This is a genomic window from Geodermatophilus sp. SYSU D00700, assembly GCF_054050255.1.
This window is the reverse complement of sequence record NZ_JBJGZA010000012.1, coordinates 55,559-113,229: the sequence shown is the minus strand read 5'-3', so window position 1 is coordinate 113,229 and position 57,671 is coordinate 55,559. Positions and strand designations below refer to the sequence as shown.

The 57,671-nt window shown below is 78.3% G+C and carries 52 protein-coding genes and 1 tRNA gene (2 of these 53 running past the window's edge); 28 read left to right on the top strand and 25 right to left on the bottom strand.

All coding sequences use genetic code 11. The features are described 5' to 3' along the window. Positions 1-585, bottom strand: the 5' portion of a protein-coding gene (locus ACI79V_RS11720) for a diguanylate cyclase (protein WP_456889399.1). 528 nt of this gene lie to the left of the window's left edge; 585 of the gene's 1,113 nt are visible here — the first part of the coding sequence; the start codon lies at positions 583-585; its stop codon lies off the left edge, out of view. Positions 586-694: 109 nt separating this feature from the next. Here ACI79V_RS11720 and ACI79V_RS11715 point away from each other — a divergent pair, with 109 nt between their 5' ends. Further along, positions 695-1,609: a maleylpyruvate isomerase N-terminal domain-containing protein gene (locus tag ACI79V_RS11715; protein ID WP_456889397.1), complete on the top strand. Its 915-nt coding sequence runs from the start codon at positions 695-697 to the stop codon at positions 1,607-1,609. Between the two features lie 5 nt (positions 1,610-1,614). Here the strand turns inward: ACI79V_RS11715 and ACI79V_RS11710 are convergent, their stop codons facing one another. Then, positions 1,615-2,778 carry a M23 family metallopeptidase gene (locus ACI79V_RS11710; protein ID WP_456889395.1) on the bottom strand — a complete coding sequence of 388 codons (1,164 nt, stop codon included), beginning with the start codon at positions 2,776-2,778 and terminating at the stop codon, positions 1,615-1,617. A gap of 514 nt (positions 2,779-3,292) precedes the next feature. On the opposite strand from ACI79V_RS11710, the gene ACI79V_RS11705 reads away from it, so the two are divergent. The 4 genes from ACI79V_RS11705 (at position 3,293) to ACI79V_RS11690 (ending at position 6,250) form a co-directional block, all read left to right on the top strand. Next, positions 3,293-3,742: a DUF1707 SHOCT-like domain-containing protein gene (locus ACI79V_RS11705; protein ID WP_456889394.1), complete on the top strand. Its 450-nt coding sequence runs from the start codon at positions 3,293-3,295 to the stop codon at positions 3,740-3,742. Between the two features lie 77 nt (positions 3,743-3,819). Continuing rightward, positions 3,820-3,893, top strand: a tRNA-Ile gene (locus tag ACI79V_RS11700). Between the two features lie 138 nt (positions 3,894-4,031). After that, positions 4,032-4,547: a peptide-methionine (S)-S-oxide reductase MsrA gene (gene msrA, locus ACI79V_RS11695; protein WP_456889392.1), complete on the top strand. Its 516-nt coding sequence runs from the start codon at positions 4,032-4,034 to the stop codon at positions 4,545-4,547. A 113-nt stretch (positions 4,548-4,660) separates the two neighbouring features. Beyond that, positions 4,661-6,250, top strand: coding sequence for an LCP family protein (locus tag ACI79V_RS11690; RefSeq protein ID WP_456889390.1), 1,590 nt, complete (start codon positions 4,661-4,663; stop codon positions 6,248-6,250). A gap of 3 nt (positions 6,251-6,253) precedes the next feature. Here ACI79V_RS11690 and ACI79V_RS11685 read toward each other — a convergent pair whose 3' ends face one another. After that, positions 6,254-7,150 (bottom strand): ornithine cyclodeaminase family protein, encoded by an 897-nt coding sequence (locus ACI79V_RS11685; protein WP_456889388.1) that lies wholly within the window; start codon positions 7,148-7,150, stop codon positions 6,254-6,256. Continuing rightward, the gene (locus ACI79V_RS11680) at positions 7,147-8,130 is read right to left on the bottom strand and encodes a proline racemase family protein (RefSeq protein ID WP_456889386.1); all 984 of its coding nucleotides are present in this window, start codon (positions 8,128-8,130) and stop codon (positions 7,147-7,149) included. The genes ACI79V_RS11685 and ACI79V_RS11680 overlap by 4 nt, the downstream gene beginning before the upstream one ends. A 141-nt stretch (positions 8,131-8,271) precedes the next feature. On the opposite strand from ACI79V_RS11680, the gene ACI79V_RS11675 reads away from it, so the two are divergent. Next, a complete protein-coding gene (locus ACI79V_RS11675) occupies positions 8,272-8,808 on the top strand; it encodes a flavodoxin family protein (protein WP_456874008.1) in 537 nt (178 codons plus the stop codon). A gap of 56 nt (positions 8,809-8,864) precedes the next feature. On the opposite strand, the gene ACI79V_RS11670 is transcribed toward ACI79V_RS11675, so the two are convergent. Continuing rightward, the gene (locus ACI79V_RS11670; protein ID WP_456889384.1) at positions 8,865-10,448 is read right to left on the bottom strand and encodes a DUF4389 domain-containing protein; all 1,584 of its coding nucleotides are present in this window, start codon (positions 10,446-10,448) and stop codon (positions 8,865-8,867) included. A gap of 210 nt (positions 10,449-10,658) precedes the next feature. On the opposite strand from ACI79V_RS11670, the gene ACI79V_RS11665 reads away from it, so the two are divergent. The 3 genes from ACI79V_RS11665 to ACI79V_RS11655 are packed head-to-tail and all read left to right on the top strand — an operon-like array spanning position 10,659 to position 13,194. Further along, a complete protein-coding gene (locus ACI79V_RS11665; protein WP_456889383.1) occupies positions 10,659-11,732 on the top strand; it encodes an Acg family FMN-binding oxidoreductase in 1,074 nt (357 codons plus the stop codon). After that, positions 11,729-12,619 (top strand): universal stress protein, encoded by an 891-nt coding sequence (locus ACI79V_RS11660; protein ID WP_456889381.1) that lies wholly within the window; start codon positions 11,729-11,731, stop codon positions 12,617-12,619. The genes ACI79V_RS11665 and ACI79V_RS11660 overlap by 4 nt, the downstream gene beginning before the upstream one ends. Beyond that, the gene (locus ACI79V_RS11655) at positions 12,616-13,194 is read left to right on the top strand and encodes an Rv1733c family protein (RefSeq protein WP_456889380.1); all 579 of its coding nucleotides are present in this window, start codon (positions 12,616-12,618) and stop codon (positions 13,192-13,194) included. Before ACI79V_RS11660 ends, ACI79V_RS11655 begins: the two co-directional genes overlap by 4 nt. Positions 13,195-13,269: 75 nt before the next feature. On the opposite strand, the gene ACI79V_RS11650 is transcribed toward ACI79V_RS11655, so the two are convergent. Both ACI79V_RS11650 and ACI79V_RS11645 read right to left on the bottom strand, forming a co-directional pair. Further along, positions 13,270-13,560 (bottom strand): hypothetical protein, encoded by a 291-nt coding sequence (locus ACI79V_RS11650; protein WP_456889378.1) that lies wholly within the window; start codon positions 13,558-13,560, stop codon positions 13,270-13,272. Between the two features lie 104 nt (positions 13,561-13,664). Beyond that, positions 13,665-14,663, bottom strand: coding sequence for a zinc-dependent alcohol dehydrogenase family protein (locus tag ACI79V_RS11645; RefSeq protein WP_456889376.1), 999 nt, complete (start codon positions 14,661-14,663; stop codon positions 13,665-13,667). A gap of 252 nt (positions 14,664-14,915) precedes the next feature. Between ACI79V_RS11645 and ACI79V_RS11640 the strand changes: the two genes are divergently transcribed. From ACI79V_RS11640 to ACI79V_RS11625, 4 genes are read left to right on the top strand one after another with little or no spacing between them, the layout of a single operon-like run. Further along, the gene (locus ACI79V_RS11640) at positions 14,916-15,602 is read left to right on the top strand and encodes a CBS domain-containing protein (RefSeq protein ID WP_456889374.1); all 687 of its coding nucleotides are present in this window, start codon (positions 14,916-14,918) and stop codon (positions 15,600-15,602) included. Further along, positions 15,599-16,516: a universal stress protein gene (locus ACI79V_RS11635; protein WP_456889372.1), complete on the top strand. Its 918-nt coding sequence runs from the start codon at positions 15,599-15,601 to the stop codon at positions 16,514-16,516. The genes ACI79V_RS11640 and ACI79V_RS11635 overlap by 4 nt, the downstream gene beginning before the upstream one ends. Beyond that, positions 16,513-17,079 (top strand): flavodoxin domain-containing protein, encoded by a 567-nt coding sequence (locus ACI79V_RS11630; protein ID WP_456889370.1) that lies wholly within the window; start codon positions 16,513-16,515, stop codon positions 17,077-17,079. The genes ACI79V_RS11635 and ACI79V_RS11630 overlap by 4 nt, the downstream gene beginning before the upstream one ends. Positions 17,080-17,119: 40 nt before the next feature. Beyond that, positions 17,120-17,515 carry a VOC family protein gene (locus tag ACI79V_RS11625; RefSeq protein WP_456889368.1) on the top strand — a complete coding sequence of 132 codons (396 nt, stop codon included), beginning with the start codon at positions 17,120-17,122 and terminating at the stop codon, positions 17,513-17,515. Between the two features lie 6 nt (positions 17,516-17,521). Here the strand turns inward: ACI79V_RS11625 and ACI79V_RS11620 are convergent, their stop codons facing one another. Continuing rightward, entirely contained in the window at positions 17,522-18,004 is a 483-nt protein-coding gene (locus ACI79V_RS11620) for a universal stress protein (protein ID WP_456889366.1), read from the bottom strand. Positions 18,005-18,210: 206 nt separating this feature from the next. On the opposite strand from ACI79V_RS11620, the gene ACI79V_RS11615 reads away from it, so the two are divergent. After that, positions 18,211-18,636 (top strand): pyridoxamine 5'-phosphate oxidase family protein, encoded by a 426-nt coding sequence (locus tag ACI79V_RS11615; protein ID WP_456889365.1) that lies wholly within the window; start codon positions 18,211-18,213, stop codon positions 18,634-18,636. 103 nt (positions 18,637-18,739) lie between these two features. Beyond that, positions 18,740-20,449 (top strand): GAF domain-containing protein, encoded by a 1,710-nt coding sequence (locus ACI79V_RS11610; RefSeq protein ID WP_456889363.1) that lies wholly within the window; start codon positions 18,740-18,742, stop codon positions 20,447-20,449. A gap of 19 nt (positions 20,450-20,468) precedes the next feature. On the opposite strand, the gene ACI79V_RS11605 is transcribed toward ACI79V_RS11610, so the two are convergent. After that, complete coding sequence (locus ACI79V_RS11605; protein ID WP_456889361.1) at positions 20,469-21,140, bottom strand: response regulator; 672 nt, start codon at positions 21,138-21,140, stop codon at positions 20,469-20,471. 197 nt (positions 21,141-21,337) lie between these two features. On the opposite strand from ACI79V_RS11605, the gene ACI79V_RS11600 reads away from it, so the two are divergent. Both ACI79V_RS11600 and ACI79V_RS11595 read left to right on the top strand, forming a co-directional pair. Further along, entirely contained in the window at positions 21,338-21,913 is a 576-nt protein-coding gene (locus tag ACI79V_RS11600; RefSeq protein WP_456889360.1) for a flavodoxin domain-containing protein, read from the top strand. Then, complete coding sequence (locus ACI79V_RS11595) at positions 21,910-22,884, top strand: hypothetical protein (RefSeq protein WP_456889358.1); 975 nt, start codon at positions 21,910-21,912, stop codon at positions 22,882-22,884. The genes ACI79V_RS11600 and ACI79V_RS11595 overlap by 4 nt, the downstream gene beginning before the upstream one ends. A 9-nt stretch (positions 22,885-22,893) precedes the next feature. Here ACI79V_RS11595 and ACI79V_RS11590 read toward each other — a convergent pair whose 3' ends face one another. Both ACI79V_RS11590 and ACI79V_RS11585 read right to left on the bottom strand, forming a co-directional pair. Then, entirely contained in the window at positions 22,894-25,305 is a 2,412-nt protein-coding gene (locus ACI79V_RS11590) for an HAD-IC family P-type ATPase (protein WP_456889356.1), read from the bottom strand. Beyond that, a complete protein-coding gene (locus ACI79V_RS11585; RefSeq protein ID WP_456889354.1) occupies positions 25,302-26,984 on the bottom strand; it encodes an RIO1 family regulatory kinase/ATPase domain-containing protein in 1,683 nt (560 codons plus the stop codon). Before ACI79V_RS11585 ends, ACI79V_RS11590 begins: the two co-directional genes overlap by 4 nt. Positions 26,985-27,114: 130 nt before the next feature. Here ACI79V_RS11585 and ACI79V_RS11580 point away from each other — a divergent pair, with 130 nt between their 5' ends. Both ACI79V_RS11580 and ACI79V_RS11575 read left to right on the top strand, forming a co-directional pair. After that, positions 27,115-29,520 carry a phosphatase PAP2 family protein gene (locus ACI79V_RS11580; protein WP_456889351.1) on the top strand — a complete coding sequence of 802 codons (2,406 nt, stop codon included), beginning with the start codon at positions 27,115-27,117 and terminating at the stop codon, positions 29,518-29,520. A 7-nt stretch (positions 29,521-29,527) separates the two neighbouring features. Further along, positions 29,528-30,190 carry a phosphatase PAP2 family protein gene (locus ACI79V_RS11575; protein WP_456889349.1) on the top strand — a complete coding sequence of 221 codons (663 nt, stop codon included), beginning with the start codon at positions 29,528-29,530 and terminating at the stop codon, positions 30,188-30,190. A 10-nt stretch (positions 30,191-30,200) separates the two neighbouring features. Here ACI79V_RS11575 and ACI79V_RS11570 read toward each other — a convergent pair whose 3' ends face one another. The 5 genes from ACI79V_RS11570 to ACI79V_RS11550 form a co-directional block, all read right to left on the bottom strand. Continuing rightward, the gene (locus ACI79V_RS11570) at positions 30,201-31,172 is read right to left on the bottom strand and encodes a universal stress protein (protein ID WP_456889347.1); all 972 of its coding nucleotides are present in this window, start codon (positions 31,170-31,172) and stop codon (positions 30,201-30,203) included. A gap of 124 nt (positions 31,173-31,296) precedes the next feature. Continuing rightward, positions 31,297-32,136, bottom strand: coding sequence for a hypothetical protein (locus tag ACI79V_RS11565; protein ID WP_456889346.1), 840 nt, complete (start codon positions 32,134-32,136; stop codon positions 31,297-31,299). Further along, complete coding sequence (locus ACI79V_RS11560) at positions 32,133-32,795, bottom strand: hypothetical protein (RefSeq protein WP_456889344.1); 663 nt, start codon at positions 32,793-32,795, stop codon at positions 32,133-32,135. Before ACI79V_RS11560 ends, ACI79V_RS11565 begins: the two co-directional genes overlap by 4 nt. Positions 32,796-32,800: 5 nt before the next feature. After that, a complete protein-coding gene (locus tag ACI79V_RS11555; protein ID WP_456889341.1) occupies positions 32,801-33,619 on the bottom strand; it encodes a DUF6544 family protein in 819 nt (272 codons plus the stop codon). Beyond that, positions 33,600-34,523 carry a hypothetical protein gene (locus tag ACI79V_RS11550; protein WP_456889340.1) on the bottom strand — a complete coding sequence of 308 codons (924 nt, stop codon included), beginning with the start codon at positions 34,521-34,523 and terminating at the stop codon, positions 33,600-33,602. Before ACI79V_RS11550 ends, ACI79V_RS11555 begins: the two co-directional genes overlap by 20 nt. 347 nt (positions 34,524-34,870) lie before the next feature. Between ACI79V_RS11550 and ACI79V_RS11545 the strand changes: the two genes are divergently transcribed. Beyond that, positions 34,871-36,397, top strand: coding sequence for a DUF222 domain-containing protein (locus ACI79V_RS11545; protein ID WP_456889338.1), 1,527 nt, complete (start codon positions 34,871-34,873; stop codon positions 36,395-36,397). 35 nt (positions 36,398-36,432) lie between these two features. On the opposite strand, the gene ACI79V_RS11540 is transcribed toward ACI79V_RS11545, so the two are convergent. The 4 genes from ACI79V_RS11540 to ACI79V_RS11525 all read right to left on the bottom strand — a co-directional run bounded on the left by ACI79V_RS11540 (position 36,433) and on the right by ACI79V_RS11525 (position 39,096). Continuing rightward, a complete protein-coding gene (locus ACI79V_RS11540) occupies positions 36,433-37,473 on the bottom strand; it encodes an Acg family FMN-binding oxidoreductase (RefSeq protein ID WP_456889336.1) in 1,041 nt (346 codons plus the stop codon). A 66-nt stretch (positions 37,474-37,539) separates the two neighbouring features. Further along, complete coding sequence (locus ACI79V_RS11535; protein ID WP_456889333.1) at positions 37,540-38,205, bottom strand: hypothetical protein; 666 nt, start codon at positions 38,203-38,205, stop codon at positions 37,540-37,542. Between the two features lie 85 nt (positions 38,206-38,290). Then, on the bottom strand, positions 38,291-38,692 hold the full coding sequence (locus tag ACI79V_RS11530) for a nitroreductase/quinone reductase family protein (protein ID WP_456889331.1): 402 nt from the start codon (positions 38,690-38,692) through the stop codon (positions 38,291-38,293). Positions 38,693-38,700: 8 nt separating this feature from the next. Further along, positions 38,701-39,096 (bottom strand): hypothetical protein, encoded by a 396-nt coding sequence (locus ACI79V_RS11525; protein WP_456889330.1) that lies wholly within the window; start codon positions 39,094-39,096, stop codon positions 38,701-38,703. 269 nt (positions 39,097-39,365) lie between these two features. Here ACI79V_RS11525 and ACI79V_RS11520 point away from each other — a divergent pair, with 269 nt between their 5' ends. Beyond that, positions 39,366-40,355, top strand: coding sequence for a rod shape-determining protein (locus ACI79V_RS11520; protein ID WP_456889327.1), 990 nt, complete (start codon positions 39,366-39,368; stop codon positions 40,353-40,355). Between the two features lie 3 nt (positions 40,356-40,358). On the opposite strand, the gene ACI79V_RS11515 is transcribed toward ACI79V_RS11520, so the two are convergent. Both ACI79V_RS11515 and ACI79V_RS11510 read right to left on the bottom strand, forming a co-directional pair. Next, positions 40,359-43,397: an FtsW/RodA/SpoVE family cell cycle protein gene (locus ACI79V_RS11515; RefSeq protein ID WP_456889324.1), complete on the bottom strand. Its 3,039-nt coding sequence runs from the start codon at positions 43,395-43,397 to the stop codon at positions 40,359-40,361. A gap of 17 nt (positions 43,398-43,414) precedes the next feature. Then, positions 43,415-44,587: a hypothetical protein gene (locus tag ACI79V_RS11510; protein WP_456889322.1), complete on the bottom strand. Its 1,173-nt coding sequence runs from the start codon at positions 44,585-44,587 to the stop codon at positions 43,415-43,417. Positions 44,588-44,926: 339 nt separating this feature from the next. On the opposite strand from ACI79V_RS11510, the gene ACI79V_RS11505 reads away from it, so the two are divergent. The 6 genes from ACI79V_RS11505 to ACI79V_RS11480 all read left to right on the top strand — a co-directional run bounded on the left by ACI79V_RS11505 (position 44,927) and on the right by ACI79V_RS11480 (position 52,949). Beyond that, on the top strand, positions 44,927-45,304 hold the full coding sequence (locus ACI79V_RS11505; RefSeq protein WP_456889320.1) for a hypothetical protein: 378 nt from the start codon (positions 44,927-44,929) through the stop codon (positions 45,302-45,304). A 40-nt stretch (positions 45,305-45,344) separates the two neighbouring features. After that, the gene (locus ACI79V_RS11500) at positions 45,345-46,367 is read left to right on the top strand and encodes an Acg family FMN-binding oxidoreductase (protein ID WP_456889318.1); all 1,023 of its coding nucleotides are present in this window, start codon (positions 45,345-45,347) and stop codon (positions 46,365-46,367) included. Positions 46,368-46,369: 2 nt separating this feature from the next. Further along, a complete protein-coding gene (locus ACI79V_RS11495) occupies positions 46,370-47,293 on the top strand; it encodes a universal stress protein (protein WP_456889316.1) in 924 nt (307 codons plus the stop codon). 120 nt (positions 47,294-47,413) lie between these two features. Further along, positions 47,414-47,713 (top strand): hypothetical protein, encoded by a 300-nt coding sequence (locus ACI79V_RS11490; RefSeq protein ID WP_456889314.1) that lies wholly within the window; start codon positions 47,414-47,416, stop codon positions 47,711-47,713. Beyond that, positions 47,710-50,094, top strand: a complete 2,385-nt coding sequence (locus tag ACI79V_RS11485; RefSeq protein WP_456889312.1) for a PEP/pyruvate-binding domain-containing protein — start codon at positions 47,710-47,712, stop codon at positions 50,092-50,094. Before ACI79V_RS11490 ends, ACI79V_RS11485 begins: the two co-directional genes overlap by 4 nt. Continuing rightward, positions 50,091-52,949 (top strand): alkaline phosphatase D family protein, encoded by a 2,859-nt coding sequence (locus ACI79V_RS11480; RefSeq protein WP_456889310.1) that lies wholly within the window; start codon positions 50,091-50,093, stop codon positions 52,947-52,949. The genes ACI79V_RS11485 and ACI79V_RS11480 overlap by 4 nt, the downstream gene beginning before the upstream one ends. Here the strand turns inward: ACI79V_RS11480 and ACI79V_RS11475 are convergent. The 3 genes from ACI79V_RS11475 to ACI79V_RS11465 form a co-directional block, all read right to left on the bottom strand. Then, a complete protein-coding gene (locus ACI79V_RS11475) occupies positions 52,915-54,237 on the bottom strand; it encodes a wax ester/triacylglycerol synthase domain-containing protein (RefSeq protein WP_456889308.1) in 1,323 nt (440 codons plus the stop codon). The two genes, ACI79V_RS11480 and ACI79V_RS11475, sit on opposite strands and share 35 nt — an antisense overlap. Further along, positions 54,234-56,912, bottom strand: coding sequence for a GNAT family N-acetyltransferase (locus tag ACI79V_RS11470; RefSeq protein ID WP_456889306.1), 2,679 nt, complete (start codon positions 56,910-56,912; stop codon positions 54,234-54,236). The genes ACI79V_RS11475 and ACI79V_RS11470 overlap by 4 nt, the downstream gene beginning before the upstream one ends. 129 nt (positions 56,913-57,041) lie before the next feature. After that, a complete protein-coding gene (locus ACI79V_RS11465) occupies positions 57,042-57,470 on the bottom strand; it encodes a hypothetical protein (protein WP_456889304.1) in 429 nt (142 codons plus the stop codon). Positions 57,471-57,603: 133 nt separating this feature from the next. On the opposite strand from ACI79V_RS11465, the gene ACI79V_RS11460 reads away from it, so the two are divergent. Further along, on the top strand, positions 57,604-57,671 hold the 5' portion of the coding sequence (locus ACI79V_RS11460; protein ID WP_456889302.1) for a cation-translocating P-type ATPase. Its footprint extends 2,491 nt past the window's final position; the window shows 68 of its 2,559 coding nt (coding positions 1-68); the start codon lies at positions 57,604-57,606; its stop codon lies off the right edge, out of view.

Sequence of the window (57,671 nt, the reverse complement as noted above, 5' to 3'; positions counted from 1 at the left end):
GTTGGCCGAGGTGAAGGCGCAGACGAGCGTCACGGTGACCAGGACGGTGGCCACGAACATCGAGTGGGAGTCCAGCGGACCGGCGACCACCAGCGCGTAGCAGGTGGTCGTGGCGATGCCGGTGAGCAGCACGCCGGCGGGCGGGTAGGCCACCGCCGTGAACACCAGGTTGAGGAAGTAGAGGACCCAGAGCGGGCTCTCCGCGCCACCGTCGATCCGGGCCGCCACGGTGACGACGGCGGTGACCGCGGCGCTCCAGGTGTAGAAGAACAGGCCTCCGCGCAGGTCGTAGACCATCGAGCGCAGGGGCAGCAGGAGCAGCAGCGGCACCCCGAGGACCACGGACGAGGCCAGGACCAGCAGCACCGGGTGCCGGTGGCCGGCCGTCGGCGTCAGCAGCGTGTAGGCCAGCGAGGCCAGGCCCGCCACCTCGCTCAGCAGCACCCCGGTCTGCACGTGGCGGACCCAGAAGCGGGCGCGGTCCTCGGCGTCGGCCAGCGGCCGGTACAGCCCCGCGCCCAGCCAGCGGGGCGCGCGGCGCAGCAGCGCACGCAGGGCTCCCCCGCGCGCCACGCTCCCCGTCACCGCCGCGCTCACCCCCTGGGGTACGGCAGGACCCGCCCCACCCTGCACCCCGGGCCCGCGCGGCTCCCCCGTCCGGGGTGCCCCGCCGCCCGCTGGGTAGGGCCCGGTCATGGGAGCGAGGGACGCAGCCGGCCGGCCGCGCGGCCTGGCCGCCGCCGGACGCGACGTGGTCGGACCGCTGGTGCTCGGCGCCTGGGACGCCTTCCTCGAGCAGGCGGCCGCGGTCGACCTCGACCGGCCCACCCGGCTGCCCGGCTGGCGCGCGCACGAGGTGTGCGTCCACCTGGGCGCCTGGCCCGACCACGCCGCGCTGGAGGACCTGCAGGCCTCCGCGCGCGCCGGCGGCACCGGGACCCCTCCGGACGTCGACGCCACCAACGCCCGGGTGACCGCCGCCCACCGGGACGCGCCCCGCGAGGAGGTCCTGGCGGCGCTGCTCCGCAACCGCGAGGCGACGGTGCGCTACCTCGCCGACGCGCCGGCCGAGCTGGACACCGCGCCGGCGGTCTCCACGGTGGGCCGGCTGCCGCTGCTGTCGGTGGTGCTGGGCCAGGCCTACGAGCTCGCCGTCCACGGCCTGGACCTGGTGCCGCTGGGCGCTCCCCCGCCGCCACCGCCGGTGCTGCAGGCGGGGCTGGCTGCGCTCGCGGAGGTCACCGGGGCGCTGGCCGCCGCGGCGGGCATCTCCGGCGGCGCGACCCTGTTCACGCCCGACGGCGGGTGGACCTTCGCCGCGGACCCGCCCGGCTGGACGGTGCGGCGGGTGGACGGGGAGCGCCCGCCCGGCGCCGTCGTCGAGGCACCCGCCGACCTGCTCCTGGACGCCGCGTCGGGGCGGGTCAACCCGGCCGCCGCGCTGGTGCGGCGGCGGCTGCGGGTGCGCGACCTGCCCGAGCTGGTGCGGCTGGCGCCGATCGTCGAGTCGGTGCCCGGGATCCCGGGCGGGCCGATCCTGGCGCTGGCCGCCCGCACCGTCGGGGGCGCCGGTGACCTGCTGGGCCGGCTGCGCGGCCGCCGCGGCTGAGGCCGTCAGCAGGCGCCGCCGAGCGAGACGCCGTGCGCCTCGAGCCACGGCACCGGGTTGACGCGGCTGGCGTACAGGCCGCCCTCGTGCACCTCGAAGTGCAGGTGCGGGCCGGTCGACTGCCCCTTGTTGCCCACCGTGGCGATCTGCTGACCGGCGCCGACCACCTCGCCCGCCGACACGGTGAAGGTGTCGACGTGCCCGTAGAGGGTGATCCGGCCGTCGTCGTGCTGGACGTACACGGCCTGGCCGAAGCCGCTGGCGGGACCGGCCTGCAGGACCACGCCGCCGTCGGGCGCGTACACGGGCGTGCCGATCGGGGCGGCGATGTCCACGCCCTGGTGCATGGTGCCCCAGCGCGGGCCGTAGCAGGAGGTGACCCGGCCGGTGGTCGGCGCGATGCCCCCGCCGGCGGAGGACTGCACGTTGACCGCCGCCTGCTGCTGCGCGGCCTGCTGCGCGGCGTAGGCGGCCTCGGCGTCGGCGATGCCACGCAGGCGCAGCAGCTCGACCTCGGCGGCGCGCAGCTGCTCGTCGAGGCGGGCCTTCTCCGCGGCGACGGCGTCGTAGTCGGCCTGCGCCTGCGCCAGGCGGGCGTCGGCGGCGGCCTGGGTCTCGGCGGCGGCACGGGCGGCGGCGTCGCGCTCCTCGACGGCGGCACGGGCGGCGGCGTCGGCCGCGGCCTCCTGCGCCTCGAGCAGCTCGTACTCCTCCAGCGTCTCGGCGCGCTGGTCGCCCAGCAGGTCGAGGGTGGCGGCGCGCTCGAGGACCTCGCGCGGACCCTGGCTGTCCAGCAGCACCGAGGCGGTCCCGGCGAGCTCGCCCCCGCTGCCCATGTAGGCCTCGCGGCCGAGCTCGACGACCTCGTCCTCCGCCTGCGCGACGGCGTCCCGGGCGGCCTGCAGCTCGGCGGCGGCGAGCTCGGCCTGCTGCTGGGCGGCGGCCAGCTCGGCCTGGGCGACCAGCGCGGCGTCCGCGGCGGCCTCGGCCTCGACGGTCATCCGCTGCAGCTGCTCCTCGGCGGCGGCGACCTGGGACCTCACCCGCTCGACCTCGGCGACGAGAGCCTGCTCGGTGGCCTCGGCGGCCGCGACGTCGTCGTCCGGGTCGGCGAGGGCCGGGGCGGACGCGGTGAGCAGGAGGCCCAGAGCGGCGCCGGTGGCGACCACGGCACGACGGATGCGGCGGGCGGAACGCGGGCTGGTCCGGTGGTGCAGGGACGCCAAGACGGCGGATCTCCGTTCCTCGGGTCCGCTTCCCGGGTCACCGCCACGTCCGGAGTGGACGCGCGGCTCACCCACGTGTGCCGTACGCGGGCGCGACCGAGCAGGGGCCTCGGAGAGGTCCCGGGTCCCGGCGCGGTGGCCGGCGGTCAGGCGGGGTCCGGCCGGTGTCCTCGGGGATCGAGGCGCGTGGGGCCCGGCGGGACCGTCGGCGAACGTACTACGCCGGACGGAGGTCAGGTAACGAAACGGTCAACTACCTGGCGCGCCTGCTTGCACGGGCGGGCCTGTGACCTGCGCGTCTCACGGGACGTGTGGGATGCGGCACTTTCGGCGACAAGCGCCTCTTCGGCTCGTCTGAGCGAACTGGCTGGTCATCCCCCCGTGACCCCACTCACAGGGGATTGCCAGCTACCGCGTGCACGCTGGCCCGCCGTACCCGTGCAGGAGGAGGGGAAACATGGACGGATCCAGGGCGCCCCATCCGGCGCCTCCGCTGCGGGCGTCCGACGGCGACCGGGCGGCCACGGTCCAGGCGCTGCAGGACGCCGTCGCGCGAGGGCTGCTCACCCCCGACGAGGGCAGCGACCGGATGGCGTCGGCCTTCGCCGCGGTCCACCTGCGCGACCTGGCACCCCTGACCGCGGACCTGCCTCCGGCGACGGCGCCGTCCGGTCCGCCGGGGTGGCGCCCGCTGGGGCTGATGGCCTGGGAGCAGGTGCGGGCGACGCTGCACGGCGCGCGCTCGGACGGGCCCACGGCCGTGCGCCTGGCCCTGGTGGCGGTGCTGACGCTGCTGCTGTTCGTCGCGCTCGGCTCACTGGTGCTGCAGGGGCTGTTCGACGGCGGTCCGGAGCGCTGGTCGGACGGCTGGCCCGAGGGCTGGGGAGAGCGTCCCGGACCCGACTGAGCCGGAGGTGTCCCGGGGACGGCGCCACCGCCCCGGGACGCTGCCCCCTGGGGACGGTGTCTGGCAGGCTGGCACCGGGGGCGGTAGCTCAGCCGGTCAGAGCACGGGACTCATAATCCCTGGGTCGTGGGTTCGAGCCCCACCCGCCCCACCGACATCCGTGCAGGTCAGCGCGGCAGGATCCGGCGCGCCTCGACGCCCCCGGGATCGTCCCTGCCACGATCGCGGGGCGGAATCCCGGCAGGCGCCGTGGCGTTCTGCCAGCGTCCCGAACAAGGAAGGGCAGACGATGACCACTGAGACGGCGATCCTGGCCGGCGGTTGCTTCTGGGGTGCGCAGGACCTGCTGCGCAAGCGCCCGGGGGTGGTGTCGACCCGGGTCGGTTACTCGGGCGGTGACACGCCGAACGCCACCTACCGCAACCACGGCGACCACGCGGAAGCGGTCGAGGTCGTCTTCGACCCCGACGTGATCTCGTTCCGCGAGCTGCTGGAGTTCTTCTTCCAGATCCACGACCCGACGACGGTCGACCGTCAGGGCAACGACGTCGGCCGGAGCTACCGCTCGGCGGTCTTCTACACGAGCGACGAGCAGAAGCGCGTCGCCGAGGACACGATCGCCGACGTCGACGCGTCGGGCCTGTGGCCCGGCAAGGTCGTCACCGAGGTGACCGCGGCCGGCCCGTTCTGGGAGGCCGAGGAGGAGCACCAGGACTACCTGCAGAAGTTCCCGTACGGCTACACCTGCCACTACGTGCGGCCGGGCTGGGTGCTGCCGCGCCGCCAGGAGCAGGCCACCCGGTAGGCGTCCCCTCCCAGGGCCTCCTCCGGGGGTCCTGGGAGGGCCTCGCGCTGCACCACCGGACACGACGGTGCCGGGACCCCCACCCGACGCCGGACGCCCCTAACCTCGATCTTGTGAGCCGCGACCGCGACCAGCACGGCGACCCCCCGGCCCGGCCGCTCCCGGCACGGCTCGACCCGCGCGCCGGCCGTTCCCCCCACGTCCGCGGCTCCGGTCCCGCCGAGGCCACCGGCCCGCACGGGAGCCGGCGGGTCGGGACGCCGCGCCGCCGCACCAGCCCGGCCGTCGTCCTCGGTCGCGCCGTGGCCGTGCTCGTGTCGCTCGTCGTGCTGGCCGGCAGCGGCTGGGGCTGGTACCTGGGCCGGGTGGCCGAGGCGACGGTGAACCGCACCGACGCCATCCCCGCAGACGGCAACGCCGACACCGGCGGCGCGCCCGAGGCGATGAACCTGCTGCTGGTCGGCAACGACAGCCGCGCCGCGCTGACCTCCGAGCAGCTCGCCGAGCTCAGCGCCGGCGTGGACTCCGGGATCAACACCGACACGATGATCCTGGTGCACGTCCCGGCCGACGGGTCGCGCGCCTCGTTCGTCTCCTTCCCGCGCGACTCCTACGTGGAGATCCCCGGCCACGGGATGGACAAGCTCAACGCCGCCTACGCGCGCGGCTACGCGGAGGTCGACGACTCCGCCCCCGACGAGGAGAAGCAGGCCGCCGGCGCGCAGCTGCTCATCCGCACGATCAGCCAGCTCAGCGGCCTGCGGATCGACCACTACGCCGAGGTCGACCTGCTCGGCTTCTTCGAGCTCACCAGCGTCGTCGGCGGCGTCGAGGTCAACCTCTGCCACGCCGTCGACGACCGCGAGTTCTCCGGCGCGTTCTTCCCGGCCGGCAAGCAGACGATCAGCGGCGCCGAGGCGCTGGCCTTCGTCCGCCAGCGGCAGGGCGTCCGGCCGGACGGCAGCGCGGCCCTCCCCCGCGGCGACCTCGACCGCATCGTCCGCCAGCAGGTGTTCATCGGCGGCGTGCTGCGCAAGGTCCTGTCGCAGGACGTGCTGCTCGACCTCGGCAAGCAGCGGGACCTGATCGAGGCGGCGTCGGAGTCGCTCACCGTCGACGAGGACCTCGACCTCCTCGACCTCGCCCAGCAGATGCAGTCGGTGACCGCCGGGAGCATCGAGTTCCAGACCGTGCCCATCGCCGACGCCGCGGCCCGCGACGAGGACGGCCGGTCGATCGTGCGCCTCGCCGACGAGGACACCCTGGCCGACTTCTTCGCCACCCTCTCCGCCGAGCCGGAGGACCCGGCGCCCGCGCCCGAGCCCCCGGCTCCGGTGGCGCCCTCGGAGGTGTCGGTGGAGGTCTACAACGGCTCGGGCACCTCGGGGATCGCCGCCGAGGCGACCGCGGACCTCGAGGCCGCCGGCTTCACGGTGACCGCCACCGGCAACGCCGACAGCAGCGACTACGAGCAGACCGTCGTCCGCCACGCCGCCGGCGACGAGGCGCTGGCCGCCACGCTCGCCGCGCAGGTCCCCGGCGCCCTCACCGAGGTCAGCGAGGACGCCGGCAGCGGCACCGTGCAGCTGGTCCTGGGCAGCGACTTCAACGGCATCGGTGAGCCGACCACACCGCCCGAGCCGGCCGGTGAGCCCAGCGCCGAGGCGCCCCGCACGGCAGCGGACGAGACCTGCATCAACTGAGACTCAGGCTCCGTGGCGTCCGGCCACCGCCGTCGCGACGACGAGGTCCTGCCAGGACATCCCCACGGTCTTGACGACCAGCGGCCGGTCGGCGGGGACGGCGACCGCACCGGTGACGACGTCGCGCAGCGGCACCAGGTCGGCCGGGGTCAGCGCGCCCTCGGCGATCGCGAGCACGACGTCCCCGGCCTCGCGCAGCGCCGTCGCGACGTCCTCGACGACGACGGTGGCGCGGCCGAGCAGCGCGGCGTCGAGCTCGCGGGCGTCGGGCTCGTGCGAGCCGACGGCGACCACCACGGCGTCGTCGCGCAGCAGGGCGGAGTCGAACACCGGGGACCGGGCCGAGGTCGCGCAGACGACCACGTCGGCCGAACCCAGCTCCTGCTCGGCCCGCGGCGTCCCGAGCGCGACCGCGTCGAGCGGGGTCCGGGACGGGTCGCGGACCAGGTACGTGACGGCGTCCACGGGGCGGGCGGCGGCCAGCGTGGCGACGTGGCCGGTGGCCTGGGGGCCGGCGCCGAGCACCGCGACCCGCAGGGGGCGGTCGGTCAGCCGCGGGAGGGCGGCGGCGACGGAGACCGCGGGGGTGCGCAGCGTGGTGAGCGCCGTGCCGTCGAGGACCGCGCGCAGCGCGAGGGTCCCCGCGTCGAACAGCAGGTAGGCGGCCTGCACGCGGGGCAACCCGCGGGCCGGGTTGCCCGGGGCGACGGTCGCCACCTTCACCCCGGCCGCGCCGGCCGCCTCCGACGGCATCAGCAGGAACTGCCCCCGCGCCAGGCCGACCGGGATGCGGGCCGGGTCGGCAGCGGGGTCGAGCCCGCCGCGCAGCGCCTCCGTGACCGCCCGCACCGCGGCCGCCGGGCCGAGGGCGGCGACGTCGTCCGCGTCGAGGACCCTCACCGCAGCACGAACGCGGGGACCAGCGGGTGGTGCGGGTCGACGCAGAACACGTGCTCCCCGGTCCGGTGGGCCGTGCCGGTGACCTGCGGGACGACGGCGGGGCGCCCGCCGGCGTCGACCCGGTCGAGCACCGTCCCGGTGAACGTGCTGCCGACGATCGACTCGTGCCGCAGCACCGTGCCCGCGGGCAGCTGGCCGTCGGCGTCGAGCGCGGCCAGCCGGGCGCAGGTGCCCGAGCCGCACGGGGAGCGGTCGACCTCGCCGTCGGCGAAGACGGTGACGTTGCGCCGGCGGGCCTCCCCCTCGGCGTCCCCCAGCTCGTCGAACCAGATGGTCCCGTGGACCCCGTCCTGCCGGGGGTCGTCCGGGTGCACGGCGTGCTCGCTGTCGCTGAGAGCCCGCTTGACCTCGCGTCCCAGGGCGATGAGCGCACCGAGGTGCTCCGGGGTGACCGACAGGCCCAGCGCGGCGGCCGGCAGTGTCGCGTAGATCGCCCCGCCGTAGGCGACGGTCACGGTCGCCTCGCCGCGGGAGGTGGTCACCGGCACCTCGGTGGCGACCACCCAGCTGGGCACGTCGACGAAGTCGACCGCGGTCACCCGGCCCGAGGGCACGTCGACGACGACGTCGGTGCTGCCGGTGTCCGGGGCGGCGACCCGTCCGGTGTCGACGGCCCACACGCCGAGCGCGATGGTGCCGTGGCCGCAGGCGGTGGAGAAGCCGTCCTCGTGCCAGAACAGGACGCGAAGGTGGGCGCCGTCGTCGTCCGGGGGCACGAGGAAGCCGCCGTACACGTCGGCGTGCCCGCGCGGCTCCGAGCAGAGCACCGCCCGCAGCAGCTGGACGTCGGGGTCGGTGATCGCCCGTGCCCGCCGCTCGGCGACCGTCGTCCCCGGGATGGGCACCGGTGGGTCGGCCACGATCCGGAACGGCTCGCCGCCCGTGTGGTGGTCCGTCGTCGCGATCGTCGCCGGCAGCACACCGGCACCCTGCCACGCCCCCGGCACCCGGCAGCGACCTCCGTCCCGGTCCGCCCGGGCCCTCCGCCCGTGCCGGCAGGACCACGGCCGTCCCTAGCGTCGGCGCCGTCGAGCACCCGACGTCAGAGGGAGGAAGCGCACGTGACCCGTGCCCTGGTGGTCTACGAGTCCCTGTTCGGGGACGCCCGCACGATCGCGCAGGCGATCGCGGCCGGGCTGTCGGAGTCGGTGCCCGCCGACGCCGTGGCCGCGGCGGAGGCGCCGGCCGAGATCGGGCCCGACGTGGCCCTGCTCGTCGTCGGCGGTCCCAACCACGCCTTCGGCATGCCCCGCCCGTCGACCCGCGGCAGCGCGGTGTCCGACCACGGTGCCGTCGTCCCCGACACCGCGACCGGCCTGCGCGAGTGGCTCGAGGCGGTGCGGGCGCCGGCCGGCGGGGTGCGCGCCGCGGCGTTCGACACCCGTCTCGACGGCCACAAGGTGATCACGCGCATGGACCACGCGTCGCGCACCGAGGAGAAGCTGCTCGGCCGGCTGGGCGCCGAGGTGGTCGCCCCCGCCGAGCACTTCTCGGTCGCCGGCACCACCGGGCCCCTGGTCGAGGGCGAGGAGGAGCGCGCCCGCGGGTGGGGCCGCAGCCTGGCCGCGCTCCTGGCCGCCGGGACCCGCGGCCGGTAGCCGCGCACGACGACGCCCCCGCCGCGAGATCGCGGCGGGGGCGTCGTGGCGCGCGGTCAGGTCCCCGACCGCCCGGTCACCGGCAGGTCGGGCTCGGTGCCGCGCGGGCTGGGCACCGGTGGCCGGCCGGTCACCGGGACCGGCCCGGACGGCGGCAGCGGCCGCGCCGCGTGCACGGCCAGACCGATCAGCAGCCCGCCGACCACCAGCAGCACCACGCCGATCCCGAGCAGCCCGACGGAGAACCAGGTGAGCCCGGGCAGCGTGGCACCGGCCCGGGCGACGGCCGCCACCCCGGCGTCGCCGTCGGCCCGCATGAGCACGACCGTCCAGTTCCCCTCGTCGGGACGCCAGTCGAGCACCTGGGTGCCGCTGCCGCTGGCCTCGGCGGTCCAGATGCCGGCCTCACCCGGCGGGACGGCGGGCGCCCCGCCCGGCACGTCGTCGACCACCCACGTCCGGTCGTCCCAGATCCCCCAACCCGGGTCCAGCTCCTCCGCCGTCGCGTGCCCCACGTCGCGCAGGTACCGGTCGACGTCGGCGGTCGGGGCCACGCCCAGGAACAGCTCGACGTCCGGGTCGTCGGGGGTCACCGTCAGGCGCGCCGTCCCGAGCAGCTCGTCGACCACCCAGTCCAGGCCGTCGCCCTCGAACACCATCCCCTCGGTCGTCACCGCGTAGCGGCCGGTGTCCACCGACGCGGCGGGCATGAGCAGCACGCCGTCGGCGTCGCGCTCGGCCCGGTCGGCCCAGAGCAGCGTGCTGCCGGCGACCAGCGGACCGGTCGCGGTGAGCACCAGCGCCGACCCGAGGACGACCGCCGTGACCCTCCCCGCGGTCCACCGGCCCTCCGCGGACGGCGCGGCGGCCACCGGCGTCGCCGGGGTGCCGGCCGGAGGCGGAGCGGCGGGCAGCGGCGTGGCGGGCACCGACCCGGGGTCCGTGCCGCCCAGGTCCAGCCGGAACGGCGGGTAGGCGTCGGTCAGCAGCAGCACGTAGGCGGTCACGCGCCAGGCCCAGCGGTCCATGCCGAGCACGAAGTCGTAGATCGGGACGGGGTAGCGCCCGCGGAACAGCAGGACCACCCCGGCGACGAAGACCAGCAGGGCGACCAGGCCACCGAAGGCCCAGCCGTCGTCCCCGACGCGGTCCCCGTCCCAGGACCCCGTGCCCAGCCAGACGCCGCCGCCGACGAACACCGCCAGCACGACGTAGTGCGGCAGCGCCAGCAGCCACCACTTCACCAGCACCAGCCCGCGGGAGAGCCGCTCGGGGTAGGGCACGTCGAGACGCGCCGGATGGCCGGGGACGTCGGCGAGGGTGAACGGCGGGTAGCGGTCGGTGCCCAGCGCCATGTAGCCGTAGTGCTGCACCCGCCAGGTCCAGCGCAGCACGCCGACGGTGAAGTCGAACAGGGGCCGCGGATACCGCCCGGTGACCAGGACGGCGAAGAACGCCACGACGGTGACGACGACGACCGCCACCCACAGGAACGCCAGCACCACGTAGTGCGGCACCAGCAGCAGCCACTTGACCAGCCACAGCCAGCGCGACAGCCGCGCGTCCAGCAGCCCGTCGACGCGCACCGGGTAGGGCGGCCGGCTCCCCGCCGGGGCCGTCGGCGACACGTGCTCGCTCACGGCACACCTCCTCCTGCCGCCGCGGCGACCCGGGGCGTCTTCCCGGCGCGAGCGGCCGACCCGAGCGTCGCGTCCCGGGCCGCTCGCCGGACACGGCCGAAGGCGACTGGCACCGGGGACGTTGGTCGCTGTCACCGGGGACCGCGGGCCCGGGACGGGGCTCCTCGGACGGACGACGCTCGGGGCACCACCGCCCGGAGGAGTCGCGCCATGACCCGCCGCACCGCCGCCCCCAGGTCGCTGCCGCTGCTCGAGGCGGCCGCCGACGCCGCCGTCCTGGCGCCCTCGGTGCACAACACCCAGCCCTGGCGGATCCGGCTGCACCCCGACCGGCTGGAGCTGTCCGCCGACCGCTCCCGGCAGCTGACCACCCTCGACCCGGCCGGCCGCGCCCTGGCCCAGAGCATCGGCGCCGCGCTGCTCAACGCCCGGGTGGCGCTGGCCGCCGCCGGCACCGCAGCCCGCGTCGACCGGCTGCCCGACCCCGCCGACCCCGACCTGATGGCGGTGCTGCACCCGGTCGCCGGCCCGGCCGACCCCGCGCTGGCCGCCCTCGCCCCCGCCGTGCGCCGGCGCCGCACCAACCGCCGCCGCTACGACCCCGAGCGGCTCCCCGAGGACCTGCTCCGGGTGCTGGTCGCCGCGGCCGCCGCCGAGGAGACCGTCCTGGTCCCGGTCAGCCACGAGGACCACGTGCACCTGCTCGCCCGCCTGGTCCAGCAGGCCGACCGCATCCAGAACGCCGATCCCGCCTACCGCGCCGAGCTGCGCCGGTGGACCAACCGCGAGCCGCGCGCCGGCGACGGCGTGCCCACCAGCGCCGTCCCGCACGTCGACGGCCGCCAGCACGACCAGCTGCCCGTCCGCGACTTCGACACCACCGGCGCCGGCCTGCTCCCGCCGGACACCGGCTCCGGCACCGAGCAGACCCTCGTCGTGCTCGCCACCCACCGTGACGACCCGTTGGCCTGGCTGCGCTGCGGAGAGGCCCTCGAGCGGGTGCTGCTGGAGCTCACCGCCCGCGGCTGGGTCGCCGGCCCGCTCACCCAGGCCGTCGAGGTCCCCGTCACCCGCACCCAGCTGCGCTCGGCGCTCACCTGGGACGCCCATCCCCAGTCGGTGCTGCGCATCGGCCGGGCACCGGCCACCTCACCGACCCCCCGCCGTCCCCGCGGCACGGTGGTCGAGAACAGCGCCTCCCCCGTCCAGCGCCCGGCCCGCGGCCGGCCCGGTCCGCCGACCCGCCCGGTCCCCGACGGCCGCGGGGGGACGACGTGGGTGTGACCGCCCGCCTGCCGGCGGTCGTGGCCGGGGTCGACGGCACCCGCGGCGATCGGCACGTGGCGCTCGCCGCGGCGGACGACGCACACCGCGAACTGCGCCCCCTGGTCCTCGTCACAGCGGTCGAGCAGGCCCCCGACGCGGGACGCGCCCACCACGGCCCCTGGTCCCGGGCGCTCGCCCACCTCGACGCGCTCCGCCGTGACCTCGCGACCCGGGTCCCGGCGCTCCCCGTGCGGACGGTCGTGCGGGACGGCCCTCCGGCCCGGGTGCTGCGGGACGAGGCCGCGGGCACGGCCACGACAGTCGTCGGCACCGGGGGCGGTCCCGACGGCCTGGGTCCGGTCACCCGGGCACTGGTGACGACGTCGGACTGCCCGGTGTCCGTGGTCGTGCCCCCGGGCGTCCCCGGAGGTCCGGTCGTGGTGGCCGGGGTGGACGGGACCGCCGGCACCACCGCCGTGCTCGCCGCGGCGGCCCTCCAGGCGGGCACGCGCGGCACCTCGCTGCACGTCGTCCACGCCTGTCGCGCGGACGGTCTGCGACAGGGCGTGGACGGTGTCCTCGCCGAGCCGTGGGCGCCGGTCGCCGCGGCCGTCACCGCGGCCGGGCGGCGGCTCGTCGAGGCGCACGTGGCCCGCGCCCGCGACGGGTGGCCGGGGATCCCGGTGTCGGTCGACGTCCGGGCCGGAGACCCGGCCAGGGTGCTGGTGGACCGCTGCCTGGATGCGGGGCTGCTGGTGGTCGGCCGCCCGCGCTCGGCGGCCGGGGCCGCGCTCGTCGAGGCCGTCACCACCCGGGCCCGCTGCCCCGTGCTGGTCGTCCCGCCGGCTCCACCCGACCGCCGCCGCGCCGCCCGGCGGCCGGCCGGCATCGCCCTGCCCCGGTGAGCGCGACCCCGGGTCCGGTCGTGGCCCGGCTGCGGCGTGGCACGGGACGCGCCGCCCGCCCGGACGACCGGCTCGAACTGGTCTCCCTGCTGCTGTGCGCGCTGCTCGCCGTGCTCGCCGTGCCGGTGGGGCTCACCGTGGCCACCACGGTCGGCACCGACGTCGCCGCCGAGGTCCGGCAGCAGCAGGAGGAGCGCCACCGCGTGCCGGCCGTGCTGCTGGCCGACGCGGAGCCGGTGCCCGGCGTGGGGGCGGGCGCCCCGGCGGCCTGGACCGGGCCGGACGGCAGCGATCGCGAGGGCGAGGTGCCCGTCCCGGCGGGGACCCGCGCCGGGGAGACGGTGTCCATCTGGGTCGAGCCCGACGGGCGCCGCACCCGCCCGCCGCTGTCACCGGCCGGCGCACGGGTGGCGACGGCGGTGGCCGGCACCGTCACCGCCGTGCTCGTCGCCGCGGCCGCCGTCACGCTGCACGTCGCCGTCCGCGCCCTCCTCGACCGCGCACGGCTGCGCCGCTGGGCGCGCGAGTGGACCGAGGTCGAGCCGGTCTGGGCGGCCCGGTTCCGGCTCCGCTGACCCCGGCCGCGCCGACCCCGGGCCGGTACGGAGGAGGGGCCGGGACGCGCCGCGTCCCGGCCCCTCCTCCGTCGGTCAGGACCGGCCGAGCAGCCGGCGCCACCAGGACCGCCGGGGCGGCGCGGACCCCGTCGGCGGGACCGGTCCGGCCGGCTCCCGCTGCGCCCGTGACGCTCCCTTGCCGGACCCCGCGGGACGCCCGCGCTCGGAGGCGCGGGCGTGGCTCAGGTAGTCCTGGACGGCCTGCGGGTCGAGCCGGTGACCGCGGGCGGCGACGTCGTGCCGGGCCTCCCACTGCGCGATCAGCTTCTCGTCCTCGGACATCTCGCGGCGCGGGTGCTCGCCGGCGGCGTCGGGCGCGGTCATGTCGGGGTCCTCCTGGAGGGGTGCGGTCGTTCCGGTCCTACGCTCTCCCGGCCGGGGCCGCCACCGCAGGGGGCGAGGGTCCCGCGGACCGGGACCTACGGCCCTCACGCGTGCAGGACGGCGGCGCCGGCGAAGCGGCCGTGCGCGAGGTCGGCGAGGGCCCGCGGCGCGTCCTCGAGGTCGTAGGCGGTGGTCGTCGCCCGCACGCCCAGCCGGCCGGCGAGGGTGAGGAACTCCTCGGCGTCGCGCCGGGTGTTCGCGGTGACGCTGCGCAGCCGTCGCTCCTGGAACAGCTCCTCGGCGTAGGACAGGGCCGGCACGTCGGACAGCCAGATCCCGGCGACGGCGAGGGTCCCGCCCCGGTCGAGGGCCCGCAGCGCCCCGGGCACCAGCTCGCCCGCCGGTGCGAACAGGACCGCGCCGTCGAGGGGTTCGGGCGGGGCGTCGATGGCGTCGCCGACCGAGTCCACTCCCAGCTCCCGCGCCAGCCGGCGGTTGGCCGCCCCGCGGGTGAGCACGTGTACCCGCAGCCCCTGCGCGAGCGCGACCTGCGCGGTGAGGTGCGCGCTGCCGCCGAAGCCGTAGATCCCGAGCCGGCCGCCCGGCGGCACCTCGGCGCAGCGCAGCGCGCGGTAGCCGATGATCCCGGCGCACAGCAGGGGCGCGGCCTGCTCGTCGTCGAGTCCCTCGGGCAGCCGGTAGGCGAAGCGCTCGTCGACCAGGCAGGCGTCGGCGTAGCCGCCGTCGAGGTCCCAGCCGGTGAACCGGGGGTCGGTGCACAGGTTCTCGTCCCCGCGGCGGCAGAACCGGCAGGAGCCGTCGGTGCGGCCCAGCCACGGGACGCCGACCCGGTCGCCGACGACGAAGCGGGTCGCCCCGGGACCGAGCGCGTCGACCCGCCCGACCACCTCGTGCCCGGGGACGACACCGGGCCGCCGCGGCGGGAGGTCGCCCTCGGCCAGGTGCAGGTCGGTGCGGCACACCCCGCAGCAGGTGACCGCGACCCGCACCTGCCCCGGGCCGGGGTCGGGGAGCTCCCGCTCGACCCGGTCGAGCGGGCCGTCGTCGGCCGGCGCCGGCATGCCGACCACCCAGGCGCGCACGGCCCGGCTCAGGCCGGCGCGGGCGGAGGGTCGCCGCGGTGCTGCTGCCGGGCCGTGTCCATCGGCGGTCCTCACGTCGGGCCCGGACCGGTGCCGGGCGGCACCCCCCACCGTCCGCCGGACCGCGCCCCGCGGACCGGAGGCGAGGGGCCTCCCGTCCCGGGACCTCCGTCCCCCGCGACGACGTCGGCCGACCCTGGGCGGGCCCGTCCGGCCGACCTAGCGTCCGGGACACCGACCGGAGGAGGAGCCGTGCAGGTGCGAGACGTCATGACCCGCGACGTGGTGACGGTGGGCCCGCACACCGCGGTGCGGTACGCCGCGGAGGTGATGGCCGGGCGGGGCTTCGCCGCCCTGCCGGTGGTCGAGGACGACGACCGGCTCGTCGGCGTCGTCGCGGAGGCCGACGTGCTGCGCGACCGGCTGCCCGCCGACCCGCGGCTGCACCTGCGCCGGGACGGCGGCGGTGGCGGGGAGCCGCCGCCCGGCCTGGTGCGGGACGTGATGACCCGACGGGTGCGGTCGGTCGACGTCACCGCCGACGTCGCCGACGTCGCGCGGCTCTTCGTCGACCAGGGGCTGCGCAGCGTCCCGGTGACCGACGGCGGCCGGCTGGCCGGCATCGTCAGCCGCCGTGACCTGCTGCGCACGCTGGTGCGCCCGGACGACGACGTCCGGGACGAGCTGCTGCAGCTGGTGGAGGGCTACACCGGGGAGCTCGACGCCTGGCAGGTCGCCGTCACCGACGGGGTGGCGACCGTCCAGCGGCTGCGCGGCGAGCCGGAGGGACCGGAGGGCACCGAGGAGCGGGCGCTGACCGAGCTGGCCCGGACCGTCGGCGGCGTCGTGGCCGTCCGCGTGCTGCCGGCCGGCGCCGACCCGACCGGCACCGACCCGGCCCGCACGAGTGCGGCGACGTCCCCGGGGAGCCGGCCGTGACCCGGCCCCGGGCCGAGCGGACCGTCGTCGTCGGGATCGACGGGTCCGACGCCGCGCGGGAGGCGGCCGCGGTCGCCGTCGAGGAGGCCGCCCGCCGCGGCTGCGCCCTGCGCCTGGTCCACGCGCTGCTCTGGTCGGCGGCCGCGCCCCCGTCCCCGGGTACGGACGACCCCGGGTTCCCGGACACCGGCGGCCTGCTGCGCGCGGCCGCCGAGTCGGCGCTGCGCACCGCGGCCGGGGACGCCGCGGAGGTGCTCGGAGCCGACCGCGTCAGCTGGGCGGTGGTGCCCGGGGACGCGGCCGACGTCCTGGCCCGCGCGGCCGGCGGCGCCGAGCTGCTCGTCCTGGGCAGCCGGGGGGTGGGCGGCGTCTCGGGCCTGCTGCTCGGGTCGACCGCCGCGGAGGTCCTCGCGGCACCGCCGTGCCCGGTGCTGCTGCTCCCGGAGCCGACGGCCGTGGCGGTCCGGCCGCGGACCACGGTCGTCGCGGCGGTGGCCGGCGGGCCCGCCGACGACGCCGTGCTCGCCTTCGCGTTCGCCGAGGCCGCGATGCGGGCGACGGACCTGCTCGCCGTGCACGCCTGGCAGGACGTCGCGCTGGAGACCGCGCTGCTGTCGACCAGCGCGGTGGTCGACTGGGCCGGCGTCCTCGCCGACGAGCAGCGCGTGCTGGCCGAGGCGCTCGCCGGCTGGCGGGACAAGGAGCCCGACGTCCCCGTCCGCGAGGCCGTGGTCCGCGACCGCCCGGCCCGCGCCCTGCTCGCGGCGGCGCTGACGGCGGAACTGCTCGTCGTCGGCGCCCGGCCGCACCGGCTCCCGGCCCGGCTGCGGTCGACCACCCACGCGGTGGTGCACCGGCCGCCCTGCCCGGTCGCGGTGGTGCCGACGACCGACACCCCGGGCGGCCGGCGGTGACCGGCCGCCGCGTCCTGGTGGCCGTCGCCAGCCGCCACGGCTCGACGGCCGAGATCGCCGGGGTGCTCGCCGAGGAGATCGCGGGCTGCCCGGCCGGGCGCGGGGCCGGGCTGAGCGCGGCCGCCGTGCCGGTCGAGTCCCGCCCCGACCCGGCGCTCTGGGACGCGGTGGTGCTGGGCAGCGCCGTGTACGCGGGCCGTTGGCTCGGGCCGGCCCACGACCTGGCCGTCCACTCCGTGGCGGAGCTGCGCCGACGGCCGGTGTGGCTGTTCTCCAGCGGGCCGATCGGCGCGCCGCCGTTCCCGCCGGAGGAGCCCCACGACGTCGCCACGCTGACCGATCTCCTCCCGCTGCGCGGGAGCCGCGTCTTCCCGGGCCGGCTGGACCCGGGCCGCCTGAGCTTCGGCGAGCGGGCGATGGCGAGCGCGATGCGGGCGCCGGTCGGCGACTTCCGGGACTGGGAGGCCGTCCGCGGGTGGGCCCGCGAGATCGCGGTCGCCCTGGCTGCCGAGGAGCCGGCTCCGCGGCCCCCACGCCGGGAACCCGCGGGCCCCCGGAGCTGACGGGGCCGGGACGGTCGGTGGCCGCGGCTAGCCTCCGGCCATGCCCGAGCAGGTCACGCCCTTCCTGATGTTCACCGGCGACGCCGAGCGCGCCATCGAGCTCTACACGTCGCTGTTCGACGACGCGCGCGTGCTGGGCCTCACGCGGTGGGGGCCGGGCGGCCAGGGCGCGGAGGGGACGGTGGAGCAGGCCACCTTCTCCATCGCCGGTCAGGTGTTCCGCTGCTTCGACAGCCCCCCGGTGCACGACTTCGGCTTCACGCCGTCCTTCTCGATCTTCGTCGACGTCGCGTCGGCCGACGAGCTCGACCGGCTGTTCGCCGGCCTCTCCGACGGCGGCACGGTCCTGATGCCGGTGGACGGGTACGGCTTCAGCCGCCGCTTCGGCTGGGTGAACGACCGCTTCGGGGTGTCCTGGCAGCTGAACCTCGCCTAGGGCGGGTCAGACCAGCGGCTGTCCGGCGCCCTCGATGCGCGGGGTGGTGCCCGACCGCACCACGGTGACCGGGCAGGCGGCCTCGCGCAGCACGGCCTGCGCGAGCGACCCGAGCCGGCCGAGCGCGCCGCCCCAGCCGCGGACGCCGACCACCAGCATCTCCGCGCCGCGGGAAGCGGCCACCACCGCCTCCGCCGGCGCGGCGTGCACCGCGCGGCAGGTCACCGCGGTCCCCTCGGGCACGCGGGCCGCGGCGACGTCGTCGGCCAGCGCCTGCTCCACGGCCTTCTCGTAATCGGCCATCGGCGGCACGTAGCCGGGCTCCCAGGTGGCCGGCCGGGGCGCGGTCGGGATGCTCCACGCCCGCACCACCGTGAGCGGCAGGCCGGCCCGCGCAGCCAGCCGCCCGGCCCACGCCAGCGCCTCGCGGGCGCAGGCCGAGCCGTCGACCCCGACCACGATGCCGTTCTGCTGCGCCGTCGTCTCCACCCCATGGCCTCCTCACGACCGATCCCCTCCGCCCGACCCTCCCACGCCGGGCGGGCTCGCGGGGCAGGGTCCGAGGTCCCCAGTACCAGGGGCGCGACGGGCCACCCGGCCCAGCGATCCGGGACGGAGGTCCCTGACGGCGCCGGGCGCGCCGCTGGGACCGTGAGCGCGCGGGCGCCCGGCCGAGCGGCGCGGGAGGGACGGACGTGACCAGCCACCGGCAGCACCTGAGCGACGACGAGTGCCGGCGGCTCGTCGCCGGAGCCCGCGTCGGGCACCTGGCCTTCACGAAGGACGCCCTCCCGGCCGTGGTGCCGGTCCGGTACGTCGTCGACGGGGACCGGCTCGCCGTCCCGGCGCGCCCCGGGGACGACCACCTGCTCCCCCACCGCGGTGGCGTGGTGGTGCTGTGCGTGGACCAGTTCGACGGCGAGCACGGGTGGGCGGTCTCCGTCGTCGGTCCCGCCCGCACCGTCACCGACCCGGCGGCCGTCGGCGCGTGGGACGCCGCGGGGTGGCCCGGCGACCCGGTGCCGGCGGACGGCCGCGGCTACGTGGTGCTGCAGGCGACGGTGGTGCGCGGCTGGCGGATCCTGCCGGTCGCCGCGCCCACCACGCGCCGGCCCGCGTGACCGATCCGGACCTGCCCGTTCCGGCACACCGGGGGGCCTACACCCGCGGACGCCGACGTGCCAGGCTGGGCCAACGCCTCACCGCCGGCCAGCAGGGACCACGATGAGCTCCACCGGTACCGCGCGCGGCTCCGATCCGGCCGCCGAGTCCTCCCTCGCGGGCATGCGCCTGACCGAGCTCATCGGCGAGGTGCAGGACCGGCTGGCCGCCGTGGCCCGCAACCAGGCCCGGGTCCAGCAGCTGCTGGACGCCTTCCTCTCCGTGTCCACCGGTCTGGACCTGGAGACGACCCTGCGGCGGATCGTCGAGACCGCCTGCGACCTCGTCGACGCCCGCTACGGCGCGCTCGGCGTGCTCGCCCCGCACGGCGGTCTCGCCGCGTTCATCCACGTGGGCATCGACCCCGAGCAGGCGGCCGCCATGGGCTCGCTGCCCGAGGGCAAGGGCGTGCTCGGCCAGCTGATCACCGAGCCCTACCCCCTGCGGATCAGCGACCTGGGCGCGCACCCGGCGTCGGTCGGCTTCCCACCCGGGCACCCGCAGATGCGCAGCTTCCTCGGCGTCCCGGTCCTCGTCCGGGGGACGGTGTTCGGCAACCTCTACATGACCGAGAAGCGGCACGGGGAGTTCACCGCCGAGGACGAGGCCGTGCTCACCGCGCTGGCGGGCGCCGCCGGGGTCGCCGTCGACAACGCCCGGCTCTACGAGGAGGCCGAGCAGCGGCGCCGGTGGGCCACGGCCCTCTCCGACGTGCGGGCCGCCCTGCTCGACCCCGACGCCGCCGGGCAGGCGCCGCGGCTGATCGCCGAGCGGGTGGCCGCCCTGACCGGCGCCGAGGCCGCGTGGATCGTGGTCGGCCCGGACGCCGGCTCCTGCTACCAGGTGGAGGTGCAGGTCGGCGACGGGCTGGAGGACCTCACCGGCCGCCGGCTGGACACGGCCACCAGCCCCGTCCTGGACGCCGTGTCCCGGTCCGAGGGGATCGTGACGCTCGACATGGCCGGTGTGGCCTACGACGGGCCCAACGCGCACGTCGCCTGGGGACCGTGCCTCGCCGTCCCCCTGCGGTCGACCCACGCCGAGCCGGCGGTGGTGATCGCGGCCCGGCGGGCCGGCTCGCCGGCGTTCGACCCGTCGGTGGCGGGTCTGGTCGGGGCGTTCGCCGACCAGACGGCGATCGCCCTCGACCTCGCCGCCCAGCAGCGGCTGGCGCGGCAGCTCGACGTCTACGAGGACCGCGACCGCATCGCCCGCGACCTGCACGACCACGTCATCCAGCGGGTGTTCGCCGCGGGCCTCGGCCTGCAGTCGGTGCTGCCGCGGGTGGGCGACCCGCAGGCGCAGCGCCGGATCCGCGAGGTGGTCGCCCAGCTCGACGAGACCGTCCGCGACATCCGCACGAGCATCTTCGACCTGCACACCACCGACCCCTCCGAGGAGGCGGGCCTGCGCCGGCGCGTCCTGGACACGGTGGCCGGCACCGCCGGCGACCTGGAGTCCACGGTCCGCACCTCGGGCGCGGTCGACTCCCTCGTCACCGGGGACCTGGCCACCGACGTCGTGGCCGTGGCCCGGGAGGCGGTGAGCAACGCCGCCCGCCACTCCGGCGCCCGGCACGTGACCGTCACCCTCGACGTCGGCGACGAGGTGGTGCTCGAGGTGGTCGACGACGGCCGGGGCATCGACGCCCGCGCCGCCCGCAGCGGGCTGCGCAACCTGGAGGAGCGGGCCACCCGCCGGGGTGGCGGCCTCGCCGTCGAGGCGCTCCCCGACGGCGGCACCCGGCTGCGGTGGTGGGCCCCGCTGACCTGAGCGGGCCGACCGGGCCCGGTCAGTCGCGGCGGGGCGCGGCCGACCGCAGCTCGGTGGCCAGCACCGCGGCCTGGGTGCGCCGCTCGAGCCCCAGCTTGGCCAGCAGGTGGGACACGTAGTTCTTCACCGTCTTCTCGGCCAGGAACATGCGCTCACCGATCTGCCGGTTGGTCAGTCCCTCGCCGATGAGCTGCAGCACCGTGCGCTCCTGCTCGCTGAGCCTGGCCAGGGGCCCCGCGGGCTCCGCCGCCCGGCGCATCCGCTCGAGCACCGCGGTGGTGGCCGCAGGGTCGAGCAGCGAGCCACCCGCGGCCACGGTGCGGACCGCGCCCACCAGGTCGGCGCCCAGGATCTGCTTGAGCAGGTAGCCCGAGGCGCCGGCCATGATCGCCTCGAACAGCGCCTCGTCGTCGCTGTAGCTGGTCAGCATGATCACGTGCAGGTCGGGCATCCGGCTGCGGAGCTCGCGGCAGACGGCCACGCCGTCGCCGTCGGGCAGCCGGACGTCGAGGACGGCGACGTCGGGCTTGAGCGCCGGCACCCGGGCCATCGCCTCCGCGGCGTTCTTCGCCTCCCCGACGATGCTGATGCCCGGGTCGCTCCCGAGCACGTCGGCCACCCCGCGGCGCACCAGCTCGTGGTCGTCGAGCAGGAACACCCGGATCGGGTCCTGCTGCCCGTCGTCGGCCACCCGCGACCTCCCCGTCCGCCGTTCCCGGCACCCGGCCGCCGCCGTCCGGCGGGCCTCCCCCAGAGGCTAGGTGGCCACCCGGCCCGGGCGCGCGGGGCCGAAGGTCCCGGGCCGGTGTGACGTGCGCGCCGTCCGTCCCGCCGCGGACGGGCCCTCCGGCCCTGCCCGCTCCCCGGTCCCGGCGGCACGGTCTCCCCATGGACGACACCTCCCTCCGGGTCCTGCTCGCCTACGCGACCGCCGGCGGGTCCACCCGCGGGGTGGCCGAGCGGGTGGCCGCACGACTCACCGAGGCGGGGCACGCCGTGGACCTGCGACCCGCCGGCCCGGACGTCGACCCCACCGGGTACGACGCCGTCGTGGTGGGCAGCGCCGTCCACGACATGGCGTGGCTGCCCGACGCCCGGGACCTGCTGGCGCGCCTGGTCGCGGCGAGCGCTCCCCCGCCGGTCTGGTGCTTCAGCGTCGCGGGCATCGTCCCGCGCGGCGCGGTCACCCGGTGGCTCGCCCGGCAGGAGCTCGCCCGCATCGGGCAGGGGCTGCCCCGCGGCCTCCGGGCCCGGTCCCACCGGCTCTTCGCCGGGGTCGTGTACGTCGAGGGCGTGCCGCTGTGGGGCCGGCTGTTCTACCGCGCCGTCGGGCAGCACCCCGGCGACCACCGCGACTGGGCGGCGATCGACCGGTGGGCACGGGAGGTGGCCACCGAGCTCACCGCCGTCGGCGGGGGCCTGCCGGCGACCGGCGACGCCGGCCTGTGGCGCGACCCGAGGTGACCCGGGCTCCCCTGCGCGCGGCCGCCGGTCCCGGGCTGGTCGGCGCCGCTTGCGCCCGCCGGCTGGCCCCGGCGACGGCGGTCCTCGCGGTCGCGGTCGCGGGCCTCGCCGTCCTCGCGCCGCTGCCGACCGGTGGCACCGAGCTGGTCTGCCTGGTCGCCGTCGCGCCGCTGACCCTGCTGGCCGCGGTGCTGGTCCGCCGGCGCTCCCCCGCCGGGCCGCTGCTGACCCTCGGCACCTCACTGGCGGCCGGGTACCTGACCGCCGGGTACCTGGTCGCCGGGCTCGCCCGGGGCCCCGACGGCGGCGGCACCCCCGGCCCCGACGCGGCGCCCCTGCCGCTGTCGGGGGCCGTGCTGGCGCTCTGCGCCGCCGTGGCCCTCGGCTCCTGGTGGGCGGTGCCGCCGGCGACCGCGGCCTTCGACCGGCGCAGCCGCCGGCTCATCGGCGCCCTGCTGCTGGCCGCCGTCGTCCCGGCCGTCGCCGGCCCGTACCTGCCGGCCTGGCCGGCGGCCGTCCCGGGCGCCCCGACCGCGGAGCACCTCGACGGGCCCGCGCTCCGGTGGGCGGTGGCCGTCGCGGACCTCGTCCTGCTGCTGCCCGCCGCGGCGGCGACCGGAGCGGGCCTGCTGCGCGGGGCGCGGTGGGCGGGCCCGGCCGCGTTCGCCGTCTCCGGCTGCCTGGCGCTGGTCGGCGCGGCGGGGGCGGCGACGGCCTGGTCGGCGGTGCTGTACGGGGACGCCGGCGCGACGGCGGGCACCGCGCTGACGACGACGGCGGTCGCCGCCGTCACCGCGACGCCGGCCCTGCTGTGCTGGACGGCCGTCGTGCGCACCCGCCGCCAGCACTGGGCGGTCCCCGGTCCGCGCCGCGAGGTCGGCGTCGTCCCGCCCGCCCGGCCGGCCACCCGGGGCGGCACGGCCGGCATCCCGGTGCCCCGGGCCGGGGACGGCCGGCCGGGCCTGCCGTGACCTGACCGGTCACGCCCGCTCGGCCCGGGCCCCCGGCATCCGGGCGACGACCTCCACCAGCACCGCGCCGGCGACGCCCAGCCCCGCCCCGGCCAGCACCACCGTCGGGGACATCGCCAGCAGCAGGACGTCCTCCCGCAGCACCGGCACGGCGAGGACGGCCACGACCACCCCGGCCATCGCCGCCACCAGGGCCACCCGCCCCGGGGTCAGCGGCCGGGCAAGGACGAGCACCGTCCACAGCCCGGTGGTCAGCACCGCGAGCAGCGCCGCGGTGCGGGCCGCGGCCACCCCGCCCCCGGGCTCGAGCGCCCGGGCCAGCGCGTACGCGCCGTAGGAGACCCCGCCGGTGACCACGCCGACGGGCACGGAGAAGGCCAGCACCCGGCGCAGGAAGCCCGGCTGGTAGCGGCGCCGGTTGGGTGCGACCGCGAGCACGAGACCCGGGACGCCGATGGTCACCGCCGACACCAGGGTCAGCTGCACCGGCTCGAGCGGGTAGGCGGCCAGCGTGACGACGGTGACGAGCGCGAGCACCAGGCTGTAGACGTTCTTGACCAGGAACAGGTTGGCCGCCCGCTCGATGTTCGCGATCACCCGGCGGCCCTCGGCCACGGCGTGCGGCAGCGCGGCGAAGCGCCCGTCGAGGAGGACGAGCTGGGCGACCGCCCGGGTGGCCGGCGAGCCGTTGCCCATCGCCACCCCGATGTCGGCGTCCTTGAGGGCGAGGGCGTCGTTGACGCCGTCGCCGGTCATCGCCACCACGTGCCCGCGGCGCTGCAGCGCCCGCACCACCGCCCGCTTCTGCTGCGGGGTGACCCGGCCGAGGACCGCCGTGGACTCCAGGACGTCGGCCAGCGCGTCGGGGTCCTCGGGCAGCGTCCGGGCGTCGACGGCGTCCGCCGCCCCCGTGACCCCGGGGAGCCCGACCGCGGCCGCGACCGCACCGACGGTCCGCGGGTTGTCGCCGGAGAGGACCTTGAGCGCGACGTCCTGCTCGGCGAAGAAGCGCAGCACCTCGGCGGCGTCGTCGCGGATCCGCTCGGCGAGGAGCACGAGCGCCACCGGGACCAGCCCGGCGGGCAGCTGGGCGATACCGGAGCGCGCCGTCCACGGCGCGGGCGCGCGGGCCAGCAGCAGCACCCGGCGGCCCTCCGCGGCCAGCCGGTCGGCGCGGTCGCGGGCCGCGGCGTCGGCGGGCCCGGCCGGCGCGGGCAGCACCAGCTCCGGCGCGCCGAGCACCCAGGTCGCCCCGGCGCCGGTCCGCACGGCCGACCACTTCCGGGCCGAGTCGAAGGGCACCGCGTCGACCGCCTCCTGGCCGGCGGGGTCGGGCAGCGCCACCGCCAGGGCCCGGGCGGTGGCGTTGCCGGCGTCGGCGGCGGCGAGCAGGGCCAGTGCCCCCTCCGCCGCGGGGTCCTCCCGCAGCCGTTCCAGCCGGTCGAAGCGGACGTCGCCGTGGGTGAGCGTGCCGGTCTTGTCCAGGCAGACGACGTCGACGCGGGCCAGCCCCTCGACGGCGGGCAGCTCCTGCACGAGGGTCTGCCTCCGGGCCAGGCCCGCGGCGCCGAGGAGGAAGGCCAGCGTGGTGAGCAGCACCAGACCCTCGGGGACCATGCCGACCAGCGCGCCGACGGTGCCGGTGACCGCGTCCCGCCAGCCCTCGTTGTCCGGGGACCGGAACTGGCTCCACAGCACCGCGGGGCCGACCACGAGCAGCCCGACGGCGATCCAGCGCAGCAGCCGGGTGGTCCCCTCGACCAGCTCGGAGCGGGTGCGGGTGAACACCCGCGCCTGCGCGGCCAGCCGGGCGGCGTAGGCGTCGTCGCCGACGGCGGTGGCCTGCACCCGCCCGCTGCCGGCCACCACGATGGAGCCGGAGAGCACCGGGTCGCCGGACTCCTTGGCCACGGCGTCGGCCTCACCGGTGAGCAGCGACTCGTCGACGGCCAGGCCGCGGGTGGAGCGCACGACGCCGTCGACCGGCACCTGGTCGCCGGCCCGCAGCACCAGCAGGTCGTCGAGGACCACCTCCGCCACCGGGACCTCGCGCTCGGAGCCGTCCCGCACGGGCCGGGCTCGCGGGGTCTGGAGGAGGGCCAGGCGGTCCAGCGCCCTCTTGGCGCGCAGCTCCTGCACGATGCCGATGACGGAGTTGACGACGACCACCCCGCCGAACAGGGCGTTCTGCCACCGGCCGGCGAGCACCATCGTCACCCACAGCACGGCCAGCAGGCCGTTGAAGAACGTGAGGACGTTGGCCCGGACGATCTGCCCGACGGTGCGGCTGGTCCGCGTCGTCACCGCGTTGACCCGCCCGGCCGCGACCTGCTCGGCGACCTGGGCGGCGGTCAGGCCGGACGACGACGTCCGCTGCGCGGCACCGGGAACGGCGGTGACCGTGGCCTGGCCGGCGCTCACAGCAGGCCGCCCGCGCGCAGGTTGAGCAGGACCAGCACGACGGTCAGGACCGCCCCGCCGACGGTGGCCGCGGTCAGCAGCACGCGCCGGGCGCTCCACCGCTGCACCCGGATCCGCGGGTGCGGCGGCAACGCCTCCCGGAGGTGGCCGGCCAGGTCCCGCCCGTCGTCGGCCAGCAACCGGCGCAGCTGGGTGGGGAGGGTGAGCGAGGAGACGGTGGCCACCGCCTCGGCCAGCTCCTCGTCGGAGAACTGCCGCCGGGCCCGCTGGAGCACGCGCTCCGGTCCCGCGACGAGCGCGCAGTCGAGCAGCACGGCGGCGAGGTCGGCCGCCTGGCGCCAGCGGCTGGGCCGCAGCTCGCCGAACGAGACGTCGACGAGCACCACGCGCTCGTCGTCCTGGACGAGGACGTTGGAGGGCTTGAGGTCGCGGTGCGCCGCGCCGGCCGACCACAGCATCCGCACCTGGCGCAGCGCGTCGTCGAGGACGGCGTCGCCCATCCGCGAGCGCCGGATCTCGACGGTGCGGGGCACCAGCTCGGTCACCAGCAGGTACTCGCGGCCGGGCACCACCTCGACCACGCCCATGGGCTCGGGCACCCGGACCCCGCCGTCGCGGAGCAGCCGCAGCATGTAGTCCTCGTGCTCGACCAGCCGGCGCACCGAGGAGAACGGTGCCTCGTCCTCGAGCCGGCCGTACCGGAGCACCCGCAGGACCTTGTACCAGCGGTCCGAGCGCAGGTGGGTGGTCGAGTAGAGCTTGCCGAACACCGCGTCGGGCGGGCCGGAGACCAGGACCAGCCGGCACGGCGTGGAGCCGGCCGACCCGTCGAGCCGGAACGGCTCGACGGCGAGGACCTCGACACCGAGCTGCTCGAGCACGGCGGCGCGGACCCGGGCGGTGCGGGCCTCGTCGAGCGTCAGGTGGGCGGCCACGCGCCGGCGCCAGGTGACGGGGAGGGCGTCCTCGGGAGCCAGCACCGTGCACACCAGGGCCGCGGTGCCCACCCCGAGCAGGACGGCGCCGACGGCCATCGAGGCCCCGTCGAGACCGAGGGAGACACGCGGCACCACGGCGGTGGTCAGCAGGGCCGCGACGGCGACCCAGCCCCACCGCCGGACCTGGCCCGACGGCGTGAGCACGTACAGGGTGGCCACGGAGACCGTGGCCAGGACCACGACCGGCCAGGCGGAGAACTCCACGGCGGCCGGCGTCCCGGTGACCTCGGCGCGGACGGCGCGCACGAGGACGCCCTGGCCGACGGCCAGCTGCGCGACCGCGGCGACGACCGAGATCGTGCCCAGGTACACGAGCAGGTGCCGCCACCGCGCCGTCCACACCAGCACCAGGGCCGTGGGGACCCAGAGGCAGCGGTAGCCGAGCACGGCGCCGATGCGCGCGAGGTCCGCCGCGCGGGGGTGGCGCTCCGGCGGGCCCGCCAGCTCGGCGACCGCCCGGTCCAGCCCCAGCAGCCCGCCGGGACGGTCGGCCAGCACCAGCAGCACGACGGCGGCGGCGACCACCGCCGACCACGCCCGGACCGCGGTGGGGACGCGCCGGGGCAGCGTGCGGTCGCGGCCCGAGGGACGCCGCCGGTTCGTCCCCCCGGGCCAGGACGGGCGGCGTGGCCGGACGACGGCGACCGGCGGGGAGGAGGTCCCGGGGTGCTCCCCGTCCACGGCGGACGGTCCTCCGGGGGTCACCCCCCGAGACTGGCCCTCCGGCCGGTCCGTGTCCCGGGCCGGGCGGCACCGGGCGCAGGGTCGGAGGACCCTGCCCGCCGACCCGGCAGAGCGCTGGACTGGCCCGGTGACCAGCCGCACCGCGCCCGAGGAGCAGGCGTCGCACGCCGCCGGTCCCCCGGCCGCCCCGGGGCGCCGGTCCCCCGAGCGGATGCCGACCGACCTGGTCCGCGTGGCACTCGGCCTCGTCGTCCTCGGCACCGGCGTGCTCATCGCCCAGCGCGGTCGGCTCCCGCCCCTCGAGCGGGACCTGTTCCGGCTGTTCAACGACCTGCCGGCCGTCGTGCTGCCGGTGGTCTGGGTGGTCATGCAGCTGGGCAACGTCCTCGCCGTCCCGGCGCTCGCGCTGCTCGCCGTCCTGCGGCGCCGGTTCCGGGCGGCCCGCGACCTGCTGGTGTCCGGCCTGCTCGCCTACGTGTGCGCCGACCTGGTGAAGGCCCTGGTCGGCCGGGAGCGGCCGGGCGGCCTGCCGGTCGGCGCGGTGCTGCACGAGGCCCCCATCGGCGGGGCGGGTTTCGTCTCCGGCCACTCGGCGGTGGCCGCGGCCCTGGCCACCGCCGCGGCTCCGTACCTCAGCCGGCGGGGACGGCGGGTGGCCTGGACGCTGGCCTGGACGGTCGCGCTCGCCCGCGTGTACGTGGGCGCCCACCTGCCCCTCGACGTGGTGGGCGGCGTGGCCCTGGGCTGGGCGATCGGGTCGCTGGTGCACTGGGTGTTCGGGGTGCCCTCGCGGGAGGTGCCGCCCGGCCGGGTCGAGGCGCTGCTGCGACGGTTCGGACTGCCGGTGACCGGGGTGGTCGCCGCTCCGGTGCGGGCCCGCAGTTCGCAGCCGTTCCAGGCCGTCGACGGCGAGGGCCACCGGCTCTACGTGAAGTACCTGGAGCCCGACCGGCACGAGCGGGACCGGCTGCACCGGATGTGGCGCCAGTTCGTCGCCGGTGACGTGAAGGACGCCGACGCGCTCGAACCGCTCGGGTACCAGGCCGAGCACGAGGCCGTCGCCGCGCTGACGGCCGAGCGCCGCGGGGTGCGGGTGCCGTCGGTGATGCTGGCCCGCGGCGGGGACGGGGACGCGGTGGTCGTGCAGCAGTACGTCGAGGGCCGGCCGCTCGACGAGCTCGCACCGGCGGAGCGGACCCCCGGCCTGCTCCGGGAGGTGTGGGGCGAGGTCGCCCGGATGCACGCCGCGCGGGTGGCGCACCGCGACCTGGTGGCCTCCAGCGTGCTGGTCGACCCGGAGGGCCGGCCGTGGCTGGTCGACTTCGGCAACGCCCGGACCGGCGCCACCGACGACGAGACCGCCGTCGACGTCGCCGAGCTGCTGGCCTCGCTGGCCGCTGCGCCCGGTACCCCCGCCGACCCGGTCGAGCTGGTGGCCGCGGCGGTCGACGTCCTCGGCGAGGAGGCCGTCGCGGCGGCGCTGCCCTCGCTGACGCCGCTGGCGCTCTCGTCGGAGACGCGGCAGCGGCTGCGCGACGACCCGTCCCGCCGCGTCGCGCTGCGCGCCGCCGTCCGCGCCCGGCTGGACCTGCCCGATCCGGACCGCCCGGTGTTCCCCCCGGCGGGACCCGTGGCCCGGGTGCTGGTGGCCCTCGGCTGCGCCCTCGCCCTCACCGGACCGGTGCTCGTCGCGGGCATCGCTGCCACCGTCACCAGCGGCGGGCCGCAGGGGTGGCGCTGGGTGGGCGGCGCTGGCCTCCTGGCCACCGCGGCGGCCCTCGCCCGCGCGACCGCCGTCCGGTACGCCGCCGACCGGCAGGTGTCGGTCGGCCGGGCGCTCGTCGTCACGCTGGTCGCCCGGAACGTGGGACTGGTGCACGGCCGGGACGGGGAGCGCCGCGCCCGCGCGCGACTGCTCGAGCGGGCCGGGCTGCTGCCGGCGACCGCGGACGCGGCGACGGTCCGGATCGGGCGCGCCGGTCCGGTGGGGGCGGCCGCGGCGGCGGTGCTGCTGATCGCGCTCGCCGTCCTCGACGGGTCGATCCCGGCGTGGCGGACCCCGACCGCGGTCCTGGCGGCCGCCTCCACCGGCGCGGCGGCGTGGCTGCTGGCCGTGGCCGGTCAGCTGACCGCCCGCCGCGGCAACGACGACACCGACGCCCCGCCGTCCCGGCAGCCGCCGCCGTCCCCTCGGGACCGGATGGCGGTGCTGGGCTGGATCGCGCTGGCTGTCGCGCTCGAGGCGACCGTCCTGTCGGCCGCGGTGCAGGCGGCCGGCGGCGGGGTCCCCGTGCTCGCCGCCGCCGGCGGCTACGCCGCCCTGCGCCTGGTGTGGATCGCCCTGCCCGTCACCGGCCTGCCCGGCGCCCCCGAGGCGTCGCTCCTGCTGCTGCTCGGCGCCCTCGGGATCCCGGTGGCGGCCGCCTGCGCCGCCGTCCTGGTCACCCGGTCGCTCACCACGTGGGCGCCGTGCGTGATCGGCCTGCTGCTCGACCGGCCGGCGCGTCGCCCGGAGGGCCCGGCCGGTGGCTAGCGGGCCGGTGCAGCGCCCCCGGGCGTACGCGGTCCTGCTGGTGGGAGCCGTGGCGGTGACGGTGCTGTGCTCGGTGGCCGTGTCCTCGGGCGAGGTGGGCGACACGGAGGCCGCGGTCTTCCGCTGGGTCAACGGCTGGCCGTCGTCCTGGGAGCCGGTGCTGTGGGTGGTCCAGCTCGTCGGCGTCCTCGGGATGCCGCTGCTGGTCGCCGTCCCGGCCCTCCTGCTGCGGCAGTGGCGGCTGGCAGTGGCGCTGTGCGCCCTGGTGCCGCTCAAGCTGCTCGGGCACGGGGAGGTGGTGAAGGGGCTCGTGCAGCGCAGCCGGCCCGGCAGCACCATCCCCGACGTGCTGCTGCGCGACGTGCCGTCGGCCGGGATCGCCTATCCCTCCGGCCACGCGGTCATCGCCTTCGGCGTCGTGGTCGTGCTGTGGCCCTACCTGCGGCCGCGCTGGCGGGCGGTCGTGCTGGTCCTGGCGGTGCTCAACAGCGCGGCCCGGGTCTACCTGGGCGCGCACGCCCCGCTCGACGTCGTGGGCGGCGCGGCGCTGGGGGCCGCGCTGGGCGCCGCCCTCACGCTCGTCGTCGGGATCCCGGCGCGTCCGGCCGGCGCCCGCGGGTCAGGGGCGGCCACGGGAGGACGGGGGCCCGTCCGCGGGAGCCGCCCCTGACCGGGGACGCTCAGCCGGCGGGAGCCGTCACCGCCGCGGCGGTCGCCTCAGCCGCCTCCGCGGCGACCGGGTCCGGGTGCACGACCATGACCGGGCCGGGCGCGTGCACCGCGCAGTGCAGGGCCACCGAGCCCAGGACCATCCCCATGACCCGGCCGCGGCTGCGGCTGCCGACGACGAGCAGCGCGGCGCCGTCGGCCCGCTCGACGAGGGCCTCCCCCGGCGCTCCCTGCACGACGCGGACGTCGGCCGCCGCCCCCGTCCCCAGCACCTCCGCGACGATCGAGCCGACCCGGGCGCGGGCGTGCTCCTCGGTCTCCGAGGCCGGCGGGGCGGTGACGGCGTAGAGGTCGCTCCAGTAGGCCTCCGGCCGGTAGGCGGCAACGACCTCGAGCGTCGCGCCCAGGCGGCGGGCCTCCTCCGCCGCGCGGCGCAGCGCGACGCGCGACACCGCGGAGTCGTCGACCCCGACCACCACGCGCGGCGGCGGCTGGACGGCGCCGGGGTGCACCACGACGACCGGGCAGGGCGCGTGCGCCACGCAGTGCAGGGCGACCGAGCCGAGCAGGGTGCTGCGCACGCCGCCGCGGCCGCGGCTCCCGACGACCAGCAGGTCCGCGCCCTCGGCCCGGGCCACCAGGTGGTCGAGCGGGGCCCCGCCGGCCACCACGACGTCCGCGCGGACCTCCGCGGTGCCGGGGACGGCCGCGACGGCCGGGTCCAGGCGCACGTCGGCGAGGAGGTGGCGCACACGGTCCTCGGTGTCCGCCCGGATGGCGTCGAGCCGCTCGGTGTCGAGCAGGTAGGGGTCCGCCCAGTAGAAGTCCACGGGGTAGGCGCTGACCACCTCCAGCGGCGCGCCGTCGCGGGCGGCCACCGCGAGGGCCCAGGCGAGCGCCACCCGCGCCCCGGGCGAGCCGTCCACGCCGACGACCACCCGTCCGGGCCGCGCCGCGTGGTCCCTCGTCTGCTCCGTCGTCACCGTCGCGCCTCCGCTCCTGCCCGGACACCCGCCGGACGCTGACCCGAGACTGCGCCGTCCGCGGGCGGCCGGACGCGGGCCGACGTCCCCGCCGCCGGGGACCTTCGTCCTGGTCCGGGTGGGATCAGGAGGCGGTCGCCCCGCGCAGCTCCACGGTGACCGAGGGGTCGCGCCGCAGCGGCCGGTCGGCGACGGCGCGCAGCAGCCACCGGAGCGTGTACTCCGGGGTGCTCGCCGACGGCGCAGGGAGGGGGTCGGGCGCCTGCACCCGGAAGGTCCAGCGCAGCTGCTCGCCGGGCCGCGCCCTCACCGTGCCGGCCACCGGCACGGTGGCGACGGCGGTGGCCGCGGTGCGGTCCTCCTCCACCTGCTCCCCCGGCCGGGCCGGCACGCGCTCGGCCAGGACCAGCTCGACGCGGACCCCGCGGAGGGCGAGGGTCGTCCGGGCGGTCGCGACCACGGTGCCGGTCAGCACGGTCCCGGGGTGCAGGTCGTGGCCGGAGAGCCCCGTGAACGCGAGGTCGACGGCGTCCGCGCCCGTGACCTCCGGTCGCGCCCTGCCGGCGCGGTCCGGAGCCCCGCAGGAGGTCACGCGCACCGCGGCGGACCCCTCCCCGTCGCCGCCCGAGGCGGTGCGGGCCAGCGCCCGCACGGTGTGGTCGCGCTGTACGAGGTACGCGGCCACGGTGGCCTCGCCGTCCGGGACGGCCAGCAGGGCCCGGCCGGCGGCGTCGAGGTCGGCACGGGCGACGACGGCGGTCGCCCGCTCCGCCACGGCGGTGGCGGCGCCGCCCCATTGACGCCGGGTGCGGGTGAGGGCGGTGTCCCGCACCAGCTCGACGGTCCCGCCGGGCACGGGACGGCCGTCGGCGGCGCGGACGGTCACCGTGAGGGGCTCCCCCGCGCGGACGGCCGCGGGGACGTCCACCGCCAGGCTCGCCGGACGGCGCAGCAGCGGGGTCACGCGGGGCCGCCCGCGGGCAGGGCCGCCGTCCGGCCGGCGCGGCGCTCCGCCCGCTCGCGGATGCCGTGCAGCATCCGCCGGGTCATCACCAGGGTCACCGGCTCCAGCACCCGGCCGGCGACCCGGGCGCCGAGCCGGGGGTCGACCTCCGTACGGGACCGCGCCAGCAACCGGCAGCCCCCCGCGTCGCCCGGGAGGACGTGGAAGGACCACACGCCGTTCCACGGGTGCTCGGGCGGCGCCTGGCGCAGGACGAGCGCCCGGGGTGGCTCCACCCGCGCGACGCGGAAGGCGTAGCCGTCCGGCAGCGGGCCCCAGCCCTCGCGGACGACGACGACCCGGTCGCCAGGAGCCAGGTGCTGCCACTCCTCGCGGATCTCGTCGGTGGTGTGGATGTCGAGGCCGAGGGCGTTCTCCAGCCAGTCGTGGCTGTACATGCCGCCGCGGTCCTGGCCCATCTGCACCAGCCACGCCCACACCTCCTCGGCGGGCGCGGCCACGGTCACGGCGAGGGTCGTCTGGCCGGCCGGCCCGGGGACGAGCTCGTCGCCGGGCAGCACCGCGCCGGCCTCCGCGCGGGTGGCGCCCCAGTCCCGGTGGCGGTGCAGGAGTTCCAGGCCGGCGGCCCCGGCGCCGGCGAGCAGGAGTCCTCGGAGCACGGCCCTCACCTCCTCGGCGGGACGTCGAGGTCGAGGCCGTGCAGCGTCATCTCGCCGTAGCAGAGGTCGCCCTCGGGCAGGTGCCAGACGGCCGAGCCGCGGGTCATGCGGAGCCGGCCGTCGACGACGGTCCACCCGTCCACCGGGGTGCTCCACGGCGTGCGCACCGGCCCGCCGGGCAGGTCGGCCCAGCGATCCGCCGTCCACACGGACGCGGGCCGGCCGTCGCCGTCGAGGGCGACCACCGCGCCGACGGTGCGCCCGGCGTCGGTCACCGACACCCCGAAGCGGTCCTCGCCGAGGTCCTCCCACCGGGTGCGGGGGTGCAGCAGCATCGCCGGTGCCAGGAGCACCGCGTCGTCGAGCCAGGTCACCAGCTCGCCGGTGTCGAACTCCGGCCCCGACCCGTCGGCCACGGTGACCAGGCCGAGGGCCTTGCCGAGCATCCGCCCGGTGCCGTCCCGGTAGGTGTCCCACCCCCACATCGGCAGGACGCGGCCGACCAGCAGCCGCATCCGGTACAGCCGCGCCACCGGATCGGCGGTGTTGAGCTGCCACGCGTCGCAGGGCAGCCACGGCCCGTCGGCGCGGCGGCGGAAGCGGCCGCTCCAGTGGGCGCGCAGCGAGCGGGTGCGCGGCTCGCCGACCACGCCCATCGCCTGCACGTAGCGGACGGCGGCGGAGGGCAGCCCGGCCAGGTCGGCCTCGGTCACCGGCTCCGCCGACGCCGGCTCGGCCGGCAGGCCGGCGGCGGCCAGCCGGCGGGTGAAGGCGCCCGGTGGCCGCGACGGCGTGCGCGGCCGGTCAGACGTGGACGGGCGCACCGGGGACCTCGCTCTGCTCGGTGTCGACGGGGGGACCGGACGGCACGGCGCGCAGCAGCCGGGTGAGCAGCCGGAGACCGACGGCGCCGAGGACCCCGAAGCCGGCGATCGGGCCGACGACCTCCGCGGCGGTGAAGGTGATCCCCGCCGCGGCCTGCAGGGCCGTGCTCAGGGCGATGGTGGGCAGCAGCAGCACGATCAGGACCAGCAGCGGGGTGGCGACCAGGTAGCCCAGCGGGTCGCGGCGGCGGACCAGCAGGCCGGCCAGCGCCGCGGACGGCGCGATGACCGACAGGTCGAGGGCGGAGGTCACCATCGTCGTGTAGACGTCGAGGAGGGCGGGGGTGCCGCCGCTCGCCAGCGCGGCCAGCAGGGGCTGCAGCCACACGACGGCGGTGACGACGGCCGCGGTCAGCAGGAACCACGACAGGGCGCGGTGCGGCACGCCGGGGTCCGCGGCCAGGCGGCGCAGGACGGCCCGGTCGGTGGTCGCGACGGCGGAGGCGAGACCGGCCAGCGCCGTCGCCACCAGCGTCACGTACGCCAGGAACAGCGGGTTGTAGGCGACTCCCAGCGCGTAGTTCGCGTAGACGTAGAGCAGGTACCCGAACGCGCCGGTGAGCAGGAGGGACCCGCGCGGTGACCGCTTCCGGTGCTGCAGCCACGTGGTGATCACCAGGGGCACGCCGAAGGCCAGCACGACCGCGTCGACGGCGGTGTTGCCGGCCGCGGTGAAGACGGTGTCGTGGGCGTACAGCCCGCTGCCCGCCAGCTCCGCCGGCTGCCCCCGCGGGGTCACCACCGGGACCGGTTGCCCCGTGGGGCGCCAGACCAGCCCGACCGTGGCGACCGCGGCCGCGACGGCGGCGACCAGCCCGGGCAACCGGCGGAGTCTCGTCCTCACGTGCCGCTCCTCGTCCTCGCCGTGGAGGCGAGGCCTCCCGGAGCCGTTCCCGCGGCCACCGGGGTGCGGTGGCAGGCCGACGCTAGGCAGCCCGGGGCCCGGACGGTCACCGCCGAAGGACCCTGAACCGCTGGGCCCAACGCACCGGCGACCGTGTGCACCGATGCACGCTCCCCCACCACGGGACTGCACCTACGCGCACCGTCGCCCCGGGTCCCGGGACACCGCTGACGTCACTCCGTCGCACGGGATGCGCTCGCCGGGCGGGCGTGGCGCCGGAGACCCAGCTCCACCGGAACGGCTCCGACCTGCGGGTTCTGTCGTACCCCCGCCGTAGGTTCGGTGTCGTGGAGGAGGTCGCGGAGCACCGGTCGCCGGTGGAGCAGGCGCTGCTCGCCGCGGTGATCGACACGCCCGCGCCGTTCCGCCGGCTACCGGTGTCCCTGTTGTCGCGGGAGCAGAAGGCCGCCGAGCTGCAGCGGGTCGCGGCCCTGAAGGCGATGACCGCGGCCTACGAGGTGGAGCTGGTGCTCGGGCTGGCCGACGACTCGCCCGATGACGACGATCCGCCGCCGGGCACGCCGGGTGCGCGCACGGGTTCGTGGGCGCCGGACACCGAGCTGCCGGGTGTGTCGGAGTTCTTCACCGCCGAGCTGGCGCTGATCCTCAACTGCGGCCGCGGCACCGCCAACCACCTGGCCCACCGCGCCTGGACCTACCGGGAGAAGCTGCCCGCCACCTGGGCCGCGCTGGCCGCCGGCACCCTCGACGAGACCCGCGCCAAGGCGCTGGTCGATGTGCTCGAACACGCCGACGCGGGGATCGCCCGCCGCATCGAAGCCCGGCTGCTGCCCGAGGCCACCGGGCTGACCGTGGGCCGGCTCAAGCAGCAGGCCCTCGCCTTGCTGCTCGACCTCGACGCCGACGCCGTCGGACGGCGCAAGCAGCAGGCGCGGCGCTGGGCGGACGTGCACGTCGATCCCTCCCCGCTGGAGGGCATGGCCACGCTGGCCGCCGAGCTGCCCGCCGAGGTGGCCGCCGCCTGCGAGGCGGTCATCGACGGCCTGGCGCGGATGCTCAAGGCCGACGGCGACGAGCGTCCCATCGGCGAGCTGCGCTGCGCGGTGCTCGCCGACCTGATCCAGCGGCCCTGGCAGACCGACCGCCCGGCGGTGACCGCGCACCTGACCATCATCGCCACCCTGGCCGCCCTCGCCGGCCGCTCGGCGGAGGCCGGGGAGGTCAACGGGCTGCCCATCACCGCCACCCACCTCCGCGAGCTACTGGCCCAACTGGACGCGCTCGGCGTGCGGGCGCCCGACGGCGGATCGGTGACGGTGGCGCTGACCGACGCCGACGGCACGCTGCGGGCCACCGGCACGCTGGACCGGCTGCGCCGGCTGGCCGCCCGCGGCTGCGACCAGCACGCCGATCACCCCGACACCGCCGACGAGCCGGACTGCGGATGCGCGGTGCTGGACCGGCCCGACCCGGTCGACCGCTACACCCCGTCGGCGGCGCAGCAGGCGTTCGTGCGCACCCGCGACCGCACCTGCCGGTTCCCCACCTGCGGCCAGCGGGTGGGCTGGGCCGACGCCGACCACGTCCTCCCGCACGCCCGCGGCGGGGTCACCGACTGCGCCAACCTGTGCTGCCTGTGCCGGAGCCACCACCGGCTCAAGACCTTCGCCCGCGGCTGGCGCTTCACCATGAGCGACGACGGCACGCTCACCGTCACCACACCCTCCGGCATCACCCGCACCACCCGCCCACCCGGGGTGCGACCACCCCCGGCAGCTCCCGAGCCGCCACCGGACGACCCCGGATCACCACCGCCATCCGCCGACCCGGCCGACGACCCACCGCCCTTCTGAGCGACGGGCACGGGAGCGGTGCTGTCGGGGGGCGGTCAGCCGAAGGTCAGGACGTCGGCGACCGGGCGGCGGTTGGTGGACGGCGTCCGGTCGCTCCCCGGGTAGCCCAGCCGCAGCAGCATCTGCGGGTACCCCGTGAGCGACAGGCGGGAGCGCAGCTGCGTCCGCGTGGCCGGCCAGTCCAGGGCCTGGGTGAGCGGCGAGGCGGCCAGCCCCTCCGCGGTCGCCTCCAGCAGCACCCGGCCGAGCGCGCGGCCGGCGGTCAGCCACGCCCCGCGGTCGTCGCCGTCGGTGCCCATGAGGATGACGGTCGGGCGCTCCACCTCCGGCGGCGGCGCGTCCGGGTCCCGGTCGTGCGACACCGGGCCACCCGGCCGCGACCCGACGACGAAGTCGCGGATGAGCCAGTTCGACGCCCGCGTCGACGGGTCGTCCGCCGGGACCGCCCCGACCGGGATGCCGTCGACGGCCGCCGGGTCGGTGCGCATCCACCGCCGCAGCTCCTCGAGGTACTCCGGCTCGCCCTGCTCGATCTCCTCCGCCCGGGAGATGAGGAAGACGGTGGCGACCTCCTCCTCCGACTCGGTGATCGCCTTCGACCAGACCCGGAACCCGCCCGCGGTCGCCTGCAGCCGGTCGACGAGCTCCGCGGGCACCGCCCGGGGCAGGAACGGAGCCCGCTCGGTGTGCCGCGCGGCGATCGCGCTCCCCAGCGCCCGGTCGTGCTCCGTCGGCTCGTGCTCGCCGGTCACCGCGACGACGGCCAGCAGGTCCGGGTCGGCGGGGTCGGGCAGCGTCTCGACGTCGGCGGTGCGGCCGGCCGCGGCCAGCGCTATGGCGGCGAACTCGACCGCCACGCCGCAGCTGACGATCCGCTGCCGGCCGCTGGGGTCGAGGGCGCGCAGCGCCCGGTCCGGATCGGTGCGCACCGCCAGCCGGTCGCCGTCCGCGCGGAACGACCACGGCTGCGTGTTGTGGATCGACGGCGCGCGGGTCGCCGCCTCCACGACCGCTGTCCACTGCTGCTGGTCCACTCCGTGCTCCTCCACCTGGTCGTCGGCGTTCCGGCTCGGCATCGCTCCCCTCTCCCTACCCGGTGGCGCCCGGCACCGCGAGAGCGCCCCGGACCACCGGCCACCTCGTCACCCTCGGCCGGCGCCGGCCAGCAGCCGGACGGCGCCGTGGCCGGTCACGGCGGCCATCGTCAGCGCCATCGCCAGGCCGCCGACGACGCCGATGGCCGCGACCAGCACGGGCGCCTGTCCCGGTTGCCACAGCGGCGTCGTGATCCCCGCGAAGACGGCCAGGCCGGCCAGCCAGGCGGCCGCGGTCCAGCCGATCCAGCGCCCGGCGTGCGGCACGTGCCGGCGCAGCACCGTCCACTGGGCGACGCCGATCGAGCCGAGCAGCACGGCGGCGGCCAGCACCGCGAGCGGGGCCTGCACCCAGGCCGGCCGGTCGAGGACGGAGGCGGCCCAGCCGCTCGGTCCGGTCCCGACCACCCACGCGAGCACCGCGGCCGCTGCGGTGCGCAGGACCCAGTCCCGCCGGGACAGCCCGGGGAGCTCCCGCGCCAGCACGGACGCCTGGGCGGCACCCAGCAGCGCGCCCTCGGCCGCGCCGGCGGCGAGCAGCACCGCCAGGCCCGCGGCGCCGGAGGTGTCCGCCGCCCCGGAGAGGACCGCCAGCACCGGGACGAGGAACCCGGCGGCCTCCCCCGCGGTGACGACCACCAGCCACCGGCGCCGGAAGCGCCGGCGACCGGACATCCGGGACCCCGCGGGCGCCACGGGGATCGGGGTGCTCACCCCGGGAGCGTCCGTGCCCGGGCCACCGGGTCCGTAGGGCCGGAGGTCCCGGCGCCCGTGCCGCACGTCCCCCGGCCGCGCCGGCTCAGCCGGACCGGCCCGTCTCGAGCACCACCAGCGGGTCGGCCGGCGCGACGGTCACCCGCGGGAAGGCCGACCGGTAGGCGGCGACCGCGTCGTACCTGCCGGGACTGCCGGGGAGCAGCAGCCGGGCGCGGCGGGGCTCGTCCTGCCCGTCCCGCCGCACGGTGATGTCGACGGGGCCCTCCGCCAGGTTCCGCCACCACGTCTTGCCGGCCGCGCCGCCGACGAGGACGACGAGGTCCGCGCCGTCGGGCGCGGTCATCACCGGCAGCTCGTACCGCCGGCCGGTCCGCCGCCCGGTGTAGCCGAGCACGACCAGGTGCCGGCCGAGCAACCGGTGGGCCGGGCCGCGGGAGAGCGCGCGCACGACCGGGTTCACCAGGCGGTTGCGGACCCGGACCACCGGCGTCCTCAGCCGACCAGCCGCTCGAGGGCGCTGGCGGCGAGCAGCCGGGCCCACCACGGCCGCCGGACGTGCGCCGGGGGCCGGGACCGGCGCCACAGACGCCGGGCCGGGCGCACCGCCACGGCCCCGCCCTTCATGCTCACCCAGCCGCCGGGGCCCATGGTCACCCGAGCGACCGCCGGGGACGGCCGGCCCGCGAGGCGGGACGCGACCGCGACGGCGCCGAGGACGACCTCGGCGGTGGTGACGACCCGGGTGACGTCGACGACGGGGTGCCAGCGCACCCGGCCGTCCCGGACCTCGAAGGCGCCCAACGGCCGGATCCCGGTCATCTCGGCGGCCGGGCGGCGCCCGCCATGGCCGTCCCCGGCGCTCGCGGTGTGGCTCGTCGACCCCGTCACGGCGATCACCGTGGCCCCGTCCCGCTCCACGGGTGGTCCGAAGGCGGGTCCTCCCCGGTCGGTCGCGGCGGTCCCGGTCACGGGTGCTCCTCCGTCATGCCCCCATGCTCGGGACCGCTGCGCCGCTCCGGGCAGGGTCGGAGGTCGCCCCCGGCCGGGACCTCCGGACGACACGGGCGGGGACGCGCGGCGACGCGCCCGGGGATCTGGACCGGGCACGGACCGCGCCACCAGACTGGCGGGGCACCCCGGCGGTCAGGAGGTACCGCGTGGAACTCGGCATCGATCTCGGCACCGCCACCACCGTGGTCAGCGACGTGCGCCGCGGCATCCTCTACGACGAGCCGACCGTGATGCTGGTGCGCCGGGGCAGCGGCCGCCGGGAACGCGTGCTCGCCGTCGGCCGCGAGGCCGCCGACCTGCTCGGCCGCGCACCGTCCCGCTACGCCGCGGTGCGCCCCCTCGACGACGGCGTGGTCACCGACCTCGAGACCGCCCGCACCTACCTGCGCGCGGTCCTGCACGCGGCGGGACAGCGGCTGTGGCGGCTGCCCGTCCGGGCCGTTGTCACCGTGCCCGTCGGCTCCAGCGCCCTGGAGCACCGCGCGCTGCTCGAGGCCGCCGAGGAGGCGGGCATCCGGCCGGTGACCGCGATCGACGAGGCGGTCGCGGGCGCCGTCGGCTGCGGCATCGACCCGCTGGAACGGCGGGTGCACATGGTCGTCGACGTCGGCGGCGGCCGGTCCGAGGCGGTCGCCTTCTGCTACGGCGGCGTGCTCGCCTCCCGGACCAGCAAGACCGGCGGCGAGGACATGACGCTGGCCGTCGTCCGGTTCCTGCGCGAGCAGCACCAGCTCCTCGTCGGCGACCTCGAGGCGGAGGCGCTCAAGACCCGGCTCAGCTCGGCCGGGGACGAGCCGCTCGTCGTGCAGGGCCGCGACGGCGTCTCCGGCCGGCCGCGGCTGGCCACGATCCCGGCGGCCGAGGTCGCCGAGGCCCTGCGCCCGGTGGTCGACGACGTCCTCCGGACCCTGACCCCCTGCCTGGACGACCTCCCGCCGCAGGCGATCGCCGACGTGATGGGCGAGGGCGTGCTCGTCTTCGGCGGCTCCTCGCTGGTCCCCGGCTTGGCGCAGGAGCTCGAGCGGGCGCTCGGCCTGCCGGTCAAGCAGGCCGAGGAGCCGCTGACCTGCGTGGCCGACGGCGCCGCGCGGGCGCTGCGCAACCGGGCGCTGCTGACCGCCTACGGCCGCCGCTGACGGTCAGGGGACCTGCACCGGGCCGGTGGCGAGGACGGCGTCCCGGTTGTCGAGGTAGTGGCGCAGCGCCGCGGACACCAGGTCCTTGGTGTTGTTCGCCCCCGTCCCCGGCCCCTGCACCACCGCCGTCACGACGATCTCCGGGGCGTCCATGGGGGCGGCGGTGGTGATCCAGTTGTCGTACTCGTCCGCGGGCAGGCCGCCGTCCTGCGCGGTGCCGGTCTTGGCGCCGACGAGCCCGGGCAAGCTGGAGAGCCGGATCGCGGTGCCGCTGGTGACGGCCTCCCGCATCCCCTCGCGGACCGGTCCCAGCTCGGCGGCGAACGGCACCGGCGTGGGCGCCGGCGCGGGCACGGCCGTGAAGGACCCCTGCGTACCGACGGCCATGCCCAGGCGCGGGGTGACCAGGTTCCCGGTGGCGACGGCGGCGGTCCACCGGGCGTTCTGCAGCGGCGTCACCGTGATCTCGCCCTGGCCGATGCCCAGGATCACCGTGGACCCGCCGTACCAGGTGCCGCCCGCGGCCTCCACGGACTCCGGGGTGCCCAGGTACCCGGCCGACTCGCCGGGCAGGTCGATGCCGGTGCGCTGGCCCACGCCGAGCGCCCGGGCGGTGTCGATCATCGCCTCGGGACCGAGCCCGACCGCGAGCTTGTAGAAGTAGACGTCGTTGGAGATGGCGATCGACTCGGACAGGTCCATCGGTCCCATCGGCCGCCAGTTCCCGAACTCGTGCCCGCCGTAGCTGAAGCTCGCCCCGGTCGGGATCACCTGGTCGGGGGCGTAGACCGGCCGGGCCTGGTTGGCCGCGGCGACGACGATCTTGAACGTCGACCCGGGCGGCAGGACCGCCTGCGTGACGTGCTCGAGCGTCGGGGACCCCGGCGCGGACGCCAGCGCCTCGAGCGCGGCGGCGTCGGCGGGCGGGCCGTAGAGGTTGTTGTCGAACGACGGCGTGCTGGCGATGGCGAGGACCTGCCCCGAGCGGGGGTCCATCGCGACGGCGGCGCCGATGCGCCCCGGGCGCTGGCCGCGCAGCGCGGCGGCCAGGCCGCTGTCGAGCTGCCGCTGCAGGCCCAGGTCGAGGGAGAGCCGCAGATCCGCCCCCGGCACGGGCTCCACCCGCTCGCCGAGCGCCACCGGCACGCCCGTCGGGTGGACGTAGAGGCACTGGCGCCCGTTGGTGCCGCGCAGCACCGCGTCGTACTGCAGCTCCAGTCCCGCCCGGCCGACGAACTCGCCGTTGGGCAGGCCGGGCCAGCGCTCCTCGGCCTCGGGCGTGGCCACGCCGACGAAGCCGAGGACCGGGCCCAGCAGCGCCCCCTCGGGGTACCAGCGGCGGGGCTGCGGGACGACGAGCACGCCGGGGAGGCCGGCGGCGACGACCGCGTCGCCGACGGCGCGCGGCACCTCGGCCACCGGCAGGGACAGCGTGGTCGGGTCGGCCGCGTCGAGCTCCGCCCGCAGGTCGGCGGGCGGGCGGCCGGTCAGCCCGGCGAGCTGCTCGACCGCCGCCGGGTCGTCGCGCAGCAGCGCGGGCACCGCGAGCACCCGGTCCACGCCGGTGCCGGCGGCCGCGGCGTCCACGGCCAGCGGCACGTCGTGCCGGTCGGTGATGGCGCCGCGGGGCGCGGGCAGCCGGATGCAGCGGGTCATCTGCTCCTCGGCGGCGAGCGAGAGCTCCTCGCCCCGCGTGACCTGCAGCCGCCAGCCGTAGAGCCCGAAGGCGACGAGCAGGAGCGAGACGGCAGCCGCGGCCAGCCGGACCAGGCGCGGGCGCGGGTTGCGCCGGACCGGCTCGGCCCACAGCCGCCGGCGCACGCTGTCCCGGCGCACGCCGAGGACGACGCCGATCGCGGCGAGGTGCACGACCAGCGCCGTGCCCCCGTAGCTGAGCAGCGGGAACGGCACGCCGGCCAGGGGCAGCAGCCCGAGGTTGGCCCCCACCGAGACGACGGTCTCGACGCCCATGAGGATGGCCAGCCCGCCGCCGACGAGCGCGGCGTGCGGCGTGCGGGACCGGCGGCTGGCCAGCGCGAGCCGCCACACGAGGACGACGACGGCGAGCACGACCCCGGCGCCGGCGACCAGCCCCCACTGCCCGACCAGGCTGGCCGGCGCGAGGTCGGTGTGGCCCTCGGGCAGGTACTCGGCGCGCAGCTCGCGCAGCGGGTCGTCGGCCCGGCCGGTGAGCCCGCCGGAGGCCACCGCGATGTGCGCCTGGCGCAGCGCCCACCCCGACCCGGTCGGCGACTCGTGCGCGCCGACCAGGAAGGTGCCCAGGCGCTGCAGCTGGTAGGGCTGCAGCAGGCTGATCATCAGCGGCGCCGCGATGACGGCCGCGGCGCCGAGCGGCAGCAGGAAGCGCGCGGGCACCCGGCCGAGGACGAGCATCGACGCGGTGAGCACGGTGAGCAGGGCGGTCGTGCTGAGGTCGGGCTGCAGCAGGGTCAGCCCGATGGGCACGGCCGCGAGCAGCAGGGCGAGGGAGAACCGCCGCCAGGCCGGCCGGGCGGAGCCGAGGACGGCGGCGAGGACCAGCAGCAGCCCCAGCTTGGCCAGCTCGGAGGGCTGGAAGGTGACCGAGCCGAGGACGAACCACCGGGTCGCGCCCTTGACCGTCACCCCGACGGTGAGGACGCCGACCAGGAAGACGACGGCCGCGACGTAGGCGGCCCACCCCAGCACGCCGAGGTAGCGGACGCGCACCCGCCAGAACACGGCGAGGGCCAGCACGCCCCCGGCGGCGATCGCGCCCTGCCGCAGCGCCAGCTCGGTGTCGCCGATGAGGTAGAGGTTGACCAGCCCCAGCCCGACCAGGGCGAGCGCGGCGACGACGGCGAGCAGGTCGAACAGGGCGCTGCGGCGGTCCCGGCGCTCCTCGCGGGTCCGCCGCCGCCTGCCGCCCTCCTCGGCGGGCAGCCCGTCGGGCTCCGTGCCGGGATCCCCGGCGCCGGCCCAGAGCACCCGGCGCTGGCGCCGGCTCCACCGCCGGCTCCGGACCTCCTCGGCCGGCCCCTCGGCGGGCACCCAGTACGGCATGCGGCGCTCCCGTCGGGTCAGCGGGTCCGGAGCTCGGGTGGGCAGGAGCCCACGGGCAGCGGCGCGGAGGCGGCTGCCGCGGGCAGGTCGGTGACGGCCAGCACCGCGACCGCCGGCAGGGCCGGCAGGGCGACGACGCCGACGGCCTCGGCCCGCGTCCCCCCGGCCGGGACGGTGACCGTCCCGCCCGGTGCGGTGGAGGTGGCGCCGGTGCAGCGGTCGGCGAGCAGGTAGGACCAGGTCACCTGCTGGTCAGCGGCTCCCGGGACGAGCCGCACCTGCACCCGCACGGTGCAGGGCGCGCCCGGCTCGCACCCGGCGAGGCGGCGCAGGTCGACCCCGGCCACGCTGCCGGCCGCCGCCGGGGCGGGCGGTGGGATCTCGACGCCGTCGGGTTCGGGTTCCGCGGCGGTCGGCTCCTCACCGCTGCGGCCGGCGTCCAGGAGCACCTCGACGTCGGCGGCGATGTCGTCGCGCAGCACGACGACCTCCACCGTGACGACCGCGGCCAGGACCACCGCCGACAGCAGCCACGCGCCGATCCGCCGCGCGGTCCGGGACCCCTCCCGCCTGACCGGGCGGGCTCGGGTGTCGGGCGCGCCGGCCGGCCCGGTCCCGCCCCTCGACGGCGCCGCCCCCGTCGGCCCGCCCGCGCCGATGGCCCGCGTGAGCGCACCGAGCTCGGCGCGGGCGGCGTCGCGGTCGACGGCGGCGACGGTCTCGGTCAGCCGCCCCGTCACGGCGGGGACGCCGGCGTCGGGGAGGTCGGCCACCGCGGCGTCGAGCGCGGCCAGGAGCGGGTCCGCGGCCGGGTCGTCCGAGCCGGCGCGGGACCGGGCGGCGGCCGCGACGTCGACGAGGACCGCCGCGACCGCGGGTGCGGTCGGCGTCGTGGCGGGGTGGAGGACCACGCGCCCGTCGGCCCCGACCACGGCCCGGTCGAGCCCGCCGCGGCTCCCTGCGGCGGTTCCGCCCGCGGGCACCGGCAGCTGCGCCGCCTCCTCCAGCACGGCCGCCGCCAGCTCGAGGGCCTGGGGGGTGGTGAGCCGGGCCAGGGCGAGCAGGCGGGCGAGCGCGACCCCGCCGGAGGGTGGCCACGGCAGAGCGGACGGCGTCCGCGGAGCCGGGAGGTGGGGGGCGGGGTCGTCGTCGCGGCGCCCGGCCGCCCGTTCGATCGTCAGGTCCGCCACGGCCACTCACCCGCCCCATCCGCGCGCTCAGATGTCCCCGGGTCCGGATCGGCCCAGGTTGGAGCACGGTGGCCCCGGCTGTCACCGGGTCGCTGCGTGAATTCCCCTCCGAGACCGGCGCGTCGCGGTCGAGGGCCCGGTGTGTCGCGCCGCAGGACCCGGCGTGTCGCGCCGCAGGGCCCGGCGTGTCGCGACGGAGGACGGGCGCTCCCGGTGGACGCGGGACCCAGGACCCGCCCCGGTGGTGCTCTCCGACCCTCCGCCGACGCGGAGCGCGGGGCCGAGGCTCGACGGCAGGGAGCCCGCACCAGCGCGGGTCCGCGCCACGGGAGGCCCGTCATGACGTCCACGACCCGCAACACGATCGCCACCGTCCTCGTCGCCGCGATCGTCGTCCCCTACGTCGGCTACCTGATCCGCGGCGAGATGCCGTTCCTGCAGGACCCCCGGGGCATGGGCACCGTCGGCCTGGTCCTGGGACTGGCGGCGGTCGCCGTCACCGGCCGCGCCGCGTTCGCCCCCGCCGGCCCGGTGCACCGCGCCGCCCTCGCCACCGGCGTCGTCGCCCTGGCGCTCGGGATCGCCACCGTGTGGTCGGGGACCAGCGAGGCCCTGCTGGCCGTCTTCATCGCCGCCGTCGTCGTCACCTGGGTCCTCGGCGAGATCGCGGCCACCCGCACCACCGAGCACACCGCCCGGCCACTCGCCCGGCGATGACCCCGACCCCGGTCCCGCCGTCCCCGTCCCAGGAGGAGCCGTGAGCCCCCAGCCGCTCGACCGCACCACGGCCCGCGCCGCCATCGCGCTGGCCAACCGTGCACCGTCGGTGCACAACTCCCAGCCCTGGCGCTGGCGCGTCGGCCGGACGTCGGTGCGCCTGTTCGCCGACCCGTCCCGGCACCTGCCGGCCACCGACCCGGAGGGCCGTGACCTGCTCGTCAGCTGCGGTGCCGCGCTGCACCACCTCCGCGTCGCGCTGCGCGCGGCCGGCCTGGCGGCGACCGTCCACCGGCTGCCCGACCGGGCGCACCCGGCGCACCTCGCCGCGGTCGAGGTCTCCGCCGCCGAGCCGCGGCCGGACGAGCTGGTGCTCGCCCGGGCGATCGAGACCCGCCGCAGTGACCGGCGGGTCTTCTCGACCTGGCCGGTCCCGCCGGAGCTGCTCGCCGACCTGGCCGCGGCCGCCGCGGCGGAGGGTGCCCGGCTGACCGCGCTGGACTCCGGCAGGCAGTGGCGGGTGGTCCGGCTGGTCGAGACGGCGGCGCTGGAGCAGGCGCTCACCCCGGGCCTGGCCCAGGAGGTCGCGGCCTGGACCGGGCGGACCCGCGGCGCCGTCGAGGGCGTCCCGGCCGCCAACGTCCCCGCCTCCGCCGGGGCCGCCGGGCCGCAGGCGGCCGTACCGGTCCGGCGCTTCGCCGACGGGAGCCTCGAGGAGAGCCGGCTGGGCACCGGCGAGGCCGACGGCACGGTCCTGGCCGTGCTCACCACCCCCGGCGACGGGCCGGCCGACCAGCTGCGCGCCGGCGAGGCGCTCAGCGCGGTGCTGCTGACCGCCACCGCGATCGGCCTGGCCACCGACCCGGTGAGCCAGCCCCTCGAGGTGCCGGGCACGCGGGCCCGGCTGGCCGAGCTCTGCGCGCCGGCCACACCCGGACCGGCCGGGATGCCGCAGCTGCTGGTCCGGCTCGGCTGGGCGCCGGTCAGCGCCGAGCCCGTGCCCCCGACCGGCCGCCGTCCGGTCGACGACACCATCGACCGGCTCGACGCGCCCTGGGCCTGACGGTGCCCGGCGAGGTCGATCCCCGTCCCGTCGTCGCCGGCGTCGACGGGTCCCGCGACGCGCTCGCCGCCGCCTCCCTGGCGGCGCGCGAGGCCGCCGGCCGCGGGGTCCCGCTCCGGCTGCTGCTCGTCGTCCCCTGGGTCCCGGGCCGGCGGCCGGCACCCGCCCGGGTCCTCGACGCCGTCGAGGTGCTCCGTACCGCCGGGGGCCTGGCGCTGGACGCGGTGACGGCGGACCTGCGCCGCGCCCACCCCGGGCTGCCGGTCGAACCCCGGCTCGTCGACGGTGACCCGGTCGAGGTGCTGGCCGCCGCCGGCGCCGGCGCCCAGGTGCTGTACCTCGGCTCCTCCGGCTCGGGCGGTGCCCGCGACCTGCTGCTGGGGTCGGCCGCGGCGGCCGTGCTGCGCGCGGCGCCGTGCCCGGTCGCCGTCGTGCCGCTGCGCAGCCGCTGGTCCGGCGGCGGCCGCAGCGGCGTGGTCGCCGGCCTCGACGGCGGGCCGGGGTCCGAGGCGGTGCTCGCCGAGGCGCTGCGCGCGGCGGCTCTCCGCGGCACCGGGGTGCTCGCGGTGCACAGCTGGTCACGCGGGTCCCTGCTGCCCCGACCGGCCGGGGACCACCCGGCCGACGACGCCGCGGCGCAGCGCCGGGGCGAGCTCCTGCTCGAGGACCTGCTGACCGGCGCGCAACCGGTCCGCGACCGCTGGCCGGGCGTCCCGGTCCGCCCGGTCGTCCGCCACGGGCGCGCGGCCGACACCCTCCTGGCCGCCGGACTCACCGCCGAGCTCCTCGTGGTCGGCCACCGGCGGCACGGGGTGCTCGGCCGGCCGCTGCGCTCGGTCACCTCCGCGCTCGTGCACCACGCCGGCTGCCCGGTGCTCGTCGTGCCGCTGCCCGTCCCGGCGGTGAGCGCCGGGACGCCCGGCTGACCGGCCGTCCGGTCCGGGAGCGCCGAAGGTCCCTGGTCGCGCGGGCCGGTCGACCGGGGCCGGTCCGCCCGCCGCTCCCTAGCGTCGAGCCACCTGTTCCCGATCCGCCGGAGGCCCGTCGTGCCCTGGACCGTCGTCCTCCAGCTGGTGGCGCTGCTGGGCGTCGCCGTCGCCCTCGTCGACGCGCTGCGCGGCGCCGACACCGACCTCGTGCTGCTCCTCGGCGCCGTGCTGCTCGTCCAGCTCGCCGCCCTCGGGGCGCGGACCCGAGGACGCTCGGCGGTGGCGCTGCGGCCGGACCTCGCGGCCTGGCTGCACCGGCAGTCGGCGTCCACCGGTGAGCCCGTGGAGCGGCTCGCCGACCGCTGTGTCGCCGCCTACCGGGCGGAGCTGACCGGGACGCCGGTCGGGCGCCCGTGACCACCGCGACGGGCCGGGCACCGGCCACCACCGCCGTCCTCCGGCTCACCGCGGGCTCGCCCGCGCCACCGGCCCAGTTGGGCGGCAAGGGCGCGTCGCTGGACCGCCTCGTGCAGCGCGGCACCCCCGTCCCGCCGACCGCGGTGGTGACCGCCGACGCCTACCGCACCGTGGCCGCCTCCCCCGACCTGGCACCGCTCCTCGACCGGCTCCGCAGCGGGACACCGGTACCGGCCGACGAGGTCGACGCCGCCTTCGCCGCGGTACCGGTGCCGGCGGACCTCGCCGGCGCCGTCGTCGCGGCGGCCCGCGAGGTCGCGGCCGGCCGCCCCCTGGCGGTGCGCTCGTCGGCGACCGTCGAGGACATGGCCGCCGCGTCGTTCGCCGGCCAGTACCGCTCCTCGCTCGACGTCGACCCGGAGGCGGTCCTCGACGCGGTCCGGCTGACCTGGGCCTCGCTGTGGCACCCGGCTCCCGTGGCCTACCGCCGCGCGTGGGGCATCCCCGACGACGACGTCGCGATGCCCGCGGTGCTCATGCGGATGGTGCCCGCCCGGTCGGCGGGGGTCGTGTTCACCGTCGACCCCGGCGGCGCTCCCGACCGGGTGCGGGTGGAGGCGGTGCAGGGGCTGGGCGAGTCCCTGGTCTCCGGCGAGCGGACCCCGGAGGTCTTCCTGCTGCCGCGCACCGGCGACCCCGACCCCGGCCTCCCCGCGGCGGTCCGGGAGGCGGCCGCGCTGGCGCTGCGGGTGGAGGAGGCCGAGGGCCGCTCCCAGGACGTCGAGTGGGCGTGGGACGGCACCCGCACCTGGGTGGTGCAGGCCCGTCCGATCACCACCGGGCCCGCGCGGGCCGACGACGGCTGCGACACCGAGCCCGACGACGCGGAGCTCACCACCGAGGGCATCGGGGAGACCCTGCCGGGCCTGCTGCCGCCGCTGGTGTGGGACGTCGCCTCCTTCCTCGTCGAGGAGGCGCTGCGGGAGGTCCTCGGCCGGCTCTGGGGGCTGCCGGCCGACCGGACCGGCCCGCACGAGCTGGTGCGCCGGGTCCGCGGCCGGGCCGCGCTCGACCTGGACCTCATGCGGGCCGCGGCGCGGGCGGTGCCCGGCGGCTCCGAGGCCGAGCTGGAGCGGCAGTACCTCGGCGCGCCGGTCTCCGGTGCCTCCGCCCCGGGGGGCCGGGAGGGACGGCGGGCCCCGTGGTGGCGCACCGCCCGGCTGCAGCTGCGCGCCGGCACCGCGCGCCGCCGCGCGGCGGTCGAGGCGGGCGTCGTCGTGGGCGCGGTCGACGCGGTGCTCGCCGACCCGCCCGCGGTCGGGGACCTCGACGACGGCGGCCTGCTGGCCTACCGCCGCCGCCTGGTCGACCTCGGCGCCCGGGCGATGACCGTCGAGCTCGCCGTCGCCTCCGCCGCCGTCGCCGCGTACTCGGAGCTGCAGGCCCGGCTCGCCGGGCACCTGGGCGAGCAGCCGGCGGCCGCCGCGGCCCAGCGCGTCACCACCGGAGCAGGGACCCGCCGGGACCGGTCACCGGCGGCGTCGCGGTCGGTGTTCGCCGGGCCCACCTGGGCCGAGACCGGGCAGGCGGCGGTCCCCGCCCCGCCGTCGCGCCGGGACGAGCGGGACGCCGCCCGCGCCGCGCTCGAGGAGGACCTGCGCGGCCGTTCACGGTGGCGGCGGGTGCGCGTGCTCACCGGCCAGGTCGTCGACGTCCGCATGCACGTGCTGCGCCGGGAGATCGCCGACGCGACGGCGGGCCTGGCCCGGCGCGAGGACGTCAAGGCCGCCGTCCTCGCCCTCGGCGGCGAGGTCCGCCGGGTGCACCTGGAGATCGGCCGCCGGCTGACCGCGACCGGGGTGCTGGCCCGGCCGGCCGACGTCGACCTGCTGCGCGACGCTGAGCTGCGCCCGGCCCTGACCGGCGCTCCCCCGCCACCGGCCGAGCTGGCCCGCCGCCGCCGGTGGCTCGACCAGCGCGCCACCGACCCGCCCCCGCCGCTGCGCTGGACCGGCGTGCCCGCGCCCGCCCCGGCCGCGGCTCCGCAGGGCGACCACCTGTCCGGCTGGGCGGCGAGCCCGGGGCGGCACACCGGCCGGGCCCGCGTGCTCGCCGAGCCGCGCCCGGAGCTGCTGGCCGAGGGCGAGGTGCTCGTGGCCGCGGCCACGGACGCCGGGTGGTCCCCGGTCTTCCTGCGGGCCGGGGCGATCGTCGTCGAGCGCGGCGGGCCGCTGTCGCACGCGGCGATCGTCGCCCGCGAGCTCGGCCTGCCGGCCGTGCTCAACCTGCCCGGCGCCACCGCGGTGCTCGACGGGCGCACCGTCACCGTCGACGGCGACACCGGCACCGTGGTGCTGCACCCGGACGGGGAGCCGTCGTGAACCCCCGGCGGGTCCGCGAGGACTGGTGGGATGACGCCGACGTCGACCGCGCGCAGATCTTCGTCCCGGCGATCATGGGCGCCGGCCTGCTCGTCTCCGGCGTCGTCCTGCTCCGCGACGCCCTGCACGGGCGCCGCCGGCGCGGCCGCGACCGCGAGACCGAGCTGCACGCCCGCGCCGTCGCCGCCTTCGTGCGGACCGGCGCGCCGCCGGACACCGCGCTCGCCGCCGGGCTGCGGCCGCGGGTGCACTACCTGCTGCTCGCCCTCACCGCCGGCGGCCTGACCGTCTACGGCGCCCGCGGCGCGACCAAGAACTACGCCCCGGACGTGGGCATGTTCGCCGGGACGGCCTGGCTCTACGCGCTGCTGCTGCTCCTCGTCGCCGGGCTGGGCGCCGTGGCCACCTGCGCCGCCGTCGCGCTCGTCACCTGGCCCGAACCGCCGGTCCGGCTGCGCCCGCTGCTGGCCGGCACGCCCCTGGGGCAGCGGCCCGGGGACGGCTCGCGCCGCGGGGTGCTGCTGCTGGGCTGGACGGCGGTGCTGACCGCGGCCGCCGCCGTGCAGCTCGTCTTCACCACGGCCGGCGCGCCGCAGCTGCTCGCCGAGATCGACGACGAGGTCGCCCGCCGCAGCGACCCGCTGCTGCCGTGGGACCTGCTGGGCAGCGTGCCCGTCGCGGTCGCCCTGGCCGTGCTGGTCGCTCTCGTCGGCCGGCGCTGCGCGGCGTTCGCGCTCGGCCTGCTCGGTGTCACGGCCGCCGTCCTGGTCGCGCAGGCCGTCGTGGCCGACCGGCTGGAGCGGGCCTACCCGCCGGACGGCCCGCTGGCCGGGCTGACCGGGTCGCTGCCCAGCGCGCCGGTGGTGCAGGCGACCCTGCTCGCCGGGTTCCTGCCGCTGGCCGTGTACGCCCGCACCCGCCGCCGCGGCCCGGCCCTGGCGACCCTCGTCGTCACCGCCGCAGCGCTCGGGTTCGTCGTCGTCGACGTGGTCCGCAGCCGCTCGGCATGGCCCTCGGACGCCGCCGCGGGGGTGCTGGTGGGCGCCGCGGTCGTCCTGGCGGCCTGGTGGACGCTGGAGCGGACCCGGTGGCACCGCGGGTGCGCCGGCTGCCCGTGGGAGGCACCGTCCGACGTCGCCGCCGGGCCGGGCCTGCTGCGGCTGCGGCCGGACGAGGAGACCGCCGTCCGCCGGTTCGCGCGCGGCTGGCTGACCGCGATGCTCACGCTGTTCACCACGCTGGCGCTGGTCGAGGGCCTGCCGACCAGCCCCGAGGGCACGGCGATCGGGCCCTCCCTCAGCCGGTGGCTGCAGCTGGGGCTCCTCGGCCTGGCCGCGGTGGCGCTGCTGGTCGCGCTGCGGTGGCAGGCGGTCGGCGCGGCGCTGGCCGCCGTCGCCGGCACCGGGCTGGCCGTCTTCGCCGCCACCACCTACCAGCCGTGGGTGAGCGTGCTGATCGGGGTGGCCTTCCTGGTGCCGGCGGTCGGCTTCTGGCTGGCCTGGCAGCACCGCCGCACGATGCGCTCGGTGGTCACGCTGGCGATGGTCACCGCCCTGCTGCTCGCCGGCACCACCGGCGCCGCCGCCGAGGTGCACGACCGGATCTTCGGACCCCTGCACCCGCGGTCGGCGGAGCTCGCGCTGCCGGTCGAGTCCGTCGTCTGGGCCTGGTCCGGCGGGGTCACCACCAGCAGCGCCCGGGTCGTGGCGCTGCTCGACCGGGCGGACGCCCGGGAGGCCCGGCTGGTGGCCGAGCCCGTCGACGGCGGGCCCCCGGTCCGCTCCGCCGCGGTCCCCCCATCGGCCGACGGGGTCGTGCGGCTGGCCGTCGACGGCCTGGCCCCGGACACCGCGTACCGGTGGGCCGTCGAGGTGGACGGCGACCCCGACGGCACCCGCGGCACCGGGCGGTTCACGACCATGCCGGAGGGCCCGGCGTCGTTCACGCTCGCGCTGGCCTCCTGCGCCCGCACCGGCTCCAGCGGCGCGGTGTTCGACGCCATCCGGGCGGTCGACCCGCTGCTGTTCGTGCACATGGGCGACCTGCACTACTCCGACGTCCGGACCGGCGACGCCGCGGCGTTCGCCGACCGCTACAGCCGGGTGCTGACCTCCCCCGCGCAGGCGGCGCTGTACCGCTCGGTGCCGGTGGACTACGTCTGGAGCGACCACGACTACGGCTCGGAGAACGCCGACTCCGCCTCCCCCACCCGCGACGCCGCCCGTGCCGCCTACCGGGCCCTCGTCCCGCACCACGACCTCGTCGAGGGCGGCGGCGGCGCGATCCACCACGCCTTCACCGTCGGCCGGGTCCGGGTGGTGGTGACCGACACCCGCTCGGCGCGGACCGACGACTCGATGCTCGGCGCGCGGCAGCTGGCCTGGCTGGAGGAGGAGCTGGTGAGCGCCAGCCGGTCGCACGCCGCGGTGGTGTGGGTGAACCCGGAGCCGTGGGTGGCCCCGGACGAGCCCGGCCGCGACGACTGGGGCGGCTACGCCGGCGAGCGCCGGCGGATCGCCGACACCCTCGCCGCCGCCGGCGTCGACGACCTGGTCATGGTCAGCGGCGACGCGCACATGGTCGCGATCGACGACGGCACGAACACCGACCACAGCACCGCCGGCGGTGCCGGCTTCCCGCTGCTGCACGCCGCGGCGCTGGACTCCCCCGGCACCGTGAAGGGCGGCCCCTACAGCGAGGGCGCGTTCCCCGGCCCCGGGCAGTTCGGCACCCTGACCGTCACCGACGACGGCGGGGACACCGTCGACGTCGAGCTCGCCGGCCGGGACTGGCACGGGGCCGTGCTGGTGTCCCTCAGCGTCACCTTGCCGACGGGGGACCGACCAGGGCGGTGAGCTGGGCCCGCAGCGCCGCGGTCAGGACCGGCAGGTCGGGCACCCGGTCGGGGTCGACGACGGCGGTGACGGTCAGGGTGCCGGCGTAGGACAGCGCGTCGAAGGAGACGGTGACGTCCCCGGCCTCGCCGGAGGCCACCGGCAGCACCTGCTCGACCCGCCGCCCGGCGAGGGTCAGCGGCGTCGGCGGCCCCGGCACGTTGCTGACCAGGGTGTGGAAGCGGTGCTGGCGGCGGAGCCACCAGCGGTAGGCGCCGCTCGCCACGAGCAGCGCGAACGCCGACCCCATCAGCGCGGTCAGCGGCGGGCCGGTGGCGGCGTCGCGGGCCCGGCGGACCGTGCCGGCGAACCGGCGCAGCCGCTCCTGGGGGTCCCCCGCGACCGGCACGGCGACCACCAGCGGGGTGGTGGCGTTGCCCAGCTCGGTGACCCCCGCCGCCCGCCGCCCGGTGACGACGACGGTGACCGCCACGGGGTCCACCCACTCGCCGCGGCTCTCCAGCAGCCCGCCCAGCGCCCCGGCGACCGCGACCAGGAGCGCGTCGTTCACCGTGCCCCCGGCCCGGTGGGCCGCCGCCCGCAGCGGCTCGAGCGGCACCTGCACCGCCGCCGTCCGCCGCCGGTGCCCGGTGGGCGCCAGCAGGCTGCACGGCGCGGCCCGGGCCGGGTGCAGGCCGCCGGCCGACCGACCCGCATCCCGCGCCAGCCGGACCACCTCCCGCCCCCGGGCCAGCGCCCGGCCGCGCCGGCGCCAGGCGTCGGCCACGAGGGACCGGTAGGGCGGCCGCGGCCCGGGCGGTGTGCGGTCGGGCGGCGGCCCGCCGTCGGCGAGGGAGGCCAGCAGGGCCAGCCCGCCGATCCCGTCGGCGAGCACGTGCGACAGCACGACGACCACCGCGCTGCGCCCCCCGGGCAGGTCCGGGACGACGACGGCGGCCCAGCCGGGCCGGTCCTCCGGCAGGGGGCCGGCCACCAGGTCCGTGGCGAGGTCGAGGAGGGCCTGCTGGTCCCCGGGCGCCGGGCACGCGGCGGCGCGGACGTGCGCCGCCGCGTCCGGGGCCGGCTCGTCCACCCAGACCGGGCGGCCGGCGCCCGGAGGCACCCGGACCAGCCGCTGCCGCAGCCGCCGCACCCCGCCGAGCCGGTCGGCGACGACGCGGGCGAGTTCCTCGTCCTCGGCTCCCGGGGCGAGGACGAGCACCGCGCCGAACTGCATCGGCACGCCGCCGCGGCCGAGGGCGCGCATCCCCAGGTCCTCCGCGCTGGCGCGGAGGACGGCGCCGGTCACGACCCGTCCGGGGCGACGCGCACCCGCACGTCGAGCGCCTGCGCCCCGCGAGGACCCACCACCAGCGGGTTGACGTCCAGTTCGGCCAGCTCCGGGACGGCGTCGGCCAGCCAGGCCACCCGGTGCAGCCGGTCGGCGACGGCGGCACGGTCGAGCGTGCGGCCGTGCGCCGTGGCGAACAGGCCGGTCGCGTCGACCGCCTGCTCGGCACCCCGGGCGTCCAGCGGCGCCAGCCGGTGCACGCGGCCCCCCAGCGCATCGGCGGCCCGCCCACCCGGGCCGACGACGACCACCGGACCGGCGGCCGCGTCGCGGACCGCGCCGACCAGCAGCTCGTCGCCGGGCGGGACGAACGGCTGCACCACGGCGCCGAGCCAGTCCGCACCCGCGGCCGCCGCCCAGCCGCCGACGACGCGCCGCACCTCGTCGGGGTCGTCCACCGGCAGGCGCACGAGCCCGGCGTCGGCCTTGTGCACCACCCCGCGGACCCGGCCCTTCACCGCCACCGGGCACGCCAGCTCGCGGGCCGCGGCGGCCGCCGCCCCCGGGGTCCCGGCCGCGCGCGTGGGGACGAGGGGCACGCCGGCCGCGGCGAGGAGCGCGGCGACGGCGTCCGGGTCCAGCCAGTCCCCTGCCGGGCTGCGGTCCAGGACCGCGGCGGCGACCGCCCGGGCCGCCCGCACGTCGGCCCCCTCGGGCACGGACCCGACCGGCGGCGCGGCCAGCCAGGCCGCCCGCCCGGCGGCGGCCGCCAGCACCGCGGCCGCCACGGCCGGCTCGTTCACCGACACCAGCGCCGGGCCCCCTCCAGTTCCCGCCGGGTCGAGCCGCTCCAGCGAGGTCGGCCGCCCGGGCCGTACGTCGACCACCGCGACCGCGTCGTCGCCGGCCGCCGCGACCGCCGCGGCCACGCCCGGGCCGGGGTCCCCGACCCCGGTCGGTGCGGTGACGGTGACGACCGCCGCGACGGCGGGGTCGTCGAGCAGGCAGCCCAGCGCGGCGCCGAACTGCCCGGGTGACACGGTGGCGCCGGTGTCGACCGGGTTGGCCGGGACGGCCAGGGGCGGCAGCGCCTCCCGCAGCCGCTGCTGCAGCGCGGGCGGCAGCGGGTCGACCGGCAGTCCGGCCGCGACGCACGCGTCCGCGGTCAGCACTCCGGCGCCGCCGAGGTTGGTCAGCACCGCGACGGTGCCCGGGCGCAGCGGCGGACGCCCGCGCAGGTGCGCCGTGGCCGCCGCCAGCGTGGTCAGGTCCGGCACGACCTGCACCCCGGCCGCGGCCCACGCGGCCTCCCGCACCCGGGCGGGGGTGGCCGAGCGCGCGGTGTGCGAGGCCGCCGCGCGGGCTCCGGCCGGCGACGTGGCGGTCCGGAGCCCGAGCACCGGCACCCGGCGGGCCAGGTGCGCCGCGGTCCGCACCAGGCCGCGCAGGTCGGGCTCGGACTCGGCGTACAGCACGACCGCCGCCGTGCCCGGGTCCTCGTCGCACCAGGCCAGGACGTCGCGGGCACCGACGTCCCAGGCGTCGCCGATCGACACGGCGGCCGAGACGCCCAGGCCCAGCCGGCCCAGCACCTGACCGCCGGCGATCACCACGCCGCCGGACTGGGCGACCAGCCCGACGTCGCCGGCGGGCGGGACCGACCCGCCGAAGCAGGCGGCCAGCCGGGACGGGTCGCCCGGGGCGACGACGCCGACGCTGTTGGGACCGACGACGCGCATGCCGTACCGGTCGGCGGTGTCGAGGACCTCGCCCGCCAGGCCGGGGACCGCGCTGAGCCCGCCGCTGAGCACGAGCAGGGCACGCACCCCGTGCACCCCGCACGCCGCAGCGACCGCCGGCACCGCCCCGGCGGGGACGCAGACCACGGCCAGGTCGACCGGCCCCGGCAGCTCGGCGACCGAGGGCACGCACGGGAACCCCTCCAGTTCGCCGCACGCGGGGTTGACCACCGTCACCGGTCCCGGGAACCCGGCCGCCCGCAGCTCCCGCAGGACCGCCCGCCCGACCGACCCGGCGCCGCGACCGGCACCGACCACCGCGATCGCGCGCGGCCGGAGGACCGCCTGCAGGCCGGCGGCGGCCGCCTGCCGGTGCCGCTCCTCGGCCGCCTCCAGGTAGCGGGCACCGGCGTCCAGCGTCACCTCGACGAGGACGTCGGTGCCCTGGGCGCGCCGGCGTACCGCCAGGCCGAGGTCGGCGAGCACCCGGAGCATCGGTCCGTTCTCGGCGAGCACCTGGGCGACCAGCCGGCCGATCCCGAGCCGGGTCGCCTCGGCCGCCACCTGCTCCAGCAGGGCGGTCGCCACCCCGGCCAGGCGCTCGTGACCGTCCACGACGACGGCGATCTCCGCGGCGCCGTCGCCGAGGGGGAACAGCTGGACCACGCCGGCCAGTCGCCCGCGCACCCGTGCACCCAGCGTCAGGTTCCCGCCGGCCGGATCGAGGCTGCGCCGCACGTACCCCGGCAGGTCGGCCGGGTGCAGGGTGGCGAAGCGCAGCCACCGGTCCCGCTCGGCCAGACCCTCGTGCAGGGCGAGCAGCTCCGGACCGTCGGCGGGGGTCAACGGGCCCAGCACGACCGGGGTGCCGTCCCGCAGCAGCGCCCTGGCCGGCCGGAGCCCGACGGGGGTGCCGGCCTGCCCCGGGGCCCGGGCCGGGACGGTGGCGGTCACCGCCGGGGACGGCCGGCGGTCGGGTGGTACGGCACGGGGTCGAGGCTGGTGGAGTCCGGTTCCGCCGGGGCAGGGCCGTAGGGCCCCGGCGGGCACGCGAGAGGTCACCACCGGCCCCCTGGCAGGGGCCTACCGGGAGACCGTCCGCCGGCGGGACAGCGCGACGAACGCGGCCAGCAGTCCGACGACGCCGCCGGCGATCCCGAGCCACAGCACGACGCGTACGACGACCTCCCAGCCGGGACCCAGGTCGAACGGGAAGACCTGCAGCACCCGCACCGTGGCCGCCAGGCCGAACGCCGTCGTCACGAGCGACCCCGCCGGGACTGCCGCGCCCCCGGGACGCACCAGCTGCAGGAGGGCGACCGCGATGCCGGCGACGAGCGCGGCGTCGACGTAGGGCAGGACCCGGGTCGTCTCGCCGGTCAGGAAGGGCACGACCTCCCATCCCGGCCACACGTGGACGAGCAGCAGCAGGACCCCGTTGGCCAGGACGGCGGCGACGGCGGCGCCGCGGCGCCCGGCGGTGGAGGGCGGGCGGGTCCGCGTCCCGGTCATGCCCGCCATGGTGGGGACCCCGGCGCCGCTCCCGGAGGGCCGAAGGTCGCCGTCGATCAGGGACGTACGGACGACGCCCGTGCGGGACCGGCCCCGCGACGCTGGGTGCCCCGCGAGAGCCCCGGAGACCGCGATGACGACGACCGCACCGGCCCGCACCGGGCTGTCCGGTGCCGAGGCCGCGCGGCGGCGCCCGGCGGG

Coding starts and splice junctions, on each gene's coding strand:
- ACI79V_RS11610 (WP_456889363.1), top strand. CDS start 18,740: ATGAGCTCCACCGGTACCGCGCGCGGCTCCGATCCGGCCGCCGAGTCC.
- ACI79V_RS11665 (WP_456889383.1), top strand. CDS start 10,659: ATGACCCGCCGCACCGCCGCCCCCAGGTCGCTGCCGCTGCTCGAGGCG.
- ACI79V_RS11465 (WP_456889304.1), bottom strand. CDS start 57,470: ATGACCGGGACGCGGACCCGCCCGCCCTCCACCGCCGGGCGCCGCGGC.
- ACI79V_RS11515 (WP_456889324.1), bottom strand. CDS start 43,397: ATGCCGTACTGGGTGCCCGCCGAGGGGCCGGCCGAGGAGGTCCGGAGC.
- ACI79V_RS11600 (WP_456889360.1), top strand. CDS start 21,338: ATGGACGACACCTCCCTCCGGGTCCTGCTCGCCTACGCGACCGCCGGC.
- ACI79V_RS11505 (WP_456889320.1), top strand. CDS start 44,927: ATGACGTCCACGACCCGCAACACGATCGCCACCGTCCTCGTCGCCGCG.
- ACI79V_RS11625 (WP_456889368.1), top strand. CDS start 17,120: ATGCCCGAGCAGGTCACGCCCTTCCTGATGTTCACCGGCGACGCCGAG.
- msrA (WP_456889392.1), top strand. CDS start 4,032: ATGACCACTGAGACGGCGATCCTGGCCGGCGGTTGCTTCTGGGGTGCG.
- ACI79V_RS11650 (WP_456889378.1), bottom strand. CDS start 13,560: ATGACCGCGCCCGACGCCGCCGGCGAGCACCCGCGCCGCGAGATGTCC.
- ACI79V_RS11705 (WP_456889394.1), top strand. CDS start 3,293: ATGGACGGATCCAGGGCGCCCCATCCGGCGCCTCCGCTGCGGGCGTCC.
- ACI79V_RS11540 (WP_456889336.1), bottom strand. CDS start 37,473: ATGCCGAGCCGGAACGCCGACGACCAGGTGGAGGAGCACGGAGTGGAC.
- ACI79V_RS11715 (WP_456889397.1), top strand. CDS start 695: ATGGGAGCGAGGGACGCAGCCGGCCGGCCGCGCGGCCTGGCCGCCGCC.